General features: G+C 60.5%; 57 protein-coding genes, 1 tRNA gene and 1 riboswitch (2 of these 59 cut by a window edge). Of the genes, 27 read left to right on the top strand and 31 right to left on the bottom strand.

The features are described from left to right. The 11 genes from JTP94_RS33060 to JTP94_RS33010 all read left to right on the top strand — a co-directional run. A protein-coding gene (locus tag JTP94_RS33060) for a carbohydrate ABC transporter permease (RefSeq protein WP_204854573.1) crosses the window boundary here: on the top strand, positions 1-764 show its 3' portion. It extends 142 nt beyond the left edge of the window; 764 of the gene's 906 nt are visible here — the last part of the coding sequence; its start codon lies beyond the left edge, outside the window; its stop codon occupies positions 762-764. Position 765: 1 nt separating this feature from the next. Beyond that, positions 766-1,641: a carbohydrate ABC transporter permease gene (locus tag JTP94_RS33055; protein WP_204854572.1), complete on the top strand. Its 876-nt coding sequence runs from the start codon at positions 766-768 to the stop codon at positions 1,639-1,641. 100 nt (positions 1,642-1,741) lie between these two features. Continuing rightward, the gene (locus tag JTP94_RS33050) at positions 1,742-2,830 is read left to right on the top strand and encodes a sn-glycerol-3-phosphate ABC transporter ATP-binding protein UgpC (RefSeq protein ID WP_204854571.1); all 1,089 of its coding nucleotides are present in this window, start codon (positions 1,742-1,744) and stop codon (positions 2,828-2,830) included. Between the two features lie 94 nt (positions 2,831-2,924). Beyond that, the gene (locus JTP94_RS33045) at positions 2,925-3,488 is read left to right on the top strand and encodes a TetR/AcrR family transcriptional regulator (RefSeq protein ID WP_204854570.1); all 564 of its coding nucleotides are present in this window, start codon (positions 2,925-2,927) and stop codon (positions 3,486-3,488) included. A gap of 19 nt (positions 3,489-3,507) precedes the next feature. Continuing rightward, positions 3,508-3,849: a multidrug efflux SMR transporter gene (locus JTP94_RS33040; RefSeq protein ID WP_204854569.1), complete on the top strand. Its 342-nt coding sequence runs from the start codon at positions 3,508-3,510 to the stop codon at positions 3,847-3,849. 164 nt (positions 3,850-4,013) lie between these two features. Further along, complete coding sequence (locus JTP94_RS33035) at positions 4,014-4,799, top strand: ThuA domain-containing protein (RefSeq protein WP_204854568.1); 786 nt, start codon at positions 4,014-4,016, stop codon at positions 4,797-4,799. An 8-nt stretch (positions 4,800-4,807) separates the two neighbouring features. Next, positions 4,808-5,851 carry a Gfo/Idh/MocA family protein gene (locus JTP94_RS33030; RefSeq protein WP_204854567.1) on the top strand — a complete coding sequence of 348 codons (1,044 nt, stop codon included), beginning with the start codon at positions 4,808-4,810 and terminating at the stop codon, positions 5,849-5,851. A 41-nt stretch (positions 5,852-5,892) separates the two neighbouring features. Continuing rightward, positions 5,893-6,714 (top strand): cyclopropane-fatty-acyl-phospholipid synthase family protein, encoded by an 822-nt coding sequence (locus JTP94_RS33025; RefSeq protein ID WP_204854566.1) that lies wholly within the window; start codon positions 5,893-5,895, stop codon positions 6,712-6,714. A 59-nt stretch (positions 6,715-6,773) separates the two neighbouring features. Beyond that, positions 6,774-6,862, top strand: a riboswitch (Fluoride riboswitch). A 115-nt stretch (positions 6,863-6,977) separates the two neighbouring features. Continuing rightward, positions 6,978-8,381, top strand: coding sequence for a voltage-gated chloride channel family protein (locus JTP94_RS33020; RefSeq protein ID WP_204854565.1), 1,404 nt, complete (start codon positions 6,978-6,980; stop codon positions 8,379-8,381). Between the two features lie 50 nt (positions 8,382-8,431). Further along, on the top strand, positions 8,432-8,704 hold the full coding sequence (locus JTP94_RS33015) for a CrcB family protein (protein WP_204854564.1): 273 nt from the start codon (positions 8,432-8,434) through the stop codon (positions 8,702-8,704). A gap of 298 nt (positions 8,705-9,002) precedes the next feature. Continuing rightward, the gene (locus tag JTP94_RS33010) at positions 9,003-9,848 is read left to right on the top strand and encodes an aspartyl/asparaginyl beta-hydroxylase domain-containing protein (RefSeq protein ID WP_204854563.1); all 846 of its coding nucleotides are present in this window, start codon (positions 9,003-9,005) and stop codon (positions 9,846-9,848) included. 86 nt (positions 9,849-9,934) lie between these two features. Here JTP94_RS33010 and JTP94_RS33005 read toward each other — a convergent pair whose 3' ends face one another. The 6 genes from JTP94_RS33005 to JTP94_RS32980 all read right to left on the bottom strand — a co-directional run bounded on the left by JTP94_RS33005 (position 9,935) and on the right by JTP94_RS32980 (position 18,404). After that, on the bottom strand, positions 9,935-11,650 hold the full coding sequence (locus tag JTP94_RS33005) for a flotillin family protein (RefSeq protein WP_204854562.1): 1,716 nt from the start codon (positions 11,648-11,650) through the stop codon (positions 9,935-9,937). Next, positions 11,647-12,300: an OB-fold-containig protein gene (locus tag JTP94_RS33000; protein ID WP_204854561.1), complete on the bottom strand. Its 654-nt coding sequence runs from the start codon at positions 12,298-12,300 to the stop codon at positions 11,647-11,649. Before JTP94_RS33000 ends, JTP94_RS33005 begins: the two co-directional genes overlap by 4 nt. Positions 12,301-12,305: 5 nt before the next feature. Continuing rightward, complete coding sequence (locus tag JTP94_RS32995) at positions 12,306-13,451, bottom strand: PspA/IM30 family protein (protein ID WP_204854560.1); 1,146 nt, start codon at positions 13,449-13,451, stop codon at positions 12,306-12,308. Positions 13,452-13,712: 261 nt separating this feature from the next. Then, positions 13,713-17,036 carry a thiamine pyrophosphate-dependent enzyme gene (locus JTP94_RS32990; RefSeq protein ID WP_204854559.1) on the bottom strand — a complete coding sequence of 1,108 codons (3,324 nt, stop codon included), beginning with the start codon at positions 17,034-17,036 and terminating at the stop codon, positions 13,713-13,715. A gap of 226 nt (positions 17,037-17,262) precedes the next feature. Then, positions 17,263-18,258, bottom strand: coding sequence for a sterol desaturase family protein (locus JTP94_RS32985; protein ID WP_204854558.1), 996 nt, complete (start codon positions 18,256-18,258; stop codon positions 17,263-17,265). Further along, the gene (locus JTP94_RS32980) at positions 18,255-18,404 is read right to left on the bottom strand and encodes a hypothetical protein (RefSeq protein ID WP_204854557.1); all 150 of its coding nucleotides are present in this window, start codon (positions 18,402-18,404) and stop codon (positions 18,255-18,257) included. Before JTP94_RS32980 ends, JTP94_RS32985 begins: the two co-directional genes overlap by 4 nt. A gap of 87 nt (positions 18,405-18,491) precedes the next feature. Here JTP94_RS32980 and JTP94_RS32975 point away from each other — a divergent pair, with 87 nt between their 5' ends. Then, positions 18,492-18,977 (top strand): HIT family protein, encoded by a 486-nt coding sequence (locus JTP94_RS32975; RefSeq protein ID WP_204854556.1) that lies wholly within the window; start codon positions 18,492-18,494, stop codon positions 18,975-18,977. 75 nt (positions 18,978-19,052) lie between these two features. Here the strand turns inward: JTP94_RS32975 and JTP94_RS32970 are convergent, their stop codons facing one another. Continuing rightward, on the bottom strand, positions 19,053-19,715 hold the full coding sequence (locus JTP94_RS32970) for a GNAT family N-acetyltransferase (protein ID WP_204854555.1): 663 nt from the start codon (positions 19,713-19,715) through the stop codon (positions 19,053-19,055). A gap of 29 nt (positions 19,716-19,744) precedes the next feature. Beyond that, entirely contained in the window at positions 19,745-20,428 is a 684-nt protein-coding gene (locus tag JTP94_RS32965; protein ID WP_204854554.1) for a pyridoxamine 5'-phosphate oxidase family protein, read from the bottom strand. A gap of 94 nt (positions 20,429-20,522) precedes the next feature. Between JTP94_RS32965 and JTP94_RS32960 the strand changes: the two genes are divergently transcribed. After that, positions 20,523-21,950, top strand: coding sequence for a PLP-dependent aminotransferase family protein (locus JTP94_RS32960; protein ID WP_204854553.1), 1,428 nt, complete (start codon positions 20,523-20,525; stop codon positions 21,948-21,950). On the opposite strand, the gene JTP94_RS32955 is transcribed toward JTP94_RS32960, so the two are convergent. Further along, positions 21,940-22,803, bottom strand: a complete 864-nt coding sequence (locus tag JTP94_RS32955) for an AraC family transcriptional regulator (protein WP_204854552.1) — start codon at positions 22,801-22,803, stop codon at positions 21,940-21,942. The two genes, JTP94_RS32960 and JTP94_RS32955, sit on opposite strands and share 11 nt — an antisense overlap. 133 nt (positions 22,804-22,936) lie before the next feature. On the opposite strand from JTP94_RS32955, the gene JTP94_RS32950 reads away from it, so the two are divergent. After that, entirely contained in the window at positions 22,937-23,872 is a 936-nt protein-coding gene (locus JTP94_RS32950) for a phytanoyl-CoA dioxygenase family protein (RefSeq protein ID WP_204854551.1), read from the top strand. Between the two features lie 63 nt (positions 23,873-23,935). Here the strand turns inward: JTP94_RS32950 and JTP94_RS32945 are convergent, their stop codons facing one another. The 6 genes from JTP94_RS32945 to JTP94_RS35720 all read right to left on the bottom strand — a co-directional run bounded on the left by JTP94_RS32945 (position 23,936) and on the right by JTP94_RS35720 (position 28,212). Next, complete coding sequence (locus JTP94_RS32945) at positions 23,936-24,517, bottom strand: histidine phosphatase family protein (protein WP_204854550.1); 582 nt, start codon at positions 24,515-24,517, stop codon at positions 23,936-23,938. 175 nt (positions 24,518-24,692) lie between these two features. Beyond that, a complete protein-coding gene (locus JTP94_RS32940) occupies positions 24,693-24,899 on the bottom strand; it encodes a hypothetical protein (RefSeq protein WP_204854549.1) in 207 nt (68 codons plus the stop codon). Continuing rightward, on the bottom strand, positions 24,896-25,651 hold the full coding sequence (locus JTP94_RS32935) for a COG4280 domain-containing protein (protein ID WP_204854548.1): 756 nt from the start codon (positions 25,649-25,651) through the stop codon (positions 24,896-24,898). Before JTP94_RS32935 ends, JTP94_RS32940 begins: the two co-directional genes overlap by 4 nt. Before the next feature lie 136 nt (positions 25,652-25,787). Continuing rightward, positions 25,788-26,678, bottom strand: coding sequence for a MurR/RpiR family transcriptional regulator (locus JTP94_RS32930; protein WP_204854547.1), 891 nt, complete (start codon positions 26,676-26,678; stop codon positions 25,788-25,790). A gap of 156 nt (positions 26,679-26,834) precedes the next feature. Then, entirely contained in the window at positions 26,835-27,872 is a 1,038-nt protein-coding gene (locus JTP94_RS32925; RefSeq protein WP_204854546.1) for an LLM class flavin-dependent oxidoreductase, read from the bottom strand. Between the two features lie 64 nt (positions 27,873-27,936). Next, a complete protein-coding gene (locus JTP94_RS35720; protein WP_246755464.1) occupies positions 27,937-28,212 on the bottom strand; it encodes a hypothetical protein in 276 nt (91 codons plus the stop codon). On the opposite strand from JTP94_RS35720, the gene JTP94_RS32920 reads away from it, so the two are divergent. Then, a complete protein-coding gene (locus tag JTP94_RS32920) occupies positions 28,165-28,461 on the top strand; it encodes a cupin domain-containing protein (protein ID WP_271025594.1) in 297 nt (98 codons plus the stop codon). The genes JTP94_RS35720 and JTP94_RS32920 overlap by 48 nt on opposite strands. Before the next feature lie 61 nt (positions 28,462-28,522). Here JTP94_RS32920 and JTP94_RS32915 read toward each other — a convergent pair whose 3' ends face one another. After that, a complete protein-coding gene (locus tag JTP94_RS32915; RefSeq protein WP_204854545.1) occupies positions 28,523-30,202 on the bottom strand; it encodes a phosphoethanolamine transferase in 1,680 nt (559 codons plus the stop codon). Positions 30,203-30,431: 229 nt separating this feature from the next. On the opposite strand from JTP94_RS32915, the gene JTP94_RS32910 reads away from it, so the two are divergent. Next, positions 30,432-30,818 carry a response regulator transcription factor gene (locus JTP94_RS32910; RefSeq protein WP_204854544.1) on the top strand — a complete coding sequence of 129 codons (387 nt, stop codon included), beginning with the start codon at positions 30,432-30,434 and terminating at the stop codon, positions 30,816-30,818. 12 nt (positions 30,819-30,830) lie between these two features. On the opposite strand, the gene JTP94_RS32905 is transcribed toward JTP94_RS32910, so the two are convergent. Both JTP94_RS32905 and JTP94_RS32900 read right to left on the bottom strand, forming a co-directional pair. Next, positions 30,831-31,520, bottom strand: a complete 690-nt coding sequence (locus JTP94_RS32905) for a phosphatase PAP2 family protein (protein WP_271025221.1) — start codon at positions 31,518-31,520, stop codon at positions 30,831-30,833. A 295-nt stretch (positions 31,521-31,815) separates the two neighbouring features. Further along, the gene (locus tag JTP94_RS32900) at positions 31,816-32,193 is read right to left on the bottom strand and encodes a VOC family protein (RefSeq protein ID WP_204854542.1); all 378 of its coding nucleotides are present in this window, start codon (positions 32,191-32,193) and stop codon (positions 31,816-31,818) included. 374 nt (positions 32,194-32,567) lie between these two features. On the opposite strand from JTP94_RS32900, the gene JTP94_RS32895 reads away from it, so the two are divergent. Then, complete coding sequence (locus tag JTP94_RS32895; RefSeq protein ID WP_204854541.1) at positions 32,568-32,966, top strand: YciI family protein; 399 nt, start codon at positions 32,568-32,570, stop codon at positions 32,964-32,966. Continuing rightward, a complete protein-coding gene (locus tag JTP94_RS32890) occupies positions 32,947-34,254 on the top strand; it encodes an RNA polymerase sigma factor (protein WP_210384347.1) in 1,308 nt (435 codons plus the stop codon). The genes JTP94_RS32895 and JTP94_RS32890 overlap by 20 nt, the downstream gene beginning before the upstream one ends. A 45-nt stretch (positions 34,255-34,299) precedes the next feature. On the opposite strand, the gene JTP94_RS32885 is transcribed toward JTP94_RS32890, so the two are convergent. Beyond that, positions 34,300-35,700: an MFS transporter gene (locus JTP94_RS32885; protein ID WP_204854540.1), complete on the bottom strand. Its 1,401-nt coding sequence runs from the start codon at positions 35,698-35,700 to the stop codon at positions 34,300-34,302. A 120-nt stretch (positions 35,701-35,820) separates the two neighbouring features. On the opposite strand from JTP94_RS32885, the gene JTP94_RS32880 reads away from it, so the two are divergent. The 5 genes from JTP94_RS32880 (at position 35,821) to paoC (ending at position 41,369) form a co-directional block, all read left to right on the top strand. Beyond that, complete coding sequence (locus tag JTP94_RS32880; RefSeq protein WP_204854539.1) at positions 35,821-36,816, top strand: LysR family transcriptional regulator; 996 nt, start codon at positions 35,821-35,823, stop codon at positions 36,814-36,816. 16 nt (positions 36,817-36,832) lie between these two features. Beyond that, entirely contained in the window at positions 36,833-37,351 is a 519-nt protein-coding gene (locus tag JTP94_RS32875) for a GNAT family N-acetyltransferase (protein ID WP_204854538.1), read from the top strand. 230 nt (positions 37,352-37,581) lie between these two features. Beyond that, positions 37,582-38,220: an aldehyde dehydrogenase iron-sulfur subunit PaoA gene (gene paoA / locus JTP94_RS32870; RefSeq protein WP_204854537.1), complete on the top strand. Its 639-nt coding sequence runs from the start codon at positions 37,582-37,584 to the stop codon at positions 38,218-38,220. After that, positions 38,217-39,167, top strand: coding sequence for a xanthine dehydrogenase family protein subunit M (locus JTP94_RS32865; protein WP_204854536.1), 951 nt, complete (start codon positions 38,217-38,219; stop codon positions 39,165-39,167). Before paoA ends, JTP94_RS32865 begins: the two co-directional genes overlap by 4 nt. A 3-nt stretch (positions 39,168-39,170) precedes the next feature. Continuing rightward, complete coding sequence (paoC, locus tag JTP94_RS32860; protein ID WP_204854535.1) at positions 39,171-41,369, top strand: aldehyde oxidoreductase molybdenum-binding subunit PaoC; 2,199 nt, start codon at positions 39,171-39,173, stop codon at positions 41,367-41,369. 183 nt (positions 41,370-41,552) lie between these two features. On the opposite strand, the gene JTP94_RS32855 is transcribed toward paoC, so the two are convergent. The 6 genes from JTP94_RS32855 to xylF all read right to left on the bottom strand — a co-directional run bounded on the left by JTP94_RS32855 (position 41,553) and on the right by xylF (position 47,614). Continuing rightward, entirely contained in the window at positions 41,553-42,014 is a 462-nt protein-coding gene (locus JTP94_RS32855; RefSeq protein ID WP_204854534.1) for a cupin domain-containing protein, read from the bottom strand. A gap of 235 nt (positions 42,015-42,249) precedes the next feature. Further along, a complete protein-coding gene (locus tag JTP94_RS32850) occupies positions 42,250-43,431 on the bottom strand; it encodes a DUF5677 domain-containing protein (protein WP_204854533.1) in 1,182 nt (393 codons plus the stop codon). Between the two features lie 488 nt (positions 43,432-43,919). Then, a tRNA-Arg gene (locus JTP94_RS32845) sits at positions 43,920-43,996 on the bottom strand. 163 nt (positions 43,997-44,159) lie between these two features. Beyond that, positions 44,160-44,942, bottom strand: a complete 783-nt coding sequence (locus tag JTP94_RS32840) for an ATP-binding cassette domain-containing protein (protein WP_034503944.1) — start codon at positions 44,940-44,942, stop codon at positions 44,160-44,162. Positions 44,943-44,957: 15 nt separating this feature from the next. Continuing rightward, the gene (locus JTP94_RS32835) at positions 44,958-46,286 is read right to left on the bottom strand and encodes a sugar ABC transporter permease (RefSeq protein WP_204854532.1); all 1,329 of its coding nucleotides are present in this window, start codon (positions 46,284-46,286) and stop codon (positions 44,958-44,960) included. A gap of 287 nt (positions 46,287-46,573) precedes the next feature. Then, on the bottom strand, positions 46,574-47,614 hold the full coding sequence (xylF, locus tag JTP94_RS32830) for a D-xylose ABC transporter substrate-binding protein (RefSeq protein WP_204854531.1): 1,041 nt from the start codon (positions 47,612-47,614) through the stop codon (positions 46,574-46,576). A gap of 222 nt (positions 47,615-47,836) precedes the next feature. Between xylF and JTP94_RS32825 the strand changes: the two genes are divergently transcribed. Further along, positions 47,837-49,078 carry an ROK family transcriptional regulator gene (locus tag JTP94_RS32825; protein ID WP_204854530.1) on the top strand — a complete coding sequence of 414 codons (1,242 nt, stop codon included), beginning with the start codon at positions 47,837-47,839 and terminating at the stop codon, positions 49,076-49,078. Positions 49,079-49,136: 58 nt separating this feature from the next. Here JTP94_RS32825 and JTP94_RS32820 read toward each other — a convergent pair whose 3' ends face one another. From JTP94_RS32820 to iolG, 4 genes are all read right to left on the bottom strand, one after another. Further along, positions 49,137-49,760 (bottom strand): ATP-dependent Clp protease proteolytic subunit, encoded by a 624-nt coding sequence (locus JTP94_RS32820; RefSeq protein ID WP_204854529.1) that lies wholly within the window; start codon positions 49,758-49,760, stop codon positions 49,137-49,139. Between the two features lie 44 nt (positions 49,761-49,804). Then, positions 49,805-50,161, bottom strand: a complete 357-nt coding sequence (locus JTP94_RS32815; RefSeq protein ID WP_204854528.1) for an SRPBCC domain-containing protein — start codon at positions 50,159-50,161, stop codon at positions 49,805-49,807. Beyond that, a complete protein-coding gene (locus JTP94_RS32810; RefSeq protein WP_204854527.1) occupies positions 50,158-50,472 on the bottom strand; it encodes a helix-turn-helix transcriptional regulator in 315 nt (104 codons plus the stop codon). The genes JTP94_RS32815 and JTP94_RS32810 overlap by 4 nt, the downstream gene beginning before the upstream one ends. 145 nt (positions 50,473-50,617) lie before the next feature. Then, positions 50,618-51,610, bottom strand: coding sequence for an inositol 2-dehydrogenase (gene iolG, locus JTP94_RS32805; RefSeq protein WP_204854526.1), 993 nt, complete (start codon positions 51,608-51,610; stop codon positions 50,618-50,620). Between the two features lie 231 nt (positions 51,611-51,841). On the opposite strand from iolG, the gene JTP94_RS32800 reads away from it, so the two are divergent. Further along, positions 51,842-52,102: a hypothetical protein gene (locus JTP94_RS32800; protein WP_204854525.1), complete on the top strand. Its 261-nt coding sequence runs from the start codon at positions 51,842-51,844 to the stop codon at positions 52,100-52,102. On the opposite strand, the gene JTP94_RS32795 is transcribed toward JTP94_RS32800, so the two are convergent. Both JTP94_RS32795 and JTP94_RS32790 read right to left on the bottom strand, forming a co-directional pair. After that, positions 52,103-52,570: a hypothetical protein gene (locus JTP94_RS32795; protein ID WP_204854524.1), complete on the bottom strand. Its 468-nt coding sequence runs from the start codon at positions 52,568-52,570 to the stop codon at positions 52,103-52,105. It abuts the gene before it with no gap. A gap of 79 nt (positions 52,571-52,649) precedes the next feature. Beyond that, a complete protein-coding gene (locus tag JTP94_RS32790) occupies positions 52,650-53,657 on the bottom strand; it encodes a LysR family transcriptional regulator (RefSeq protein WP_204854523.1) in 1,008 nt (335 codons plus the stop codon). 274 nt (positions 53,658-53,931) lie between these two features. Between JTP94_RS32790 and chvE the strand changes: the two genes are divergently transcribed. Both chvE and mmsA read left to right on the top strand, forming a co-directional pair. Next, positions 53,932-54,996: a multiple monosaccharide ABC transporter substrate-binding protein gene (gene chvE / locus JTP94_RS32785; RefSeq protein WP_204854522.1), complete on the top strand. Its 1,065-nt coding sequence runs from the start codon at positions 53,932-53,934 to the stop codon at positions 54,994-54,996. Between the two features lie 105 nt (positions 54,997-55,101). Next, positions 55,102-55,484: the beginning of a multiple monosaccharide ABC transporter ATP-binding protein gene (gene mmsA / locus JTP94_RS32780; protein WP_204854521.1), read on the top strand. 1,156 nt of this gene lie beyond the right edge of the window; 383 of the gene's 1,539 nt are visible here — the first part of the coding sequence; it begins with the start codon at positions 55,102-55,104; the stop codon falls past the right edge of the window.

Raw genomic sequence — 55,484 nt, 5'->3', positions numbered from 1 at the left:
CGCCCCGTTATGTCGGTTTTGAAAACTATCAGAGGCTGCTTCAGGATGGCGCCTTCTGGGGCTCGATCCAGCATACGCTGCTGTTCATCATCTCGATGACGATCGTGCCCATTCTTCTGGGGCTGGTGCTTGCTGCAGTGCTGTTCGACTATATCAGCGCGCAGTTCAGCGAGACATGGTCGAGTTTCTTTCGCGCCGGCTTCTACCTGCCGCAGATTCTGCCGTTGACCGCGGCTGGTGTTCTCTGGGGATGGATCCTCAATCCTATCGGCATCATCAACGCGGTGCTGAAGGCGATCGGCCTCGATTTCATGGCGCAGAACTGGCTGGGGGATGCAAACTATGCGCTCTGGGCAGTTTCCGCCGTCATCGTCTGGGTTCAGGTCGGCTATTGCCTGGTCGTCTTCATGTCTGGATTGGCGCGCGTCGACCCTTCGCTTTACGAAGCCGCCGAGCTCGACAATGCGAGCTGGTTCGGTCGTTTCCGCTCCATCACCATTCCCATGCTCATGCCTGAGATCTTCGTGGTCGCGCTGACGACGCTGATCGCGGCCCTCAAGGTCTTCGCGCCGATCTACGTCCTGACGTCGGGCGGCCCCGACAATGCGACGACGGTGCCATCCTACCTGTCCTACTATCATTTCTTTACGACGAACCGCGTCGGCTATGCCGCATCGATCGCGACGCTGCAGACCGTGATGACCATCGTGCTCGGCATCGTGTTCCTGCGCATGCAATCGAAACAATCCGAGGGAGGACACTAACATGGCGGTCACGTCTGCGCTCTCTAACTCGGTTGCTTCGGTGCATCACCGCCAAGGAAAGGGGGTTGGCCGCTGGATCGTCCTGGCTATCCTGCTCGTCTTTCTTGCCGGAACGCTGTTTCCGTTCTTCCTGGCGGCTTTCAACGCCATCAAGACGCCTTCGGATTATGCCGCCAACGGCCCGCTCGCCTTCCCGCGGACTTTCGATCTGACGGCACTCAAGAACTTCTGGGATACGGTCAATTTCCCGCGCAAACTCTTCAACAGCATTTTGATCAGCGGATGCACGGCCATACTGGCTGTCGTCCTCAGCCTGCTCAACGCCTATGCCATCGGCATCGGCCGGGTGCGCGGCGGGCAGGCATTGCTGGTGGTCTTGCTGATCGCCATCATGGCGCCGCAGGAGGCGCTGGTCTATCCGCTCTACTATATGGCCAAGCAGGTGGGTCTGTTTGACTCGATGCTTTCGGTGATCCTGATCATCGGCGTGCTGCACACCGCTTTCGGCACCTACCTGCTCTCATCTGTCATGGCGACTTTTCCGCGCGAGATCATCGAAGCGGCACAGATAGACAATGCGAGCCGGTGGCAGATCCTTTGGATGGTGATCGTGCCGGTGATGCGGCCGACGCTTGCCGTGCTGGCAACCTTCTTCTTCATCTGGACCTGGAACGAGTTTCTGATTCCCCTGGTGTTCCTGGTCTCCAACAACAACCAGACGGTCTCGGTCGCCATGGGTGTGCTGTCGAGTGCCAATACGCAGGAGCCGACCGCGATTGCGGCGGCCTCATTGCTGGGCATCACGCCAACGGTGATCTTCTTCCTGATTTTCCAGCGTACGCTTACACGGGGCGTGGCCGTCGGTGCGGTCAAATAAACCAATGCGGAAAGTCCCAACCTTTCGGCGATAATCCGAAAGGACGGGATGCAATGAATGGCAAGTCTGACGAAGTTCGAGTTTTCCGCAGGAGGAGAAAGTGGCAGGAATCAACATCAAGTCCCTCACCAAGCATTTCGGTGCCGTGCAGGTTCTCAACGACATCGATCTGACGATCGAGCGCGGGGAGTTCGTCGTTTTCCTCGGCGGCTCCGGCTGCGGCAAATCCACTTTGCTGCGGATGATCGCGGGTCTGGAATCGATCACCAGCGGCGAAATCTGGATCGGCGGGCGACGGGTCGATCAGCTGCCGCCCGGTGAGCGCGGCGTATCGATGGTGTTCCAATCCTACGCGCTCTATCCGCATATGACCGTTCGCGACAACATGTCCTTCGGCCTGAGAAACATCAAAACGCCGAAGGCCGAGATCGAAAGACGCATCGCGGATGCGGCGAAGATCCTCGAAATGCCGCATCTCCTCGATCGCAAGCCTTCGGCACTATCGGGCGGCCAGCGCCAGCGTGTCGCGATCGGCCGCGCCATCGTGCGCGAGCCGGATGTCTTCCTTTTCGACGAGCCCCTGTCCAATCTCGACGCCGGCCTGCGCACCCGTACCCGTGTCGAGCTGGCGCAGCTGCACGAGCGACTGGGGGCGACCATGGTGTTCGTGACGCACGACCAGGTGGAGGCGATGACGCTTGCCGATCGTATCGTGTTGCTCAACAACAAGAAGATCGAACAGGTCGCCACACCGGTCGAGATTTATACGCGCCCGGCAACCCGCTATGTCGCTCAGTTCGTCGGCTCTCCCGGAATGAACTTCATCACCATGGCCAGCGTCGGCGAGACGGGCGGCCTTGCGACGGCGACCTTGCCGGATGGCGCGGTCATCAAGACGGCAGTACCGCTTAACGGTATCTCGAACTCGAAACTGACGCTCGGTATCCGCCCGGAGCATCTGGTGGTCGCGGCGGTAGAAAAGGGCGATATTGCCGGGCATGTCGAGACCGTGGAGCGCCTGGGCGACCGCTCGCTCGTCCATGTCAGGCTGAAAGACGGTTCGAAGATCATCGGCACGGATCCGGGTATGACCACCATCGCGGCTGGCTCGCCGATCGCTTTCGCCGTCGATGCGGCAAAGGTGTCGATCTTCGATGAAAATGATGTCGCGCATCATTGCGTAAATTGAGAGGAGAATGGCTCGGATGAGGTCTGGAATTCGTGAATTTAGGGTCGCCGAATAGTTCATTGACGAAACCGTCCAATTGGTATGTTATGCCGCCATGTCCACTGCGCACCATAGGAAAAAGCAGCCTCTGTTCGTCCGCCAGCAATTGCTGGAGGTGGCGGCGCGGCTGGCTTCGGAGAAGGGGATGACGGCGGTGACGCTGGATGCCGTTTCCGGCGCCTCCGGTATTAGCAAGGGCGGATTGCTGCATCATTTTCCCAGCAAGAACATGCTGCTTGAAGCGCTGTTCGACAGCCTGATCGAGCGGCTGGACGCGGCGATAGAGGAGGCGATGCGCGCCGACCCGTTGCCGCATGGACGCTTTACCCGCGGCTATCTCCATGCCTGCCTTGCGCTGCGGGATCAGCCGCAGGGAACCAAGGACTGGGCACAGGTGACGATGGTCCTGCTCAGCGAGCCGCAGTTGCGCCAGCGCTGGCGCGACTGGGTGCGTGAACGCAGCGAGGAATATGTCGGTACGGATTCCTCTGCGGATGCGGCGATCGTCAGGTTGGCGACCGACGGGATCTGGCTCGCGGACCTGCTCGGCAGCCACGACATGGACGAGAGCGCCCGCCACAGGCTGGTCGAGCGGCTGATCGAGCTCACGCAGCTTTAGGAACATCGGAGAAGACGGAATGGCGAACGCATCGGTCTATGCAATGCTGTTGATTGCGATCGTGCTGGAAGTGATCGGCACGACGGCATTGCAGATGTCGCAGCAATTCACCCGCTTCGGCCCGACGGTTGTGCTGGTGGTCTGCTATACCGCCGCCTTCTATTGTCTTTCGGTAACGTTGCGGGTCATTCCTGTGGGCATTGCCTACGCCATCTGGAGTGGGCTCGGCATCGTGCTGATTTCGGCTGTTGGGTTGGTGTTTTTCCGCCAGAAACTCGATCTTGCCGCCATCATCGGCCTGGCGCTGATCATCGCCGGCGTCCTTGTCGTCAATCTCTTTTCAAAATCCGTGTCGCACTGAAAAAACAGGTGTTATCCATGGCCGTTTTTGCCTTTGTCAAATCATTGGGGACGCACTATGTCTTGCGCAAGATAGGCTGATGGAGGCTTGAAATACGGCGCTTTTCCAAAGCGTTTTGGTTCGCATAAACTATTCAATTTCAATGGTATAAGAGGAGTGCCGTAATGACTATTCGTGCCGTCGTTTGGGGCGAGAACATTCATGAACAAACAAACAACGTCGTGGCCGAGATCTATCCGGAAGGCATGCACACGACGATCGCCAAGGCGCTGAATGCCGACGCCGGTATTGAGGCAACGACTGCAACGTTGCAGGAGCCGGAGCATGGCCTCAGCGAGGCCCGGCTAAAGGATACCGATGTGCTGCTTTGGTGGGGTCACAAGGACCACGGCGCCGTCAAGGACGAGATCGTCGAGCGCGTGGCCAAGCGCGTATGGGAAGGCATGGGCCTCATCGTCCTGCATTCCGGCCATTTCTCGAAGGTGTTCAAGCGGCTGATGGGCACGCCCTGCGCGCTGAAGTGGCGCGAAGCCGGCGAGCGCGAGCGCCTCTGGGTTATCAATCCGCGTCACCCGATCGCAGCCGGCCTCGGCGAGCATTTCGAGCTCGAGAACGAGGAAATGTATGGCGAACAGTTTTCCGTTCCGGAGCCGCTGGAAACCGTGTTCATCTCCTGGTTCCAGGGCGGCGAAGTCTTCCGTTCCGGCATGACCTGGCGCCGTGGCGCGGGCAATATCTTCTATTTCCGCCCCGGCCACGAGACTTACCCGACCTATCACAATGACACGGTCCAGAAGGTGCTGATCAACTCGGTGAAGTGGGCTCACAACCCGCTCGGCACGCAGGCGAGCATCCATGATGCGCCGAATGTGCCCGTTGAAAAGGCGCTGGAGCCGATCGTCGAGCGTGGCCCAAGACTGCACCAAGCCGGCGAAGCCGGTTATCGCTGAGGTACGATATGCGTCTCATAGTAGTTGGCACGGGTGGCATGGCGAAGAACCATGTGGAGCATTTCGCCCGTATTCCCGGCGTCGAGATCGTCGGCGCCGTTGATACGGATGCGACGAGGCTGACGGCCTTTTGCGATACGTTCGACATCAAGAACCGCTTCTCGTCGTTGGACGAGGCGCTCGCCTGGAATAACTTCGATGCGGTGACCAACGTCACGCCCGACAAGGCCCACCATCCGACCACCCTGCCGCTGCTTGCCGCTGGCAAGCACGTTCTTTGCGAGAAGCCGCTCGCGGAGAACTATGAAAAGGCACTTGAGATGACGGAGGCTGCCGAAAGGGCAGGCGTCGTCAACATGGTCAACCTGACCTATCGCAACGTCGCGCAGCTGCAGAAGGCGCGCGAAATGGTGATATCGGGCGAGATCGGCACAGTGAAGCATGTGGAGGCATCCTACCTGCAGAGCTGGCTTGTCTCCAGGGCATGGGGTGATTGGCGCAGCGAATCCAAGTGGCTCTGGAGGCTGTCCACCGGCCATGGTTCCAACGGCGTGCTCGGCGATATCGGCATTCATATCCTCGACTTCGCCGCCTATGGCGCCGCGACGGATATCGACCATGTCTTTGCCCGGCTGAAAACCTTCAACAAGGCGCCCGACGAACGTATCGGCGAATATACGCTGGATGCGAACGACAGTTTCTCGATGTCGGTCGATTTCGCAAACGGCGCGCTTGGTGTGGTGCATGCCAGCCGCTGGGCGACGGGACACCTGAACGAGCTGAAGCTGCGCATCTATGGCGAGCGCGGCGGCCTTGAAGTGTCTCATAGCCCGAATGGTTCCGAACTGCGCGGCTGCCTTGGCGATGACACCGAAACGGCGACGTGGAGGGTCATCGAGGTACCGCCGGTGCTGACCAACTATCAGCGCTTCGCCGAGGCTGTCATGACCGGCAGCAGCCAGGACCCGAGCTTCCGCCACGCTGCCAACTTGCAGCGCGTGCTGGATCTCGCCATGGTGACGGAGACGGAGCGGCGCGAACTGAAGGTTTAAATTCATAGCAGACCTTCAGGCAACGCCTTGGGAGAACATGCATGTCCACCGAGGAAAAAGTTGCCAGCCACTACACGCACGGATCGCTGGAAACGGCGATCCTGCAGACGCTTGCTGAAAACGGCAAGGATATCGAGAATCTGCGCACCAGCGATCTTGCCGGCGTCGACGAGTTCCATTTGGGGCGGCATGCGGCCACGGTGGAATTCGCCCGCGACCTCCATCTTGCCGCCGGCGTGCGGCTTGCCGACATCGGATCGGGCCTCGGCGGTCCCGCCCGCCATTTCGCCAGTGCCTATGGATGCACTGTCACGGGCATCGATCTCACCGAGGAGTTCGTTCAGGTCGCCAATTCGCTGACGGCCCGCTGCGGTCTGACTGAACTGGTGTCCTTCAGGCAGGGGAGTGCGCTGTCGCTGCCCTTCGAGAGCGGCGGCTTCGACCGTGCAACCCTCATCCATGTCGGAATGAATATCGAAGACAAGGCGATGCTGTTCGCCGAAATCAGGCGCATCCTGAAGCCTGGTGGCCGTTTTGGTCTCTATGAGATCATGCAGATGCGTGAAGGCGCGCTGCCCTATCCCATGCCTTGGGCAATGACGCCGGAGACGAGTTTTGTCTGCGGCCAGGAGAGCTACCGACATCTGCTTGAGGAGGCCGGTTTTGTGGTGGAGCTCGAGCAGGATCGCAGCGCTCTGGCGATCCGGCTGATGCACGAGATGCGGGCCAAGGCCGCTGCGGGCGAGGGAAAGGGTTTCGGGACATTGATGGGACCGAGGGCGTCGGAGCGGGGCGCCAATGTCAACATGTCGGTCGAAAGCGGCCTGATCGCGCCAATCGAGATAATCGCCAGAGCCGTTTGACGGAATCGAGAGCTTGCGGTTCCAGCGCATTGACAGTGGTGCGCCTGTTTCTGTATTGAAAATCCAACGGTAATGGATTTCTGCCGGGCCATGGTGGCCGAACCGCTGCTCTGAATTTCCCAGGGAAGCTGATGACTCCTACTCGAAACGCCTGAAAGGCGAAGGAGTAGAGTCGTGCCTGTTTTCCTGCCGTTATCTCTTTTAACTTTCCCATCCATTGTCTCCGTCAGACACGTCCGCGGTCTTGCGGGAAGGGCGAACTGATGTCCGTATCTGCATTCCTTCATCATCGTCTTCAGCAGTTTCGCAGTCTGTTCAAATGGATCGCGCTTGTCGTGCCCATGGCGGTAGCCGTCGGTTCGCTCTGCGCCCTTTTTCTTTGGAGCCTGGATAGGGCAACGGCGGCGCGTTTCGAGCATCCCTGGCTGATCTTCCTGATGCCTGTTGCCGGTTTCCTGATGGTGTTGGTCTATCAGCGCTTCGGCCGTGGCGCCGAGGGCGGCAACAACCTGATCGTCGATCAGATCCATGAGCCCGGCGGCGGTGTGCCGTTGCGCATGGCGCCCTTCATTCTCGTATCGACGGTCCTGACGCATCTGGTCGGCGGCTCTGCCGGGCGCGAGGGAACGGCGGTGCAGCTCGGCGGCAGCATTGCGAGCGCCTTCGCGAGGATTTTCCGCCTCAGCCATGCCGAGATCCGTATACTCCTCATGGCGGGCATAGCAGCCGGCTTCGGCGCTGTCTTCGGCACGCCGATCGCGGGCGCGGTCTTTGCTCTCGAGGTGTTGACGATCGGGCGCATGCAGTATGAAGCGCTGATCCCGAGCCTTGCGGCGGCGATAACAGCCGATTGGACCTGCCATGCCTGGGGCATCGAGCATACCCAGTACCATATCGGCTATCTCTCAGGCACGCCGGCGAGCACGTTCCACCTCGATGCTTTGCTGCTCGTCAAGGTCGGCGTTGCCGGTGTGCTCTTCGGCCTGATGGCGCGCTCTTTCAGCGAGATCTCGCATAGGGCGTCTGCGGCCTTCAAGAGGCTCTGCGCTTACGCGCCGCTGCAGCCTGTCATCGCGAGCGCGGTGCTGATCGGTCTCGTCTATCTGCTCGGCACCCGGGAATATCTCGGGCTTGGCGTCTGGTCGCCCAATCCCGGCGATGCGACGATCCTCGGCTTCTTCGATCCGGCTGGTGTCGATTATTGGAGCTGGTTCTGGAAGGCGGTTTTCACGATCGTGACCCTCAGCGCCGGCTTCAAGGGCGGGGAGGTGACGCCGCTGTTCTTTATCGGTGCCGCACTCGGCAATGCGCTTGCGGCCATCCTCGGCGCGCCGGCCGATCTCTTTGCGGGGCTGGGTTTTGTCGCCGTCTTTGCCGGCGCCACCAATACGCCGCTCGCCTGCATGATCATGGGCATAGAGCTCTTCGGCGCGACGCATACGGTCTACCTCGCCGTCGCCTGCTTCCTTGCATACATCTGCAGCGGCCATACCAGCATCTATTTGTCGCAGCGTCTCGGTATCGCAAAGAGCGCGGCCTCAGGCGACATTCCCTCCGGTATCGCTCTTCGCCATATTCGCGATCTCGCCATGAAAGGGCGCAGTGATGATGATCGCAAAATCGATCAAGCCCCGCCGCCGCTACAGCAGGAGCGGGACATTCAATAGGGTCGCTTTGCGATTGCTTCGAGCATGGCGGAGCTGATGATCAAGATGTTTTGATCGGCAATGTCGTCGGCGCGTTCATCATGGGGGTGCTGACGGAATACTTTGCTTTCCGCGGCGGAGTGTCGCAGGAGCTTCGGTTTTTTCTGACGACCGGCATTCTGGGCGGGTTTTCGACGTTTGCGCTGGAGAGTGTCGTGCTCTGGCAGCGAAGCCAATGGATGTCATCCATGGCCTATGTCGGCTTGTCCGTTTTCCTGTCGATAGGGGCCCTAATTGCCGGATTTGCCGTTGTCCGGCTAATAATTTACGCCCAAACCATCTAGGCGGACGGCTCAGGCCTATCTTGCCGTATTTTTGCCAATTCTGAGGTGAAGTTCTTCAAGAAATCGCAGGAGATTCATTCGCCGACAAGTCACCGCTCGTTGCGAACGGGCTCTCTTGCGAAATTCGACTAACCAACTCATATAATTGCCTATCATGATCATCGCATAACACAGGAGTCGGGCGTCGATCAGGAACGGGCAGGCGGGCATCGAAAGTGTCGAGCCTGTTGCCACCCTGGAATTTCCATGCGGATTCCCCTGAGGCAGCCTTCCTCTCGGACAGCCCTAGAAGACAGACATGACGGAGAGCCCCTTGAGCGCACCTGCTCCCACTTCCACCGAACATCATGCTCCGGAACAAACCTTTGGCACAAACGGCATCGCGCCGATGGACCGCCCGAGCGCCATGACGCGCTTTTTCATGGGCATCGTTGCCTGGGCCGAAAGCCTCAATCTGAAATATGCCAAGCTCGGCAATCCGCCGGTTTACAACAGCGCGACCTTCCCCTGGGCGGCCGAGATCGAGAAGGATTATCCGGCGATCCGCGCGGAGCTCGAAAAGGTGCTGCTGCGCCAGAGCGAGCTGCCGACATTCCAGGACATCTCCACCGATGTGAAGACCATTTCGACCGATACCCGCTGGAAGACCTTCTTCCTTCTCGGCTTCGGCGTGAAGTCCGAGCAAAACATCAAGGCATGCCCGAACACCTGGGCGGCGGTACAGAAAATCCCAGGGCTGACGACCGCCATGTTCTCCATCTTCGAGCCCGGCAAACACCTTCCCGCGCATCGCGGCCCCTATAACGGCGTGTTGCGCCTGCATCTCGGCCTCATCGTGCCCGAACCGCAGGACCAGCTCGCCATTCGCGTCGATAAGCAGATTTGCCACTGGCAGGAAGGCAAGGCGCTGATCTTTGACGACGCCTATGAGCATGAAGCCTGGAACCACACCGACAAGACCCGCGTCGTGCTCTTCGTTGATTTCGTCAAGCCGATGAAATTCCCGGCCCGCTTTGTCAACTGGGCCTTGATGAACCTGGCGATCTTCACGCCGTTCATCAAAGAGGGCCTCGACAATCACAAGGAATGGGAAAAGAAGTTCTACGCCGAGGCAGAGGCGCTGAGAAATCGCCCAAGGGCATAATCCACGCTGACTTGTGTACTCTACGAAAAACCCCGGAATCCACTAGGGATTCCGGGGTTTTATTTTTGGTCGGTCAGGCGCAACCGTTAAGCTGGCTTATCCGCCTCTTCGGTGTCTTCGTCATAATCATCGCTTGACTGCGTGGTAGCGGTTTTGCCGTCCAGATTGCCAAGCAGCGCCGAGATGGCATTGTCGCCATCGAAACCGGCTTCCTTGAGCAGGCGGTCGAGGATCGGCTTGTTGGCCTGATAGGAGAGCAGCTGACCAGCAAGACCTTCGCCGAGGCCGACGCCGCTGCCGCCGTTGGTTCCGTTGCCGTTGCGGCCGAGCATGCCACCGGTGTCGAAGATCCGGATATCGGAAATCTTCTCGATCGGCTTGACCGCTTCGGCAAGTGCGGCGGGCACGATGCGGATACGCTCGCGGGTGATCTCGAATTCGATGATGGCGGGGCTGAGCTTGTTGCGTGCTTCGTTGAGCAGCGCCTCGCTCTCGGCCGTGGCCTTACCGGTCTCCAGAATGCCCTTGGCCTTGATGATGGCGGCCTCGGCCTCTGCGGTCGCCAGCGTCTTGATCGCGTCCGCCTGATCGGTTGCCGCCTGCTTTTCGGCCTCGGCGGCGATGGTGACGGCCGTCGCCTGGGTTTGGGCGCGTTTCTGCGCGTCGATCACAGCGATCTGCTTTTCACGCTCGGCGATCTCTACGGCCTTGGCGGTGCCGACTTTTTCTTCCGCGGCGATGGCGAGCGCGCGTGCGGCTTCGGCTTTCGCCTTGGCTTCCGACTCCTCGCGGCTCTTGTTGGCGACCGCAATCGCGCTTTCCTGCGCAACGATCTGGTTGTCGCGGCGAGCCTCCGTCTCACGCTGCTGGACAGCACGGGTCGAGTCGATGTTGGCGGACTCGCGCACCTGCTTGGCCATGGCTTCGCGTTCAGCGATTGCCTGTTCGGCGGCGATGCGGGCTTCCTCTTCCGAGCGCTTGGCCGCCTGTTCCTGCTGTGCGGTCTCGGCGCGGGTTGCGGCCGATTTGTTGGCGATGTCGCGCTGCTGGTTCAGTTCGGCCTCTCGTTTCGTCCGCTCGATCGTCAGCGATTGCTGTCGGGCCTCCAGGTCCTTCTGGGCGATCGCGACTTCGGTATCGCGAACGATTTCGTTGCGCTCCTTCTTACGGCCTTCGGTGACGCGGGTGAGCGCCGCCAGACCATGGGCATCGAAGAAGTTGTTGGCGTTGAAATGCCTGATATCGGTCTGGTCGAGACGGGTCAGCGACACCGACTCAAGTTCAAGACCGTTGGATTGCAGGTCGGAGCCGACGGCTTCCTGCACCGCCTTGACGAAATCCATGCGTTGCTCCTGCAGCGCATCGAGGTTCATCGTGGCGGCGACAGAGCGCAGGCTGTCGACGAATTTCGCCTCGATCAGTTGGCGCAGCTGCTCGGTGTCGTTGGTGCGGCTGCCGAGCGTCTGCGCGGCAAGGGCGATCGAGGAGGTGTCCGGCTTGACGCGGACATAGAACTCGGCACCGATATCGACGCGCATGCGGTCCTTGGTGATCAAGGCATCATTTTCGCCGCGCTGGACCTCAAGGCGCAAGGTCTTGAGATTGACGCGGGCGATCGAGTGGAAGATCGGCAGGACGACGGAGCCGCCGTCGAGCACGACTTTCTGACCGCCGAGGCCGGTGCGAACGTAAGCCTCGTCGCGGCTCGAGCGGACGTAAAGCGAGGCGAGGACAAAGCCGATCCCGAAAATGAGGACGAGACCGACGCCCGCGGGAAGAATAAGGTCGTAAAGGCCGTTCATGAACGTTGCTCCGTAGAGGATTTATCATCGGCACCGACGAGGTCCGATGGGGCGGGAACTGCGATGAAGATATCGGCCTTGCGGTCGACAAGAAGGACCTCGGCGCCGAGGCCAAGCGGACCTTCGCCTTTGGCGGCGCTGGCGCGCAGCTGATGCCAGTTGCCGTACACGTCCTTGACCGAGACGCGGCCGGGCAAGCCCTGGTCCAGCGGCCCGATGGTGACTTTAGCGGTACGGCCGATGAAATCGCCGGCATCGACGGCATAGGTCTCATCGCGCGGAATAAGCCGCGCGATGGTACGGGTCGAGCCTCTCACCAGCGGGATGGTGAGAAAGGCGGCGGGAAGCACGGCCACGATTGCCGGCAGCGGCGTCCAGACAATGTCGGCGACCGTTTGTATGGCAAAGCCTGACATGGCGAAGATGCCGAGCAGCAGCATGATCAGGATCAACAGCGGCACGCCGCCGAGATTGATCCAGGAGAGCAGGCCGGCGACAAAGCCGTCGTGACCATCGAAATGCGGCTTGCCGATCATCTCGCTCAAGGAAAAGCCGAGCAGCATCGAGAGGATCTCGATGGCAGTCAGGCCGACCAGGATCATCGCCGCGATGGCAAACGGCGCGCATTCGGGTGCGAGAAAGAGGTGCATGGTCGTTACTGATCGTTTGCCTTGAAGCGGGCAAGGCGTGTTTCAATGGCCTGCTCCCGGTGCAGGCGGTCGAGCTCATCGAGCTCGGCGCTGGTGGCGGGCTCGCCAGCCGGCACGCCGGTGAGGCGGGAGACGGCTGCAGCCGCGCGAGCGGCTCCGGCGGTCGCGGTCGCACGCGGCACGCCGCCTGTTGCTTCCTCCGGCGTGTGGCGGGCAACGCTGCGCTTGAAATCGGCCAGCCGGGCCTCCGCCTCGCGGCGGGTGGCCAGGACAGCCTGCAGCGCCTTCTGGCCTTCATCGATCTGCTCACTTGCATCCGCCAGCGCCTTGTCGAGCGCGGCGATCTGGGCTTCGAGATCAATCTGGCGTGAGACGCCGGCCTTGGCGAGGTCTTCGCGGTCAGTGGAGATCGCAAGCCGGATCTTTGCGTCGAGGGCGGTGAGATCGTCGACGATTTCGGTGCGGCGGCTCGCGATGCGATATTCCTCGGCGCGGGCCTTGCCGAGATCGGTGCGTGCCTCGTCGGCCGCGGCGTCGATTTCGTGCAGCGCCTGTTCGATGACTGCGATCTTGTTGGCGCCTTCCACCTTGTCGACTGCCGCATTGGCGAGGCCGGCGATCAGTCGTCCCATACGGGAAAGAATGCCTTCGTTCATCGTCATATTTTCCTCCGTTCGGGGGGAGTTTGGTGTGACCCCGATGTGAATCGCGTAGTGGCCGCCATCGGCGATCAGGTAGGCGGGAAGATTGGTGTCCCACCCCTTGAAGTAGCCGGCCACGTCAAAGGACACGGCGACACGGCCGCGCACCGTCGAGATTGTCAGGTCAGACGGACCCTTGATGGCAAAGAGCTTTTCGTCGAGCGGCAGGCGGTTGGCGCCTACCGGCTCGCCTCGACTGGCCGCAAAATCACGCAGGCCGAGCGTTACGAGGCGCGCGGGCAAAGCTGTGCGTTCGCGGATAGTTTCATAGGCAAGCTCATGAAGCGTGACGAGGTTCGCGCCGGCTCTGTCCGGCACGATCTCCGTCAGCAGCTTCATCATCTGCCCGTATGCGGCGAGGGTCTCGTCCATTGCCTGTCGCGCGGCTGCATCGGGAGCGAGTTCATATCGCAGATGCGTTGCGTGCGATGGAGAGGGTGCCTTAGCCATGCACTTCAAGTAAAGTACCGCTCAGGTGCTTTTCAAGGGATGGCACGGGTAAAGATGGATGAATTGTAATGAAAGATGGACCGCATAGGTTGCAAAAACTTGATGCTTCGTGCTTCTACTGCGGGATAGCCCGGGAGGATATCTTCGCGCATATGTAGCAGCTGGTGCCAATCAGAGCTCTGTCAGACGAACGCCTCGCACCTGATCGAACAAGGGCGAGGCGTTGCTGTCGGACTGAAGCGGCTGCAATGGCAGCAGTCGCTATTTTATCGTGCGAACGATGGCCGCGCCCGATGTCATGCCGCCGCCGAAAGCGACGAGGCCGAGATTGAGCGGCTCGGGTCGTTCGTTGGCGACATGAAGCATGGCGAGCGGGATGCTCGAAGAGCTGGTATTGCCGTAATTCTCGATGACGCTCAACGCCGGGCGGCCGCTGCGCTTGGCGATGGTGTCGATGATGCGCTGGTTGGCCTGATGCGGCACCAGCAGATCGAGATTGGCGAGTTCAATGCCGGCGTCGACACAGGCGTCCTCGATCGAGCGGGACATGGAGTGCACCGCTTCGGTGAAGACCGCGCGGCCGTTCATGGCGATGACGCCTTCATCCGGCAGAGGGACGAAGAGAAGATCGCCCGGTTCCGGGCGGCCGCTGATGGTCGGGCGGCTCGCCGCGAATAGCGGGCTGCGCGCCATGTCGCGGGTGGTCACGAGGCTGGCGGTGGCGGCGTCGCCGAACAGGATGGCGGTGGAGAAATCCTTCATGTCGAGCAGTGGAGACAGCACTTCCGAGGTGACGATCAGCACCTTCGCGTCATTCTGCTGCGCGATGAAATCGTAGGCCTGCTGCAGCGCGTAGAGATAGCCGGAACAGGCGGCGCCCATATCGTAGGCGGCAAGGGACGGCCGCACGCCGTCTTCGGCGACTGCAACGGCGACGCGGCTTGCGAGCGACGGCGTGGCGATATCGGGCGTGCCCGTTGCGGCGATGACCAGATCGATGTCGTGAATCGACATCTGGGTCTGGCGCAGCAGATCGCGAACGGCCGCTGTCGCAAGGCTCAACGTGCCTTCCCCCGGACCGACCCAGAAGCGGCTCTTGATGCCGGTCAGCGCAAAGATTTCGTCGGCGCGCCGGTTCGGCCAATGATGGATGATGTCCTCATTGGCGACCCGGCGGGCGCCGGTCGCAAAGCCGATGCCGCTGACGGCTATCTCCGAGAAACTGCCGGAATGGCGGCGCAGCGCCGGAATGGAGTGCGATTTCAGGCGGCGCAGCACGAATTTGTTCTGTGTCTCCGAGGCGAGAGCGAAGTTCTGTTCGCTCGTATCCCGGTTGGCATCAACGGTCAGAAGCGTGCTGTCGGTGGCGATCTGGTCGCCGATCCTGGCGAAGACCTCCAGCACGACCCCGCCGATATTGGCGCAGATTTCCACCGAAGCCTTCGTCGCCTCGACGACCGCCACGAGCTGGCCGACCTCGATCGTGTCGCCCGGCTTGACCAGGAGATCGGTGATCAACACGTTTTCGTCGGCAGGACCAGAGCCGATTGCCTTGATGGCGGCAGTCGGGCCGCTATCATCCTCTTCGTGCCAAGTGACCTCGCATTCGAGAACCTCGGCCATCAGGTCGACGAGCTTGCTGTAGGACGGCAGCATTTCGAGCTGGTTGCGGAAATTGAAGGGAACATGCGCGTCCGCGCGGGCAAGCCTGCGGACGACGACGGGAACGTCGGCCTTTTCGGTGACGGTGGCGACGATCTCGGCGCCCATGCCGACAGTGCGGTTGTCTTCGTGCACGACGATCAACCGTCTCGTGCGCTTGGCGCTTGCCAGCACTTCCCTTTCATCCCACGGCGAGATGGAACGGAGGTCGATCACCTCGACGGAAAAGCCCTGCGCTTCGAAGGCCCTGGCGGCCTTGGCGCAGAGAGACACCGTGTTGCCGTAGCTGACCAGCGTCAGGTCGCGGCCGCGGGCAACGTAGCGCGACAGGCCCGGACGGACGAAATGCTTGTCGAGATCGGTCGAGGTGCGGCCGTCGGAATTGTTGAGCACCGCTTTCGGATAAAGGAAAACGGTGGGGCGCTTCGATTCGAAGGCGGCATTCAGCAGGCCGGCGGCATCGCCGGCACTGGAAGGCATGACGACATCGATGCCGGGCGTATGGGCCAGCATGCTTTCGAAGCTCTGCGCGTGGAATGGACCGAGGCCGGGCTTGTAGCCGCCGCAGCTCACCATCAGGATCACGGGAGATTCCCAGGCGCCCTTGGTGCGCCAGTACATGCTGCCCATTTCCGAGACGATCTGGTTATAGGCGAGCGGCAGGAAATCGGCGAATTGCAGGAAGGCGACCGGCCGTTGCCCGGCGAGCGCTCTGCCGACGGCGGTGCCGACGATGGTGGATTCGGTGAGTGCGGCGTTGCGAACGCGCTCGGGATATTTGGTGCTGAGGCCACGGGTGACGCCGAAGACATCGCCCTTGGGATCTTCGATATCCTGGCCGAACAGCACGACTTCGGGATTGGCGGCCAATTGCCTGTCGAGCACGCCGTTCAGCGCCTCGCGCATGGTCAGCGTTGCATCGCGCTCGATGCCGCGATACTCCGCCGTTTCGGCGAAGGAGGCGGGGTATGGGGCCTTTGCATCCAGCTCGACTTCGGGTGCATCTTCCTTGCGGGCAAGGGCGGCTTCCGCCTGCACTTCGGCCGTCAGTTCCTGTTCGATCTTCTCGAGCGCATCAGCGCTGACGCCCGCTTTCTGAAGCATCGCCCGCAAGTTCGGAAGCGGATCGCGGGAAGAGCCCGATTCGATCTCCAAGAGGGTGCGATAGGTCTTCTGGTCATCGGCATTCGTATGGTCGGACAGGCGCTCGAGATTGAGAAGCACGATGCTCGGCGTGCGGTTGTTGCGGCTGTGGCGAACGGCCTTGCGGAAGGCCTCGCGTGACGCAGGCAGATCGTCGCCGTCGATACGGATAATGTCGATGCCGTAGAAGGAGGATGCGGGGCCATCAGGCAGATCGAAGAAGGTCTGCTTGCTGGTCCGTGTCGAGATGGAGAAACTGTTGTCCTCGACGATGAAGACAATCGGATACTGGCTACGAACCGCTTCTGCCACGGCCTCGAGGAACTCGCCCTGCTGGGTCGTTCCGTCGCCGACGCAGCAGATGGCGATCGGCATGCTGGGCTTGTATTTCAGCGATGCGGCGACACCGACCGCATGCAGCGCGTTGTTGCCGACCGGGCCGACGATAGAGGTGATGTTGAGAGCGCGTGAGGATAGATGCGCGCTCATCTGTCGGCCGGCGGAATGGGAATTGGCTGTGGCGAGCAGGCTCGAGAAGAACTCACGAATGGGCATGCCGCGCGCCAGCATCAAGGCCTTGTCGCGATAGTGCAGATGCAGCCAGTCGTCGTCATGGAGGAATTCGTTGAGCAGCGCCGTCGACTCGTGCCCGGCGCCGGAGACATGAAAATGTGCTATGCCTTGCTTAATGAATTCTCGCTCAAGTCTGTCTACTTCTCTAGAAATAAAAAATATTCTATGGAGTTGCTTGAGGTATTCTGTGGTAAACCTCCCTTCCATCTTAATGATTTTCCTAATCTTTCATCATGAATAATTTGTGTGGACCTAGGTAACCCCCCGGGGTGCCTTTTTCAATACACGTTAAATGACAATATCTTCTCGAATTGAAATGGATTTACGTGCATTGGCCCGGCCGGGATTCGTCGGAGCCGGTGCCTTTTGCCGAGCGAGTTCGATATTTTGCCCGCCCGGAAATTCGGATGGGTGCAACGATCGGGAGGGGTTGCTAGCTGGATTTGCGGATCGGTTCGTTGGCCTGTTCGCGGGCGGCAGCCGCCTTTGCAGCCAGCTCTTCCTTATCCCGCAATTCCTTCGGCTTCTTGCCGATGATCTGCTTGGCGCCCTTCTTGGAGAAGGGTTGCGCGAGCTGGGCGAGGAAACTGTCGGCGACCTTACCGGTGATGCCGATGTCGGTGGAGGAGGGGCGGGGCGGATTATAATAGGTACCGAGGATCTGGTCCCAGATGACAAGGTTCTCGCCATAATTGGTGTTGCCTTCGGCAAGCAGCTTGGAGTGATGCCAACGGTGCAGGCGCGGAGTCGACAGGATCCAGTCGAGCGGGCCGGTGCACACATCGATGTTGCAATGGGTCAGAAGGCCGATAAAGGCCGTGACGGCGCCGATCCACAGGAAGACCGGCAGCGGCGCGCCGAGCAGATAGAGCGGGATCTGGCTGAGCGCGATCTTGAACAGGCTGTCGATGATATGAAAGCGCCCGGTATTAATGACCCACAGGCGCTCGACGCTGTGATGCAAGGCATGGAAACGCCAGAGCGACAGGTGCTCGTGGGCCAGGCGATGGGCGAGATAGAGGCCGAATTCGGCGATGATGAGTCCCAGCACGACCTGGAAGGCCATCGGCAATTGCTCCGGCCAGATATCTGCTTTGTGGCTCAGGAAAGGCTGCGCAACGATTGCCACCGCCATCGGAAATGACGTGCCGATGGCCGCGGCGATCTGCACGGCACCCTTGCTCAAGAGCGTATGCGCGAGGTTGTTGAACGTCTCGCCATCGCCATCGAGCCAAGTCTCCTCATAGGGCATGAGCCGCTCGAAGAGCGCGATTGTCGCAACGACCGAGAGGTAGACGACATTGAACCACAGCAGATGCATCTGCGAATGGAACGCGAAATACGAGCCCGTCAGTCCGGCGCAAAAGATGGCCGGCCACAACAGGGATGAAACAGCAGCGTAGAGACGCGAACTGCTCTGAAATGTCATGCCACTATCCTCGGATCGTCATCAGGTGGGTTGGCGCGAATATAGGCGATATGTACCGTGATGATTGCGGCCACGGAAGCGAAATCTTGAGTGGAACGGAAGCGTTTTTGTTTCACTGTGTTGCTGACACCGATCGAGTTCGGCATCTTCGGTATGCTCCACGTCGGAGTCCGGCTCTTTCCTACGACTGTTCTAGGGAAGGCCGCCCTGACGGCAATGAAAAGGTGTCGGAGTTGGATATTCCTTCCAAGTTCAGAATTCACGAGACCGAACATTGGCTCGTGAACCATCGCATCGACACGGTCCTGCCGGGCTATCTGATGGTCGGCTCCAAGGCTAGAACGAATGCATTATACGATCTGCCGACCGAAGCGCTCACATCGCTTGGGCCTCTTCTTGCCAGGGCGCAGCGGGAGGTCGAAACACGGCTTGGCCCCAAGCGCGTCTACATCGGCCGTTACGGGCATTCGCCGGGACATCCGATCCATTTCCACATCATCCCGGTCTATGATTGGCTTGAGACCTTGTTTTGGCAGGATGAGCGCTATCGAGTGCTCGCCTCCTTCGGCAGGCCTGCTGCCGAGCCGGAGACGGATGGGGCCGAGCTGACATTTTATATCTGGCGGGAGCTTTGCGAAGCACCAAATCCACCGCAGGTGACAGGGCCGATGGTTTCGGATGTTGTCGAGCTGATGCGAAGCGTGTTCTTGGTTGCGTAGAGGAAACCGAACGCGTCGTGCGCTGCCGAAAATCCCTTTAGCATCGAAGCATCACGCCAGAGGGGCTCTGGCTGACTAGCCGAACGTCAGCTTGCTCTTCTGCTGCCCGGCTTCGTCGAAATTCTCAGGGCTGAGCCAGCGCTCATATCCGGCCTTCAGTCTCGGCCAGTCGGCATCGATCATCGCGAACCAGGCGGTGTCACGGTTCCGACCCTTCGCGACCATGTGCTGGCGGAAAATGCCCTCGAAGGTGAAGCCGAAGCGTTCGGCGGCACGTTTCGACGGTTCATTGAGATTGTTGCACTTCCATTCGAAACGGCGGTAGCCGAGCGTGTCGAAGACGTAGGATGCAAAGAGATAGAGTGTTTCGGTGGTCGCGCGGCTGCGGGCGATCGCCGGCCCCCAGAGGATGCTGCCGATCTCGATGACGCCGTGCGTGCTATCGATGCGCATCAGGGCCTGGCGACCTTCGGCACGGCCTGTCCGCTTGTCGATCACCGCAAAGAAGAGGGGATCGGCGCTGGAGGCCGCTTTTTCGAGCCAGGGAGAAAAGGCGGCGTAATCGGCAGGCGCATCCTCGAACAGATAGCGGAAGCGATCCTCGGCGCCGGGAGCCTGAGCCGAAGCGAACAGCTCAGCGCCATGGCGCGTGGGATCGAGCGGTTCGATCCTCGCATAGCGACCTTCGAGGGTGGTTCTTTCGGGGCGAGGCACGCCGCTCCAGTTGGCGAGATCCATGTCAAAGTCCTTTGGTCATCAAATGCGGCTCAGCGAATCCGGCCCGATCCTATCAGGTCCGAGAGCGATTGCGGTAGCTCCATCCCGTCGGGCATGCCGGGCGCGGCTTGCGCCGGGGCTAGCTGGCTTCTTATGGGCAGGACGCCGGCCCAGACCGGGTAGTCCGCTTCGTCAATGTCGCCCGGCGGGCCGTTGCGAATCTTGGCGGTCGCTTCGTCGATTTTCATCCGCAGGACCGATGTCGCCTTCGCCTCTTGTCCGGTCATCGGCCTCAGGCTGTCCCAGCGGCCGGGAAACAGGTCTTCGATGAGGCGGCGCAAGGCATCTGCCTTCTCCTCGACGTCATCTACCAGGCGAGCCGTGCCGAAGACCATGGCGGAGCGATAATTGACCGAGTGGTTGAAGGCGGAGCGGGCGAGCACATAGCCGTCCATGATGCTGCAGGTCAGACAGACCGACACATCTTCCGCCGCGCGCAGAAAGCGGCTGGCGGCCGAGCCGTGCCAATAGACATATTCGCCCTCGCGCCAGTGCAAGGTCGGCGTCACATAGGGCGCACCGTCGATGACATAGCCGACGTGACAAAGAGGAGAGGCATCCAGAATGGCATGGACCTCGGCGCGGGCGTGGCTGCCGCGGCGAGGGCTGCGCCGAACGCGGCTGCGCTCGGTGGTCGGGTAGTCCTCTGTGGCGGGCGGATAGTGATCGGCCATGTCTTCCTCATCGATTGATCGTTGATCTCTGCCAGCAAAGAGGTAGGCTATAAACTGCCAGTTTCTTGATTTTGAACAGACCAGTTGAGGCTTCATGATATCTACCGCACAATGGCCGGCGCTCGACCGGACTTCGGGCGATCTCGAAGGGCAGGTCTACCGTGTGATGCGCGACCGTATCCTTCATGGGCAGATGCCGGCGGGGCAACGCGTGCCCTCGACGCGGGCGTTGGCCATCTCGCTTGGTGTCGCGCGCTCAACCGTTGTCAACGCCTATGATCGCCTGAAGGCGGAGGGCTATCTGCAATCGACGACAGGTGCGGCAACCCGCGTTGCGGCTTTCTCGACGCCACCCCTGCAGGGGCAGGTTGCAGCGCCACCGCTGAGCTCGCCCCAGGCCACAGAGTTCGCCACGGGTGGGTTGTTCGAGCCCGGTATACCGGATGTCTCCGCTTTCCCCCATGCCGCTTGGGCGCGATGTCTCGGCGCCCGCGGCCGGTCGCTTCGGGTGCACGATCTGGGATATGGTGCCCATGGCGGCCTTCCCGAATTGCGCGGTGCGATCCTCGACCATATTTCGGCGACGCGCGGCGTGATCGCCCGCCCCGAACAGGTGCTGATCGTGCCTTCGACCGGCGCGGCGATCAGCCTGCTCGCGAGCGTTCTGCTCCGGGCAGATCATCCGAACGGTGGCCTCGCATGGATCGAGGATCCCGGCTACGCCACTGCGCACGCATTGCTCCGGATGGCGGGCGCCACTCTGGTGCCTGTGCCTTGCGATGAGGAAGGCATCGATATTGCCCGCGCGGCCGGACCGCCGCCGCGGCTGATCTACGTCACGCCCTCGCATCAATATCCGACCGGCGTGACCATGAGCCTGTCACGTCGCCTGGCGCTGCTCGAATTTGCCCGCGCCACGGGTGCGATCGTGCTGGAAGACGATTACGACAGTGAATTTCAGTATGCCTCCCGCCCGATCGCCGCGTTGCAGGGCATCGATCGTGGCGAAGTGGTTGCCTATCTCGGCACGTTTTCGAAAACGCTCGCGCCCGGTCTGCGCGTCGCCTATGCAGTGGTGCCCTCCAGGCTCGTGGCGACCGTCGAGACGGCGCAACGGCTGAGAGGAGCGGTCGTGCCTGTTCATATCCAGGCGGCCCTTGCCGACTTTATCAACGAAGGCCGGTTTCGCGCGCATCTCAGGCATATGAACGCCGTCTACGCGGAACGCATGGCGGCTGTTGTCTCCGCCCTCAATCGTCATTGCGGCGCGTGGCTTGATGTCGGCGAAGGTAATGGCGGCCAGCAGCTGGCCAGCTGGTTCCAGGATATCGCCGCCGATGACATCGCTGCCATGCGCTCGATCAATTCTCACGGCTTCGCATTGCGGGCCATGTCGTCGCTGCATCTCGGGCCATCGCGGCCGGGACTGTTGTTCGGCATCGCCCGCATGGAGGTCGCTGCGGCGGATGCGGCGGCGGCAAAGATCGCAAAACTGCTTGCGGCCGCCCCGATCAACGGCTGACGAACATTGTCCTGTATTCGCGCGGCGTCATGCCTTTCAATGCTTTGAACTGCCTGTTGAAGTTGGCGAGCGAGTTGTAGCCGACGGCGTCGCTGATGTGGTGCACGGCCTGATCGGTGGAGGAGAGGCGGGCGCATGCGTCGCCGATGCGCATGCGCATGATATAGTCGGATATAGCCACGCCCGTATGGCGGCGAAACATGCGGTGCAGGCCCGAGACGCTAAGTGCGGCGATATCGGCCAGTTCGTCGAGGCTGATCGTGCGGGCATAATGGAGATGCATGTGCGTCAGGACACGGTCTATGCGCTCGCGGCTTTCCTTGACATCAGGCGCCTGAGCGGGTGCGCTTGCAAGCGGCGTCGCCTGCCGGTCTTCCGCTGCTCTGACAAGGATAGCCAATAGCGCCAGCAGGCGCTCAACCGGAGGCTTGTCGAAAATCGTTTCGAAAGCAGGCCGCACGGCTGCAGCCGCATCATCCGAAAATCGCAAGCCGTTGTCTGCGCGGCGCAGCATCGTTTCGATCGGCCGGAATTCGATGGCCCCGCCTGTCATCTGCAGCAGCCATTCGCGGTGGAACCAGAGCACCAGCGCGATGTGCGGCTTATGCTCCTCGATCTTGGCGCGCGAGGCCCAGCTATGCGGCAGATTGGGGCCGACCAGCACGAGATCGCCATCGCCATATTCGCCGCTGTGATCGCCGATGAAGCGCTGCCCGATCGAGTTCAGCGTCAGCGTGAGCTCGTATTCCGGATGATGGTGCCATTGGAAAGGGATGCAGTCGTCCAGCCTGCGATTGAGCATGCTCCATGATGCCTCAGGCGAGCGCGGCAGTACTTCGAGATAAGGCTTCATAGGGCGTCCGTGAAACAATAGAGGCCATAATAGTATCAGGAATGGCCAAAGCCGAGCAACATGACACGGGAGCCCGCGGCTATAACTTTTCCGTCACCCGAAATGACAGGGGCCAGCCAGATGGAGGAAATCGATGCAGCCTGCCTTGAAACGAGACGCTCACCCGACCGCATCCGCGATCGCGACGCAACTGAAGGATATCCAGAAGACATTGCCGCTCAGGGTGCTGTCGAAGGACGACTGGCAGCATTGGATCACCAGAGGCTATGTGATTGTGCGCCAGGCCGTGCCGGCGGCGAATGTCGAGCGCCTTGTCGACGTTTTATGGCGCTTTGACGAGAAGGATCCAACCGATTCCTCCACCTGGTATGCGCCGCAACGGCGCGAGCACAAGATGAAGGAGCTCAACAACACAGGCATGCTGGAGATCTACAATCACCAGTACCTCTGGGATAACCGCATGGAAAGGCGGATCTACGACGTCTTCGTCGACATATGGGATCGCGACGACCTATGGGTCACCATCGATCGGGCCAATCTCAATCCACCGAAGAAGGTGAAGGGAAATCCGAACGGCTTCATTCATTGGGATGTCGACACTTCGATCCGTCCCTTGCCCATCGGCGTGCAGGGCGTGCTGAGCCTGAAAAAGCAGGATGGCGACGTCGGTGGATTTCAGTGCGTGCCGGAGCTTTTCGAGCATTTCAACGAGTGGGAAAAGACGCAGCCGGCGGATCGCGATCCGATGCATCCCGATATGACTGGTCTGCCAGTTGTCAACATCGACATGGAGCCCGGCGATCTGATGATCTTCAATTCGCTGCTGGCGCACGGCGTGCGTCCAAATCATTCGGATAACCGCGTTCGCATGGCGCAGTATATCTCCATGCATCCGGCTGAATTCGGCAATGTTGCCGAGCGCGAGGAGCGAATTCGTCTGTGGCGGGAGCTCGATCATCCGAAGCGCGATGCCTTTCCCGGTGATCCCCGCGAATGGGAAAAGCACAATGCATCGACGGCAGTCTTGACGCCCTTGGGCGAGAAGCTGTTGGGGCTTAAGGCCTGGTAAGCGCCATGCGTTGCTTTCCACGGCGATATCGAGCGACCAGCCGTCGCTCGATATCGTTGCAGATCAGTTCTGATTCCAGCGGTGGATGACCGGTTCGGTCATGTCGTGTTCGTAACCGAGCACGCTGATGCTTGTCGTGTCGAGCACCAGGCGTGCGCCGTCTTGCGGCGGCAGGCCGGCCCAACGGGCGGCGAAGACTCGCAGAAAATGGGCGCTGGAGAAGATCAGGACGGAACCGTCGATAGCGCGAAGTTCGCCGATGATCCGATCGGCCCGTGCTCCGACATCGGCGGCCGACTCGCCATTCGGGCAGCCGTCGCGAAACACCTGCCAGCCCGGGCGCTCGGCGAGAATTGCCTTGGTTGTGATGCCTTCATAGGCGCCGTAGTCCCATTCCGCCAGATCGTCCTTGACGACGCGCCGACCGCCGAAGCCGGCCAGCGCGCAAGTATTCTGGGCGCGCTGCGACGGGCTTGACCAGACGGCGGCGAAATCGATGGCGGGCAGGCGCCCGGCGACCTTGCGGGCGGCTTCCTCGCCGGCGGCCGTCAAGGGAATGTCGGTTCGGCCCGTGTGCCTGCCGGAAAGGCTCCACTCCGTCTGCCCGTGTCGCACCAGATAGACTTCGGGATGGGCGCTGCTCATGTGACCGTTTCTCCAAATTGGCTGATGATGCCGAATTCTTCGCATCCGCGAAGGGTCCTGTCGAGAGGCGACATCCGGCCACATATGCGCGACAGTGGTGGGCTTGGCGGAATTCGCGATTGATGAGGTCATCTTCCCCCGCAGGCCCGAAGAGGCTCGCAGGGGAGTATGAATATTACCGCTTTACCGCACGACGGACGCTGTAGAGCAGAATGGCGAGGCAGCCGAGCAGCAAAAGAACTGCCCCCACGAGCGGCGGCATGGCGAGAAATTCGACCGCGCCCGCAATTGCGAGGATGAGGATCAGGCAGAGGGTCGCGAGGCTGCCGTCGTCGATGAACATGCCGATGAGCTCGGACAAGGCGATACGGAGGACGGTCATTGGGCTGCCTTTGCTGTGGGGTTGCCGCTGGAGCCGCGCAGGCCGCGAAGAATGGCGAAGGAGGCCAGCGAAACGATTGCGAAGATGGCAATCAGAGCGAGATCCGCGCCCGGCCAGTGAGCGCCGATGCCTTCACCGGTCCAGAAAATGCCGAAGCTGGTGAGCATGAGACCAACGACAAATTTGAGGGTGTTTTCCGGCACGGTTGCCAGCGGGCGATGCACCAGCAGGCCGATCAACATCACCAGAATGAAGGCGGCAAGCGCGCCGAGGCCGGCATAGAGCGTCAGCCCATGCGCGCCGCCGACGGCGATGACGATGAAGACCACCTCGACGCCCTCCAGCAGTACCGCCTTGAAGGCGGCGAGGCCGGCGAGATAATCGGCGCGGCGATCGGAGGATTGCGCCTGGAGGTTTGCCGTTTCCTTCGAGAAGGCGGCTTCCTCGTCATGCAGGGCGATGACACCCAGCGAGCGAAGAATGGCCTTGCGCAGCCAGCGCATGCCGAACAGGATCAGGAGAACGCCGACGACGAATTGCAGCGTTTCGATCGGCACGAGCGCCAGCAACGGCCCGAAGATGAGGACGAGGGCTGCCAGCACGGCGAGCGCGAGCGCCGCACCCGTCAGCGCCGGTCGCCAGCTGCGCGTGACCCCGACGGCAAGGACGATGGTGAAGGCTTCCACGACCTCTACGAAAGAGCCGAGAAAGGATGCCATCACGGTGGAGAGAATGGGTGTGAGGCTGCTCATGAGATGATTCCCGAATGACGATGAGGGCTTTGATTTCGCATGGTCTTTCTCCGTAGATTTTCTTCATGCTCTGGGTGAACTTGCGCCAGAGGCCGAATGGCCGCCGCACGATGCGAGCCTTGGCTCGCACCGGCGTTCACTTCCGTTTCCTTGTGCCGCGTTTGCTCCAGGCCTTGTCGATGGAGCCGCGCAGCATGCTCAGCTGATCCAGGCTGTCGAGGGCTGCTTCCTTGTTCCTCGCTGCCAGTGCAACGATCATCGCTTCGATCAGAACCATCGTGCCGCCATGCATGGCGAGATGATCGGCATTGCCGCGCGGTAGGGGAAGGATCTCCGCCACCTTGCCGGCAACCAGCGGGCCAAGGTCGTCGCTGATCAAAATGACCGGCACGTCATGCCGGGCGGCCTGATCGAGGAGGACCTCGACTTCGCGGTAGAGCGGCGCATAGGCCATGACAAGCACCGCATCGCCTTTGCCGATCCACAGGAGGCGATCGGCCAAGGCGATGCCCGAGGCAGAAAGCGCATTCGTCGGCAGGCCGATGCGGTTGAATTGCAGGCTGGCGTAATCCGCCATGGCACCCGAGGGACCGATGCCGAAGACATGGCGCCGGGCCGCACCTGCCAGAATATCGATGCAACGCTCGAAGCTTACGGCGAACTTCTCATGTCGCAGAGCCTCCAATGCCTTTTCGTGGATGCCCATGACGTGGCGAAGCGCATCGCCACCCGTCTCGGCCAGCGTCCGCTCCATCCGGTCGCCGGGTGAGGGCATGCCTGTCAATTCGGAGAGTAAGGCGGCACGCAGCGCAGACAGGCTTTCGAAGCCAAGCGCACGTGCGGTGCGCACGACCGTGGCGTCGCTGGCGCCGGCAAGCTGCGCAATCTGGGCGGCGGAATTCAAGAGGACCGTTTGCTTCTGGTCGATGAAGAAACGGGCAATGCGCTGTTCTGCCGGGGCGAGCGCATCGAGCACTGCGATAACCCGGCTTTCGAAGGTCTGCCACTCCTGCGTTTTCGCTGTCATTCGCGCGCTTCCGCTTCGTAGTAAATGCTACTCATATTAACTTAAGTAGCATTTACTACGTAGTGATGACAACAGGATTCAGCGCATGCCCCCGCGGCGCGGCGACGCATGCGCTGTTCCAGTCGATCACGGAAGGCGGCTAGGTCCGATCTCGAACTATGCCGCCAATGCCGCGCGCACCGCAGGAATGACCTTCTGGCCGTATAGTTCGATGCAGCGCATCAACTTGTCGTGGCCGAGCGCACCGGTGCTGTACTTCAATTGAAAGCGGTTGATGCCGAGCGTCTTGACGACCGGGGCGAGCTTGGCGGCGACCGTTTCCGGCGAGCCGACATAGAGCGAACCCTTTTCGATCTCGTTTTCGAACTCGTTTCGGGTCATGGGCGGCCAGCCGCGCTCGCGGCCGATCCGGTCGCGCATGGCCTTGTAGCAGGGCCACAATTCCTCTCGAGCCTGATCGTCGGTGTCAGCGATATAGCCCGGCGAATGGATGCCGATCGGCCTGACAGGCTTGCCCAATTGCGCGAAGGCCCGCTGATAGAGATCGACATAGGGCTGGAAGCGATAGGGGCTGCCGCCGATGATCGCCAGCATGAGCGGCAGATCATATTGGGCGGCGCGGACAACCGATTCCGGGCTGCCACCGACGCCGATCCATGTCTTCAGATGGCCGCTCTCGATGGTCGGGAAAACCCTCTGGTTTTGCAACGGCTTCCGGATGCTGCCCTGCCAGGTCACCGGTTCGTTGGAGAGCAGCGCCGCGAACAGGTCCAGCTTTTCTTCGAACAATTTTTCGTATTGCGACAGTTCGAAGCCGAACAGGGGGAAGGATTCCGTGAACGAGCCGCGGCCGAGGATCACCTCGGCGCGGCCGTTCGAGATGGCGTTGAGGCTGGAGAAGCGTTGGAAGACGCGGATCGGATCATCCGAGCTCAGCACCGTCACGGCCGATCCCAGATGAATGTGCGACGTGCGGCTGGCGATCGCGGCCAGTATCGTCTCAGGGGAGGAGACGGCGAAATCCTCGCGGTGATGCTCGCCGATGCCGAAGAAATCGATGCCGAGCTGATCGGCAAGGACACCTTCCTCGACGACGTTGCGGATGACCTGCGCATGCGGCAACGGCGTGCCGTTGTCGTCAAAGGTCACGTCGCCGAACGTATCCAGTCCGAATTCGACATTGTGTGTCGTCATGATTTTTCCTGTCATGTGTCGAAATGATGTTGAAGCAGCATGTAGTGTCGTCGCGGCTCATCAACTACCCGGAAAGTTTCGGCTGAAACCTTCGAAGAATTCGATATGGCAATGGCAATCGACCGCATTCGCTAGCGTCGGCGTTGCCTTCGGCGATGCTGCCTCCAATATTAGCTTCGACATCAAGCCGCTTGGGCGAGAAGGAGGAACCCATGGTCACGCTGAAAAAGGTCAATCTTACCAAAGCTTTTGCAGCCTTCGAGAGGCTTGGAGCCCGCGCGTCGGCGGCGACATCAATGATTTTCAGGTCAAGCTCGTCAAGCTGGATGGCGCTTTCCATTGGCACCATCATGAGGAGGAGGACGAGCTGTTCCTGGTCGTCAGGGGCACTCTGCGCATGAGGCTGCGGGAGGAGAACGGCGGCGATATCGTCCTTGGTCCGGGCGAATATATCATCGTGCCGCATGGTGTGGAACATTGCCCGGTCGCCGAGCCGACATGCGAAGTCGTGCTGTTCGAGCCGAATACCACGCTCAACACCGGCAATGTGGAAAACGAGCGGACGATCCGCCAGCCTAAGCGACTTTGAGCAATCCAGATTGCTTGGCAGCCCCACCGAAACGGGGCTGCTGGTTGCTGCGTGCCGCGTATCAGTTCTGCGCCAGCTTGTTCAACGGCGTGCGGCAGGCGGCAAATACGTCCAGGCTCGGATCGTAGACTTTCGTCGATATGTCCATCATCCCAAGAACACTATGGAAGATGTTGTCGTGCGAGTGCGTGCCCTCGGGCGCGCGTTTCGACAGGCAGGCCATGTCGTAGCCGCCTACCTTCGCCAGATCGTCGGCCATCCACACCAGCATCGGTACCTGCGTCTGCTGTGCAGGCGCGATGATATAGGGCGCGCCATGCAGATAGATGCCGTTCTCGCCGAGCGACTCGCCGTGATCCGAGAAATAGAGGACGGCGCCGGACACCGAGTTCGAGCGCTGCTTCAGCTTGTCGATGATCATCGAGACGATATGATCGGTGTAGAGGATCGTATTGTCGTAGGCGTTGGTGATTTCCTCTTGCGAGCAGGAGCCGAAATCGTTGGCGCGGCAATCCGGACGGAAGCGGCGGAACTCCTCGGGATAGCGTTGATAGTAGGCCGGGCCATGGCTGCCAAGCTGGTGCAGCACGAGGACGCTATCGCCCTTCACCTTGTCCAGCCAGCCATCGACCTTGTCGACGAGGATTTCATCCTTGCATTCCCCGTCCTTGCAGAAGCGGGGATCGTTCGAGGGCGGCAGATAGGTGTAGGAGACGCGATCGGTCACGTTGTAGCTGCCGGTGTCATTGTCCAGCCAAGTCACGCCGACCTTGGCATGGGTCAGCACATCGAGCAGATTTTCCGTCTCCAGCCCCTTGCGATGGCTGTATTGCGCCCGTGTATAGACGGAGAACAGGCAAGGTATGGAGGTTGCCGTCGCCGTGCCGCAGCTGCTGGTATTGGGGAAGTAGACGACATTGCGCTTCGCCAGCTCCGGATTGGTCATCTTGGCATAGCCGCCGAGCGAAAAGTTCTGCGCGCGCGCGGTTTCGCCGGCCACGATGATCGTGACACGCGGCTTGCCGTTATCAACGACGCCGACCCTACGGGCGTCAGTCCCCAATGGGCCTGCGACGACATTTGCATCCCTTTGCGAGTCGATGGCATAGCGCACCACGCTGGTGATCGGCATGATCGGATTAAGGGTATCCATCAGGTCGCGATGGGCGCGGCCGACACCGGCATAGGTCTTGTAGAAACTGGTGCCGGCGGCGACGAAGACGGCGGTGCAGGCAAGGATGACGGCGGTGTTGTAAGCGAGCTTCTTGAAAATGGGGCGATGGACGATCCGCACCCAAATGATCACCAGCGAGGGCAGAATGCCCGTCAACAGCACATGCATCGCAAAGCGGGTCGTGATCAGGTGTCCGGCTTCAGCGCCCGTCGACACGGCGGCGTTGCGGATCATCTCCTTGTCGATGATCACGCCGAACTGGTCGTTGAACCAGGAGGATACCGACGCCACCAGCACGAAGAAGATCAGGACGGGTTTCGTGACATATTTCGCGGAGAACAGCGTGAAGAATGCCAAAATGCCTGCAGAGATACCGGCCACGAAGGCAATGAAGGCAGCGGGTTCGGCCGTGAAATAGTTGTAGGACTTGGTCCAGAACATCTGGTTTGTCACAAGGAGCACATAAAGCGTGGCTATAAGACAAAGTGTGACGCTGCCGATGGCTGGCCTGACGAAATGTCGGCCAGACGAGACGTTTTTGTCATTCAATGGTTTTCTCCGAGACATGTGCTGTCGGTTGGGCCGGAAAACCCCTACCGCAGGGCGCAGCTTTGATCGTTAAAGCCGTCAACCTTGGCGACCATTCCTGACAATTACCTGAACGACGGACGCTTGAACACAGCTGTTTTTCTGTCGATCTGTACGATCTTGGCTTTTTTGTTACGCCTACGGCTGAATTTCAGGTCGCCGTCAGCAATCCTCATCATAGCTCCGTGGTTGCAGCGAGGGAGCAATCGTGCGGGTTCTATTGGTCGAGGATAACCCTATTATCGGCAACGCGGTGCAGGATCACCTGCGCGCGGAAGGCTGGTCGGTCGACTGGTCGATTACGCTGGAATCCGCAACGGTCGCAGTCGCGGCTCGAGCTTACGACGTTATTCTTCTTGATCTGCGATTGCCCGATGGAAGTGGCCTCGCATTGCTGGGGCATATGGAAGCACGGGCGGATTCGACGCCGGTGATCGTCATGTCCGCCTATGATCAGCTGTCGGATCAGATGACGGCAATGGGCATCGGGGCTGTTGATTATCTCGTGAAGCCTTTCGGGCTTGCCGAGATGACAGCCCGCATCCGCAAGGCAGCTAGGCTCCGTCGCCTGATCCGTCTGCGCAATGCCGGATGAACGCCGCTGCTCTCAAGATTGCGTGGATGGTCCCGAGCGCGTGAAATCTATGACAGCCATCGCAGCTGCAAAGACCACCAACGACAGAAGCCAGCCGAGGACAGCGTCCGACAGGTAATGGGCGCCCATGAGCACGCGTATTACAGGCATGACTACGGAGACGATGGCGAGCGGAATGCCGATCGGGAGGCGCCAGCGCTGCGGCAGCAGCAGCGCCAGACAAAGGAGCCAACCGCCTGACGAAGCTTCTCCAGAAACGAAGGAGCAATTTCCCAGGCACCGGCCAGCGAACGAACCTGCCTGGACGAAATCCAGCCCGCCGCCAAAGAGATCCGTGCTGCGCGGCCTCGGTCTGCCGGCATATCCTTTCAGGAACGTGTTGACGATCAGGCCGCAACCGATGCCCAATGACAGCAGAGCGGCGATGTATTGATCCGTTTTCGGCGTTCGCCAACGGGCGCCGTGTTTCCGCCGGGACATGACGAGGATAGCCAGCAAGCCAACGACGGCGATATAGGGAAGGGCCAACGTCACATCACGCAGCGCTTCGATAAGGGGATTCCTCGCAAGGGCAAAGGCGCCGCAGATTTTGCCGGCGGCACTCGATGGTGCGCAGGGCGCGGCCGTGAAAACGCTTTGAGCTGTCCAGAGGTCAATCCAGGGGAACCGGTTGAAGACAAACAGCAGCAGCCACCAAAGCACGAATAGCGCCAAAAATGCCGCGAGGGGTGTGCCTACCGACGTCGTGCGTTTTGTGTATGCAAGGGAATTGTCGTACATCGGGAAACGTCGGCCGCTGTCATGAACCAATCTAACGCGCGTGCCCGCCAGCGTTTTTGCAAAAAACGCCGCCACGGCCGCCATCAGGCGTCCGTACGACAGAAGCCTGACAGTAACCTGAAAGATCAAATGCCTGAGAAAATCCATTGGTTGGTTAAGCGAAGCCGGGTCTGGCCCAACGGATTGGTTGCATTTCGCCGCTATTGTGGGTTGCGGTTTATTCGCCGACCTTGAAATAGGCTTCCAGCCGATAACCGTCAGGATCGATGACGAAAGCCGCATAGTAAAACTGGCTGTAGTCCGGCCTGATGCCCGGCTTGCCATTGTCTTCGCCGCCATTGGCCATGCCGGCGGCATAGAAGGCATCGACGGCTTCCCGGCTTGGAGCGACGAAGCAGAAATGCAGGCCGGAACCGCGATCGGCGGGCACCGGTCGCTCCACTTCGTTGACCCAAAACTGGGGCCGTTCCGAGCCATAGCCGATCGTGCCGTCGAAATTGCTCAGGCGTTCATAGCCGAGCGGCAAAAGTGCTGCGTCGTAAAACTGCTGCGCCCGCACCAGGTCTTTGACGCCGATCGAGATATGGTCGAACATAGAAACGAGCTCCCGCCATGTTGTCTGCGGAGCGATATGGAAGGCCGTGCTCTTGGGGGAAGTGCCGGATATTCCAAAGTCCGCAGGTCCAATTAGGTCCCACCATCTTGCAACGATTGTGGGAAGTCAACAAAGGCAATGCGGTGGATCAAGAGGTTATCCGGTCTAGCCTCTGCGCTTCCGCGCAAGTTGCTTCCGTGCTGTCGATATTGGTAAATTGCGTGGGTTGGAGGTGCGGTTTGCCGCCGGTCGGAAGCAACCGCAAGATTTTTTCAAAGCGCCTGTCGATTTTCCGAGGGCAACTTCGTCGTCAATATGAGCGGGTTCATTTGAGCGGCAATGGTGCCGGCGGCTCGTTTCTGGAGGAATGTCCCATGCGTTTCATGTCTATCGTCACTTCCACCGATTTCATGCAGCCGACACCGGAGCTCATGGAAGCCATGAGCAAGCTTGCCGATCGGGAGATCAAAGCCGGTCGCATGATCGACACGGCGGGCTTGATGCCGCTTGCGACCGGCGCTCGGGTTACAATCCGGAATCGCGAATTGAGCGTCGTCGATGGTCCTTTCGTCGAGGCCAAGGAAGTCGTCGGCGGCTACGCGATCTTCGAGCTGCAGAGCAAGGAAGAGGCCGTGGCGCTGGCGGTCGAGTTCATGCAGCTGCACAAGGATTTCATGCCCGGATGGGAGGGAACATGCGAAGTGCGCGCCTACTTCGAGCCGCATACGGAGGGTGTATGCGATCCGATTCCTCATGCAGCCGTCGCGCACTGATGATCGGCAATCGGGACAGGCGGCCGTGACGGCCGCCGGCACCCACCGGACGATCCTGGCGGTGTGGCGGATCGAGCAGCCCAGGCTGATCACCAGCCTGGCACGGATGTTGCGCGATGTGCCGCTCGCCGAGGATCTGACGCAGGAGGCTCTGGTCGCCGCCCTGGAGCGATGGCCGGAGGCGGGGATCCCGGAGCGGCCCGGCGCCTGGCTCATGGCGACGGCGAAACGCCGGGCGCTCGACCATTTGCGCCGTCGTCAGATGCTCGACCGCAAGCACGATATGATCGTTCGGGAGATGGAAGAGGATCAGCAGGTCATGCCGGATCTCGATGCCGCTCTGGATGATGATATCGGCGACGAAATGCTGCGGCTGGTTTTCACCGCATGCCATCCGCTGATATCGCGCGAGGCGCGCGTGGCGCTGGCCTTGCGGATGGTCTGCGGACTGACGACGGACGAGATCGCCAGGGCGTTTCTCCTGTCGGAAGCGACGATCGCCCAGCGCATCGTCCGCGCCAAGCGGACGCTGTCGGAATCGGGACTGGCTTATGAAACGCCGCATGGCGAGGAGCTATCGCAGCGGTTGGCCACGGTGCTGGAGGTCGTCTATCTCATCTTCAACGAAGGTTACACGGCGGCACGGGGCGAAAACTGGCTGCGGCTGCAGCTCTGTAACGAGGCGCTGCGATTAGGCCGGGTGCTGACATCGGTGGCGCCGCAGGAGCCGGAAGCGCATGCGCTGCTTGCCCTGATGGAATTGAATGCTTCCCGCGCGGCGGCGCGGACGGACGCCGCCGGTGATCCGGTCCTGCTGCTCGATCAGAACCGCGCGCTTTGGGATCAGTTGCAGATCCATCGCGGTTTACAGGCGCTGATGAAGGTGCGGGAGCTAGGCGGCGCCAGTGGCGTCTATGCCCTACAAGCAGCGATCGTCGCCTGCCATGCGAGAGCGCCGACGGCCGGGGAAACCGACTGGAGACGCATCGCCGAGCTCTATGCGGAGCTTGCCGCGATCCTGCCTTCACCCATCGTCGAGCTCAATCGTGCCGTTGCCATCGGCATGGTCGATGGCCCGGAGGCGGCGCTGGAGATCGTTGAGCAACTCGCGCACGAACCCGCGTTGAAAGAATATCATCTCCTGCCCAGCGTTCGCGGCGATCTTCTTTATAAGCTTGGCCGGTATGACGAGGCGCGCTGCGCCTTCGAGGCGGCCGCGGCGCTTGCCGGAAATCAGAGAGAGCGGGATTTGCTGATGCGCCGCGCGGCCGAAGCCGCCTGCGCCTGAGAAGAATGGACCCGCTCCTTGAAGAGCGGGTCGTGGTGTTTTGGCTTATTCGGCGGCCTGATAGTTTGCGGCTCTTGCCGCAGATGTCCGCGGGCCGACGGCGGCGAGCAGCGTGATCGCGACAGCCAGGATCGTTACGAAGCCGATACCGGCAATGTAGGGGTTCCAGCCGAAGCTTGGTGCCGCGCCGAAGACCGCCGACGTGGCCGCCAGGACGATGCCGCCGCCGATCTGGAACGAGGCGAAGAGCATGCCTGAAGCCAGGCCGGACTTATCCTCTTCGATATCAGACAATGCTGCGACCTGAATGGACGGATAGGTCATGGCATAGCCGACGCCGAGCAGCAGCTGGGAGATGGCGACCAGCACGATCGTGTCGATCTGGCCGACCGAGAGCACCCAGAAAATGTAACTGATGGCCTGCAGCCCGACGCCGAACGTCATCAGCAAAGTCGTTCCGCGATTCTGCCCGATCGTGGCGAAGCGCGGCGCCAGGAACATCACGCAGATCCCACCAACGGCGAAGGCGAAGCCGGTGGCGAAGGCCGACCAGCCGACCACATTCTGGTAGTAAAGCGTCGCGATGAACTGGAAGCCGACATAGGCACCCTGGAACAGCGCGGCGACGGCATTGGCGTGGCTGAGCTTGGCGCGCCGGAACATGGCAAGCGGCACCATCGGATCGCTATGCCGAGCCTCGACGAGCAGAAAGAGCAGAATCAGGACCAGAGCCGCCACCAGCGATCCCCACGTGGCAAATGCCTGCCAGCCCTCAGCCGCGGCGTTAGTGACGCCGAAGACGAAGAGCAGCAGTCCGGGGGTGATGGTGATTGCGCCTGCCCAGTCGAAGCGGGCGCGTGGGCCGGTTCGCTTGTGATCGGCGGGCAGGACGAAGGGGGCGACGATCAGCGCGAGGATGGCGACAGGCGCACCCATGACCAGGGTTGCCCGCCAGCTGATGATGGTCGCAGCACCACCCAGCACCATGCCGAGCACGAAGCCGGCGGCGCCTGTCGAGGAGAATACGCCGAGCGCCTTGGCGCGGGCGTTGCCTTCTCCGAAGACGGAGAGCAGCAGTGCGAGGGCCGCCGGCGCGGTGAAGGCGGCGGCGATACCCTTGATCAGGCGCGCGGCGATCAGGGTCGGCGCGCTATCGACGAAGCCGCCGGCAATGCTCGCGGCAGCAAAGACGCCGAGCGACCAGAGAAACACGCGGCGATGGCCGAAGAGATCGGCAACGCGGCCGCCGAGCAGCAGGAAGCCGCCATAGCCGAGCACATAGGCGCTGACGGCCCATTGCAGCGATGTCGCCTGTATGCCGAGCTCTTTCTGGATTGCGGGCAGGGCCACCCCAATGGTGGAGACGTCCATGGCGTCCAGGAAGTTGGCGGCGCAAAGCAGCAGCAACGCCAATCCAGCCCCGCTTCGGGTTTGGGAAGAAGTCATCGGGATCGTTCCTTTCTGTGCTGCCGCCTCTTGGGAGGTTGCAAACGGCAGGGAACGAGAAAATGTACACGTTCAAACCCTATTGCAAATTGATAGTAACCATGTCAGGTATTACTGGCGATGATGAATGATGCAACGCTTCGAAAAATCGATCTCAATCTGCTGCTCGCCTTTTCCGTGCTGATGCAGGAGCGGAATGTGAGCCGTGCGGCCGAGCGCCTGTTGCTGGGTCAGCCGGGTCTTTCCGCAGCACTTCGCCGGCTGCGCGAGACGCTGGATGACGAATTGTTCGTGCGCGTCGGGCGCGGTTTGCAACCGACGCCGCGAGCGCTTTCCATTGCGCCGGCGATCGAGGATGCTCTGTCCGGCATCGAGCGCGCCATTCGCCCGCCGGCGGCTTTCGATCCGGCGGACTGGCAGGGCGAGTTCCGTGTCGGCATGTGCGACAATCTCGAATCGTCCTTCTTCGGGCCGCTGGTGGCGCGGCTGCGTCAGCTGGCGCCGAATGCCCGGCTGGTCAGCGTGGCGTTCGATAAGCGCGACGCTGCGCGCCTGCTGGACGAGGGCGCCTATGACTTCAGCATCTCCGTGCATGACGAGCCCGCCTCCTGGCATATTCGCGCGCCGTTGTTCGAGCAGGCATCGCTCTGCATCTACGATCCCCGCCATCTCAAATGCCCCGCACCGCTTACACTGAAGCATTTTGCCACTGCGCCGCATGTGACCGTGTCCATTGAAGGCACCATATCCACAAACGTGGATGCCGCTCTGGCGCGCCTCGGTTATCGTCGCCAGGTCGTGGCGACCGCGCCGCGCTTTTCCGCTCTGCCGATGACATTGCAGGCCATTCCGGCCATTGCGACCATCCCGGAATCTATCGCCCGCTGCATGGCGCAGCTGCACGATCTGACGATTTCGGTGCCGCCATTCGAATTGCCGGCCGACCCGGTGACGATGCTCTATCGGCGCATCGACCAGGCCGACAGCCGGGCAGTGTGGCTGCGCCGCCTGTTCGTCGAGGTGGTGGCGGATGCGCTGGAGGCGAGCGGCTGCAGCATGGGCGTTTCCAAGGCCGCTTGCTGCTATGACCCGCCGGCCCTGGCCGAGGCGGTGTAACCCGAAAGCGGTCTTCATGGTGCGGCACACTCAACGCCTGTCCTTGCGTATGCCGGAAGACCGGGATCTCGCCTTTATTACAGCTCTTTTTGCCCGCCCCGAGCTTGTTGCCCATCGGCCGGATCCGACGCCGGATTCACCGGAGGAGAGTGCCCGGCGCCTTTCGCGCGACCGGGCGCACTGGCGCGTGCATGGATTTGGACGCTGGACGGTCGAGGCCGAGGGACGGCCGATCGGGTTCGGCGGCGTGACCGTCTCGAAGGAGTTCGAGGGGCTCAATCTTTCCTATCACCTGCATCCCGATTGCTGGGGACGCGGCTATGCCACGGAACTGGTGAAGGAGGCTCTGGCCTTTTCGCGCGACGACTTGCATGCCAAGCGAGTGATCGGCCTCGTTCGTCCCGTCAATATGGCTTCCCGGCGCGTGCTCGAAAGATGCGGTTTCGACTTCGAGCGGGACGTGATGCTGCATGGCGCGCCGACACATTTGTTTTCATGCGAACTGGAGCCGTCGAGCGGCGGTACGATCGAGTAGAGCCAGCTCACGGTACCTTCACGATTTCTTTATCCCGATAGACCCGATGTCGCATTGCCGTTCGGCCCGCTCGGATTAATTTGCTTGAGAGATCGATCCTAGAAACGCAACGCCACCAATCAGCCGTTGCAGCGCACCCGATGTTGTCGGGGTCGGTGTCCGCCTAGCGCTGACGGGAACCTTCCCCGCGCAAAAAGGCGCACGAATATTTCGAACATCTGGAGCTGGATATGCAACATCCCGGCGAACTTGAGATTTCCCGACGCGATCTGCTTGTCGCATCCGCGGCAACCGCCCTCGTGACGGGTGCGACATCCCAGGCCCTGGCACAGGAGGCCGGACCGACCGCTTCCCCCACCACCATGACAGTATCCTTCCGAGTGAACGGCGAGCGCCGCGAACTCGATCTGGACACGCGCACCTCGCTTCTCGACGCCTTGCGAGAACATCTGCATCTGACGGGCACGAAGAAGGGCTGCGATCACGGCCAGTGCGGCGCCTGCACGGTCATGGTCGATGGGCGGCGCATCAATTCCTGTCTCACTCTTGCCGTGATGCATGAAGGCAATAGCATCACGACGATCGAAGGCCTCGGAGAGCCGGGTCACCTGCATCCTATGCAGGCGGCCTTCGTGAAGCATGACGGTTTTCAATGCGGATACTGTACGCCGGGCCAGATCTGTTCCGCCGTCGCCGTGCTGGAGGAGATCAAGGCCAACATACCCAGCCAAGTATCCGGCGATCTGACGACTGCCACCGAAATAAGCGATGCGGAAATACGGGAACGGATGAGCGGCAATATCTGTCGCTGCGGCGCCTACTCCAACATCGTCGATGCCATCAACGAAGTTGCGGGGAGGAAGGCATGAAACCCTTTTCCTATGAGCGCGCCACCTCGGCCGAGCAGGCCGCAAACGCTGCGGCGGCAAATGACGGTGCGAAGTTCATCGCCGGCGGCACCAATCTGCTTGACCTGATGAAGCTGCAGATCGAAACACCAACGCATCTGATCGACGTCAACGGCCTTGGCTTCGACAGGATCGAGGCGACACCGGAGGGCGGGCTGCGCATCGGCGCACTGGTGCGCAACACCGATCTGGCGGCGGACGAGAGGATCCGCCGCGATTATGGGCTGCTGTCGCGCGCGCTGCTTGCCGGCGCTTCGGGGCAGCTCAGAAACAAGGCGACTACGGCGGGCAATCTGCTGCAGCGGACGCGCTGTCCCTATTTCTATGACACCAATCAGCCTTGCAACAAGCGCCAGCCGGGCAGCGGCTGTTCGGCCATTGGCGGCTTCAGCCGGCAGCACGCTGTCGTCGGTGTCAGCGATGCTTGCATCGCCACTCATCCGAGCGATATGGCGATTGCCATGCGGGCCCTCGATGCTGTCGTCGAAACTGTCCGGCCAGACGGCACCAAGCGCAGCGTCCCGATCGCCGATTTTCATCGTCTTCCGGCCGACACGCCGAACATCGAGAATATCCTTGAACATGGCGAGCTGATCGTGGCGGTCGTCCTGCCCAAACCCGTTGGCGGCAAGCATATTTACCGCAAGGTTCGTGACCGCGCCTCCTATGCCTTCGCGCTCGTATCGGTCGGAGCCGTCATCCACGAGGATGGAACCGGGCGTGTCGCCGTTGGTGGCGTTGCCCACAAGCCGTGGCGCGTGGAGGCGGCCGAAGCCGAGCTTCCGAACGGGGCAAGAGCGGTGACGCAAAAGCTCCTGGCCGGCGCCCATCCGACAGAGCAGAACGCATTCAAGGTGACGCTGGTCGAGCGAACGCTCGGGGCTGTTATCGCGCAGGCGAGGGGGTGAGAGATGAGGTTCGACACACCAGCAACGATAAATCCCATCGACCAGCTCAAGGTGGTCGGCAAGCCCATCGAGCGCATTGACGGCCAGCTGAAGACCACTGGCCGGGCGCACTATGCCTATGAGTGGCATGATCCCAACGTCGCCTATGCCTACGGCTATGTGATCGGATCGGCGATCGCCAAGGGCAGGATCGCATCCATGGATATCACCGAGGCCAAGCGTGCGCCCGGTGTGTTCACCATCCTGACTGCCGATAGCATGGAGCCCGTGAAGAAAGGCTCGGCCAACACGGCGAGTCTTTTCGGCGGCAAGGAGATCCAGCACTATCATCAGGCGATCGGGCTCGTCGTCGCCGAGACTTTCGAGCAGGCACGGGCGGCTTCCTATCTCGTCAAGGTGCAATATGAGGCCGAGAAGGGGGCATTCGATCTGGCGGCCGCGATGCAGGACGCCGTCAAGCCGGGGAGAGGCGCGCCGGACTCCGCCGCAGGCGATTTCGACCATGCCTTCGCTATCGCCGCAATCACGCTGGACGAGACTTACACCACGCCTGACCAGTCGCATTCCATGATGGAGCCGCACGCATCCATTGCCGCCTGGAACGGCGATGAGGTCACCGTCTGGACATCCAGCCAGATGATCAACCCGTGGCGGAGGGACCTCGCCATCGCATTGGGTGTGGACAAGGAAAAGGTCCATCTGATGAGCCCGTTCATTGGCGGCGGCTTCGGATCGAAGCTGTTTCTCAGGGCGGATGCCGTGCTTGCCGCCCTTGGAGCGAAGGCTGCGGGACGCCCCGTGAAGGTCGCGCTGACGCGGCCCTTCCTGATGAACAACACCACCCATCGTCCGGCAACCATCCAGCGTATCCGCATCGGCGCCGACCGGGATGGCAAGATCACGGCCATCGGTCACGAAAGCTGGTCGGGCAATCTTAAGGGCGGCGGTCCTGAAAATGCCGTGCAACAGACGCGGCTGCTCTATGCCGGCGCGGGCCGGATGACGAGGACCAGGCTTGCGGCGCTGGATCTTCCCGAGGGCAACGCCATGCGCGCTCCCGGAGAGGCGCCCGGGCTCATGGCGCTCGAGATCGCCATGGATGAAATGGCCGACCGGCTCGGGCTCGACCCGGTCGAATTCCGCATCATCAACGATACGCAAGTGGATCCGGAAAATCCCGACCGGCCATTCTCCCATCGCAATCTCGTCGGCTGCCTGCGGACGGGCGCCGAGCATTTCGGCTGGGAGACGAGAAACAGCCGGCCGGGCAGCCATCGTGACGGGCAATGGCTTGTCGGCATGGGCGTCGCCTCGGCGTTCCGCAACAATATGGTGGTGGCCTCGGGCGCACGCGTCATGCTCGATCGTGACGGCGTGATCACGGTGGAAACCGATATGACGGATATCGGTACCGGCAGCTACACCATCATCGCGCAGACCGCGGCCGAGATGCTTGGCGTGCCGATGGACAAAGTGGCCGTGCAGCTCGGCGATTCGCGCTTCCCCGTTTCTGCCGGGTCCGGCGGGCAACGGGGTGCCAACAGCTCCACCGCTGGCGTCTATGCCGCATGCGCCAAGCTGCGCGAGGCGATCGCGCAGAAGCTCGGCTTCAATTCTGCCGATGTCACCTTCGCCGATGGCGAGGTCCGGTCCGGCAACCGGCGTATGCCGCTCTCGCAGGCAGCCGGACAGGACGGGATCATTGCCGAGGATACGATCGAATATGGCGACTTCCAGAATACGCACCAGCAATCCACCTTCGGCGCCCATTTTGTCGAGGTGGGCGTCGACGTCGCGACCGGCGAGACCCGGATCCGGCGGATGCTGGCCGTCTGCGCCGCCGGCCGCATCCTCAATCCGCTGACTGCACGCAGCCAGGTGATCGGCGCGATGACCATGGGCGTGGGCGGCGCGCTTTCCGAGGAGCTTGCGGTGGACAGGACGCGCGGCTTCTTTGCCAATCACGACCTTGCGGGATACGAAGTGGCCGTGCACGCCGATATTCCGCATCAGGAGGTGATTTTCCTTGATGAGGCCGATCCGATGTCCTCGCCGATGAAGGCCAAGGGCGTCGGCGAGCTCGGCCTCTGCGGCGTTGCCGCCGCCATCGCCAACGCTGTCCACAATGCGACGGGGGTGCGCGTGCGGAACTATCCTCTCACGCTGGACAAGCTGATCCACCAGCTTCCCGAGCTTAGCTGACAAGGGAGGGCGCGCGCCGCTGACCGGGCGGCAGCATTGAAGTCCGCGCCCACTTTCCCCTCAACCAGGTTGCATGGCGACCTGGAGCGGTTACGCGTTTCACGGAATCGCCTCACCGCTCTATGCTATTGTTTTTGCGCAATTCCGGACGGAAAACCGCTACACACTTTTCCTGGAATTGCGCTAGCCGTCCGGATAAGGCATGCCATCCTTGTGCACGAACCGGCCGTCCGTGCTGGAGCTCATCATGTCGATATCGGAGCAGGTGATGAGGTCGGTCGGCGAACGCGTGCCGGCTTCGAGATAAACAGCCGTCGTGTCCGACTTGTTGATCATGTGATGGCCGTTTCCGGAGCCCTTCGGGAAGGCAGCGCAATCCCCGGCGCGCAGCACCGTCTCGCCCTCATCCTCGATCAACGTCAGCTCGCCCTCCAGCACATAGACGAACTCGTCCTCCTCAGAATGCCAATGCCGCTGGCTCGACCAATTGCCCGGCGGCAGCCGCATGAGATTGACCCCGAAATCCGTGAGACCGCCGGTATCCCCCAGCCGTTGCCGAATGCGCTCAGCACAGGGATCGTTGAATGGGGCGGGGTAGCGGGTGCCTTTGATCTTCGGTACGGCTGCAATGTCGATCTTCGGCATGATGGGTCCTGCCTGTGATTTTCTACGCATGTGGTGTGCGACGATTTAGTGGGGGTTGCTGCGCGTGGTCTAGGGATATGTCGTGGACAACTTACTGCTTTTAGGCCGTAGGATAGTAGTGATGCTATCCCGCAAAGGTCACTTTGTGGGCATGTCCGACGCCTCACGAGTTCATGTGAGGCTACGAACTTGGGAATTTCATGGCCGATCGGTACCGGGGCGGTTGCTAAGCGCATCATTCGTCGGTTTTGAAAGTCAGTTTTCTTTCGACGTGATCGACCTTAAACAGATGGCGCGACGCGATTGCGGTTTCCAAGGCTTTTTCGGTTGCCGCTGTACCATTTACCGAGATGGTCCAGAAAAAAGGATCAAAGGACTTCAATTCCCCGCCTTCGTCCTCCGTGCTCGTTCGCTCCAAAACGATTTGGCCGTCTGCGCGGCAAATATAGGCGAGATCAACGGTATTTTCGGTGGTTCTGGTGATTAGAATTGTGATCTGGTCTGTTACTTCCATTGATACCGTTTCGCCCACTGCGACGGCGTCTTTAACTTCTTCAACCGCGTGCTCAGTCATTGGCGGTTCAGTGGCTGGCTTTTCAACGTCAGCGAACAATTCATGTACTTCATCGCGTGTCGCAACTAGCATATTTGCTGCCAGCGATAAGAAGAGCGAAGAATATCTCTCCTCGACAGGGCTGGGCAGTCCTCGCCCCCGCTCGCTATTGCCGTTGCCCATTCGATAGAACGACATGGGAAGTCCATGAACATGGCTCGAAAGCAATATGTAAAGCCATCGGAACATTTTGACTTCCAATCCGGCTTTCTCGGCGATCTCCTCTAAGGGAAACAGATATGCTGTTTGGCCATGGAGTAATTTCTTATGCTTTTTAGGGTCCAAAGAATTGAAGTGCGCGTTGTTTTTAAGCCGGTCACGCAACTCGTCGGCTTGCTTTTCAAATGCAACAGTTTGTTCTTCATCCTCCAATGCCTCGAACATGCGGCGTCGGCTAACGCAGTCATGTAGGTTGAAAAGGTTCCAACGGCATTGCCATTCGTCATCACTGCATGGTTCGACACAAAGGTAGAAGAATGCGACTCTTAGCTCAATCATCGTCCTCGCGAGGCCAGCGAGGGACGCGTAATCCCAATGCTCAATTATCTTTTTCGCCCATGGCGTGTGGGGCGCAAGATTTAGAAGGCTGACTCCTCGCGTGATCATTGCAGTGAACAGAACTGATGCGTAGAAATGTTTTCCCGCCGGGGAGGGAATACCCGCATAGTTTTTAGAGGCGTACATGCATTCTCGCACGACATTATCCAACATATTCAATGCACTAAGGTAATCCTCTGAGACCTCTGGCCCTACATTTGCATCCTCTAAGACCGCTTCGAGATCGTATTCCGTGTCTTCAGACAATTTTTGCTCCCGAGTGTACAGCAATCAGCGATTCAACCACTCTGATTTTATCACCTTAGGTGCACCCTTCGGCAAGCTGCTACTTGCCAGTTCTGTCCCACGGCGATCGATATGTGCTGATACTAGGTTCCGCACGGCAACGGCGTAAACGACGCAGTCACACGGTGCGCCTCGTCTAGGTCACGGCGCTTGGCTAGCTTTTGGTTATTGTGCGCAGAGAGACGGAAAGGTACTGCTTGAAATTCCCCGTGCAGGGGTTGATCAACTCGGAAAGCTGACCTTTGACGTGCTCTGGGGCTGGCTTGCTGGCAAGCGCCTGTGGGGGGCGCCTGCGAAACTCGTAAATGTCGGATGGTCTGCGCTGCATGAAACTCAGTCCTGCCATCTAATGTATCCAACCCTTGTGCTCTAGCCATGTGAAGTAGCGGGCTATTGCTAAGGTCGTGGAAGCTCAGATGTTTTGAGCTTTCAATGCATTAGGAAAACGGTGGCGCACCCGACAGGATTCGAACCTGTGACCTTTGGAATCGGAATCCAACACTCTATCCAGCTGAGCTACGGGTGCATGCCTGAGGCGGGTTGAATCGCCTGTCCGATGGCTGGTTCTTAGCCTAGGAAGCGTTTGGCTTCAATGCGGAAAATTCAGGAAAGCGCAGATCGGTGGTTTTGAATGAACAAGGCCGCGGGCTTTTGGCGCGCGGCCTTGTGTCGTGGGTGGCCGTTTCGGCCTATTCGCGCATCGCGCCGGGGCCGGGGATGGCTTTGGGCGGCACCTTGCCGAGGATGATCATGCCGAGCACTTCGTCCTTGGTGACGTCTTCGGTGCGGGCGTGGCCGACGACCTGGCCGTTCTTCATGACAGAGACGCGGTCGGCGAGGTCGAAGACGTCGTGGATGTCGTGGCTGATGAGGAAGATGCCGATGCCTTCCTTCTTCAGCTGCTTGATCAGCTCGCCGACCTGCGCCGTCTCCTGCGGGCCGAGCGCCGCAGTCGGCTCGTCCATGATCAGGATGCGGGCGTCGAAAAGAATGGCGCGGGCGATCGCCACCGACTGGCGCTGGCCGCCCGAAAGCGCCTTCACCGGCTCCTTGAAGCGCTTGAAGTTGGGGTTGAGGCGCCCCATCACTTCGCGGGCCTTGGCTTCCATGGCGACGTCGTCGAGCGTGCCCCAGCGGGTCTGCAGCTCGCGGCCGAGATATAGGTTGGCGGCGGCGTCGACGTTGTCGGCGACGGCGAGCGTCTGGTAGATCGTCTCGATACCGTATTTCTTGGCGTCGCGCGGGGTGCGGATATCGACGGGTTCGCCGTTGATCAGGATATCGCCGCTGTCGCGCTTGTAGGCGCCGGAGAGGATCTTGATCAGCGTCGACTTGCCGGCGCCGTTGTGACCGAGGAGTGCTACGACTTCGCCGGGGTAGAGGTCCACCGAGGCATTGTCGACCGCGTGAATGCCGCCGAAGGAGATGGAAATGTTCTTCATTTCCACAAGCGGAGTGGTTTGATCCGTCATGGTTCAGAATTCCTTTTACTTGGCGCGCGAGCGGTAGACGATATCGAGCCAGACGGCGACCACCAGGACGATGCCGACGACGACGTTCTGAATTGGCGTATCGACATTGGCGAGGCCCATGCCCGATTGCAGCGATTGCATGACCAGCGCGCCGAGCATGGCGCCGGCGACCGTGCCGCTACCGCCGGCAAGCGACGTGCCGCCGATGACGGCGGCGGCGATGGTGAAGAGTTCGTAGGTGGTGCCCTGCGAGTTGACAGCCGAATTCAGGCGGGCTGTCGAGATCGCGGCGGCGACGGCGGCGAGGAAGCCCATCAGCGCGAAGATCTTGACGATGACCCAGCGGGTCTTGATGCCGGCAAGCTCGGCGGCCTCAGGATTGCCGCCGATCGCGAAGACATAGCGGCCGAAGCGCAGGCGCGTGGCGATGAAGGTCATCACGATGCCGATGAGGACGGCGATGAGAACCGGAACGGCAATGCCGTAGGGAATATCCAATCCCGCTTCCGGCCAGGTAATATTGTGTTCCGTGGCGTAGCGCTTGGCGATGCCGACGGGCCAGTTATAGCTGTTGAAGAGATAGATGGTGCCGAGCACCACGACCGAACCGAGGCAGCCCAGGAAATATTCCGCCCAGAGCGGGCGGCGCGGAAAACCGAAGCGCTTTCTCTGGCGGCGCGAGCCGACGATGCTGGCGACGATCATCACGCAGGCAAGCACGCCGACGACCCAGCTCCAGGTGGACCCGATCGAACCGGTGGCACCGCTGCCGCCCATGATGACGAAGGTGGAGTCCATCGGTGCTACGGTCTGGCCGCTGGTGACGTACCAGGCAAGGCCTCGCCAGACGAGAAGGCCGCCGAGCGTGACGATGAAGGAAGGGACATTCATGAAGGCGGTAATCGCGCCCTGGAAGGCGCCGATCGCCGTGCCGATCACCAGACCGCAGATGAGCGTGATGACCCAGGTCCATGAACTGTCGAAGCCGAGATATTGCGGCAGCCACTTGGCCTGGATGACGCCCATGATCATGGCGACGAAACCGAGCAGCGAGCCGACCGACAGGTCGATGTTGCGCGTGACGATGACCAGCACCATGCCGGTGGCGAGGACTGCGATTTCGCAGGTCTGCACCGAGAGGTTCCAAAGGTTTCTGGCGGTCAGGAATTCGCGGCCGTCGAATATCCGCAGATAAAGATCGAAGCCGATCCAGATGATCAGCAGCGCTCCGATCATGCCGAGCAGGCGGGTATCGATTTCGGTGGCACGCAGGAAGCGGGTGATCGCGCCGGCTTCTGCATTGCGGGGACCGCTCGATGTGGTGGACTGTGTCATGTCGGCCATCGCTTTGCCGTTCTCCCTCTATCGGGCGCGGCCTGCGATGCATGCTGGGCTATCGCTGGCAACCGCGCCAATCTCAAAAAATGCATCATCGCCTGTCCAGCCGATCTTCGTCCGGTCCCGATGACCGCCATCCGGCAGGCCAAGAGGTATGCGATGGCACAGCACGCTGCGGGAAGCTCCGTCTCCAACTGCAAGGGGGAGTTGTCGGCTTCCAATCCGCATTCGACGCCGCAACGGGATGCCGCTGCGGCGTCGGTATTTCGATTGGTCAGTCGTTCAAGGACGGCTTACTTGCAAGCTGCGACGGCGCCGGTCTTAACGCCCTGGCAAGCTTCAGCCTTGGAGATCCATTTGGCGTCGATGACGACGTTCAGGTTGTCCTTGGTGATAGCGATCGGGGTCAGGAACACCGACTTCATCGGTACGTGCTTCGGGCCACCGTTGAAGGTCTGGACGCCGTCGATCTGGTCCATCGTCTTGCCGCCGGCAAGAGAGAGGGCGATTTCAGCGGCGCGCTTGCCGAGTTCACGCGAGTCCTTCCAGATGGAAACGGTCTGCGTGCCGAGCGCGATGCGGTTCAGGGCTGCCTTGTCGGCGTCCTGGCCGGAAACCGGGACGGAACCGGCGAGACCCTGGGCGTCGAGAGCGGCAACAGCGCCGCCGGCGGTGCCGTCGTTGGAGGCGACGACCGCGTCAACCTTGTTGTTGTTGGCGGTCAGGAACTGTTCCATGTTGCGCTGCGCGTTCTGCGGCAGCCAGCCGTCCGTATAGGCTTCGCCGACGTTCTTGATCTTGCCGGCGTCGATAGCGGGCTTCAGCACTTCTATCTGGCCGGAGAAGAGGAAGTCGGCGTTCGGGTCGGACGACGAGCCCTTGATGAACACGTAGTTGCCTTCCGGCTTGGCCTTCAGCACTTCGCGAGCCTGCATGCGGCCCACTTCCTTGTTGTCGAAGGTGATGTAGAACGCTGCCGGGTTTTCGATCAGGCGGTCGTAACCGACGACCGGAATGCCTTCGTCGGCGGCCTTCTCGACGGCCGGGCCGATGGCGTCGGAGTCCTGAGCGAGGATGATGAGAGCGTTGGCGCCCTGGGAAATCAGGGATTCAACGTCGGTCAGCTGCTTGGAAGCGGAAGACTGGGCGTCAGCGGAAATATACTTGGCGCCGGCTGCTGCGAGTGCCTTCTTGATGGCGGCTTCGTCGGTCTTCCAACGCTCTTCCTGGAAGTTGGACCAGGAAACGCCAACGACGAGATCCTTGGCGAAGGCAGCCGTCTGCATGGTCAAAACGATGGCCGCGCCCGCAGCCAGCTTGATAAAAGCTTTCATATTATCCTCCCGAGTGAGTGCGACCGCACGTGTCCTGAACTCCCGTTGGCCGCCGCGATATCGCTGACGAGAAAAGGTTTGGATTTTTTTCTCGACAGTCGAGAAATTTAGTGTCAGAGATTTTTTCAACTGTCAACACCCGCACTGCCAGCTTTCATCGGCCATCCGGAAGAGCCATCAGGAGATGCGGAGGGGAGGGTGGAATGAGCGGGAGGCTTGACGATGCTGGCCAAATCGAGCACCGAATTGGTCCGTCAGAGGAACAGCGCCTTGGTGCTGTCGGCGCTGCGCCGGCACGGCCCTCTCGCCCATACCGAACTTTCTGATTTCACGAAGCTTTCGTCTGCGACCGTATCGGTCATAACAGCGGATCTGGAGCGGGCGCAGATCATCGAGAAGGCCGAGCAGCAGGCGGCCAGCGGCCGCGGGCGGCCGCGCGTGCTATTCTCGCAGCGGCGCGATTGCGGCTATCTCATCGTCGTCGTCATCTCCTCGGATGCCGTGCAATATTCGCTCGTCGACTATGCCGGACGGCTTATCGACCGTTTCACCGAGGACCGGCCGCAGGAGGTTTCCGGCGTCGGCTCGTTCGTGGCCAGCCTGCGCGACGCATTGAGCCGAATCGTGGCGCGCTCGCAGCTGTCTCGCGACAAGGTCTTGATGATTTCGATCAGCAGCAAGGGGCTTGTCGATGCCTCCGAGCCGGTGCTGCGCTGGTCGCCGATCTTCGGGCGTGACGAGATCGATTTTGCAGCCGTGCTTCGCGACGAGTGGCCGGCGAAGATCATCCTCGGCAACGAGACCCTGCTTGTCGCCTCGGCGCTCGGACGGCAGGAGGAAAACCGGAAGGGTTTCGATTTCCGGGCATTGGCGGCATTGTCGCTGGGCCACAGCATCGGTCTCGGCATCGTGCGTCGCGATGACGAGGGCGGCCATCATATATCGGCACCGAACTTCGGGCACATGATGCACGTGCCTGGCGGCGGCCTCTGCCGCTGTGGTGCGCGCGGCTGCATCGAGGCCTATGCGGGTTTTTATGCCATGTTGCGCACGGCCTTCGACGTGCCGCTCGATACCATCCCGGCGAAGTTCGTTCCCATTGCAGAGCTGGACAAGATCGCGGCCAGCGCGCGGCATGGCGGACGCCGCAACCAACTGGCCTTTCGCCAAGCGGGGCTGGCACTCGGCAATGGCCTTTCGCGGGTGCTAAGCCTGCATGAGCGCATGCCGATCGTCATCACTGGCCCGGGCGTGCGCTATTACGATCTGCTGATCGAGGGTATACAGGAGGGTTTGGCGGAGTCACATGTCGTGCGCATGGAGGGCATGCCGGAGCTGCGCGTCATCGTAGACGAGCAGACGCTCGTCTTCGAAGGGCACTTGAACCGAGCCCTTTCGATCATCGACAATGATGTCGTGAGGAGGGGGGCTTCGGTCGTGGAACTGCGCGACCAGGCCGTTTGAGCAAGGAATAAAGCAGCCCCGAACAGAATGGGTATCCGGTAGGGCTGAGGCCTTCAGATCAATCCGGTGCGCCAAGGTCTCGATCTTCCTCGCGAATATCCAGAATTCGATCTATCAACCCCCATTCGAGTGCTTGCTCCGTGGTCATGAAGTTATCGCGGTCCATGGCGCGCTCGAATTCTTCGTAAGAGCGTCCGCAATGCTCGGCATAGAGCCGGGTCATGCGATGCTTGGTGCGCCTGATTTCCTCGGCGTGAATCAGCATATCCGAAGCCTGCCCCTGGAAGCCGCCTAACGGCTGGTGGATGTGGATGCTGGCATTGGGTAAGGCGGCCCGCTGGCCAGGCTCGCCAGCCATCAGCAGGAACGAACCCATCGAGCGTGCGGTCCCCATGCAGAGCGTATGCACCGGCGCGCGGATATAGCGCATGGTGTCATACATTGCGAGGCCGCTGGTTATGACGCCGCCCGGCGAATTGATGTAGAGACTGATCGGCTTCTTCGGGCTTTCGGCCTCGAGAAACAGCAATTGCGCGCAGACCAGAGCGGAAACGGTGTCGTTCACCTCGCCATTGAGAAAGATAATTCTTTCACGCAGCAGGCGGGAATAGATGTCGAAAGATCGCTCTCCTCTGCTTGACTGTTCAACGACCATAGGGACGAGTTGCATCGCTTCGCGCATCGGCGAGCTCCAATCTTCCAGGATTTAACGATAGGTTCGCCGCGTCAGGCGGCGAGCGCGAGGGGGCCGTTATTGTTTGCTGCGGCACTCGTCATCCGGTCGAACCTTGCGTCGGTCAGTTCGTGGATGATCCGTAAGCTGGTTCCACCAGTCGCGTTCGGGGCGATCCTGAACGTTACGGTGCTTTCAAGGAATGGCGGGGTGTTGTCCCGCAGCCTGTAGCGGACTTCCTGACCGGGCGTGATGGATGTTGCTTCGGGATCGGCCAACGCGTTGCTCGGCAACCAGTTTTCCCGAAGCTCCGGAATGCTGATCGCGCGCCAAACCTTCTGCGGCGGCTCGTTGAGGTCGTATTCGAGCTCGATGCCGTCCTTGCGCTCTTCGGTCTTCACGTCGTTCATTGATCCATATCCTTCAGCAAGACCTTGAGAGCTTCGATGCGCGCCGGCCAGTAGGCGCGATACTTCGCCAGCCACTGTGCGATAAGAGCCAGCCCTTCCGGATCGACCTCATAATTCACGAAACGCCCTTGTCGTTCCTCCCTCACGAGCCCGGCACTCCGCAGAACCGAGAGGTGCTGAGACATCGCCGGCTGGCTGATCTCCATACCCTCGCGCAAGGCGCTGGCGTTCATGCCGCCTGCCGCCAGCTTCTCGAAGATCATGCGGCGGGTCGGGTCGGCCAAAGCTCGGAATATCTCATTTTCGATCATGCCGACAGATAAGCATACACTTATCTGATTCGCAAGAACTATTCGCTCGGGTCCTGCAGGCGGGTTCATTGCAAAAGCCCGCCGCAAACGATTTGCGACGGGCTTTTGCAATGTATTCATATTTTGATCGAGGCCGAGCCGTCGCTCAGCCGATCTTCACCAGCCGGCCTTCTTTAACGGATTGCAGCGCGGCGTCGGCGAGCTTCAGGGCTGCGAGGCCGTCGGCGCCCGAGGGCGTGATCGCGCCGCCCTTTTCGACAGCGGCGATGAAGCTGGCGATCTCGTTGGCATAGGCTTCGGTGTAGCGGGTCATGAAGAAGTCGTGCAGCGGCGGGCGGGTGTAGCCGTCGCCGTTGGCGACTTCGATGGAGAAGGGACGCTGATTTTCGGCTGATACCATTCCCTTCGAGCCGTGGATTTCGATGCGCTGATCGTAGCCGTAGGTGGCGCGGCGCGAGTTGGAGATGACGGCCTGCTTGCCCGATGCCGTCTGCAGGATGACGGAAACGCTGTCGTAGTCGCCGGCTTCGCCGATCGCCTTGTCGACCAGCACGGCGGCGGTTGCGGTAACGGCGACCGGCTCCTCGCCGAGCAGGAAGCGGGCCATGTCGAAGTCATGGATGGTCATGTCGCGGAAAATGCCGCCGGAGCGCTTGATATAGTCGACGGGCGGGGCGCCCGGATCGCGCGAGGTGATCGTCACCATCTCGACTGTGCCGATGCGGCCGTCGTCGATCGCCTTCTTCACTGCCATGAAATGCGGGTCGAAGCGGCGGTTGAAGCCGACCATCAGCTTGCCCTTGACCTCGTCGACGACCTTGATGCAGGCCTTGACGCGGGCAACGTCGAGATCGATCGGCTTTTCGCAGAAGACCGCCTTGCCGGCGCGGGAAAAGCGTTCGATGAGATCGGCATGGGTATCGGTCGGCGTGCAGATCACGACAGCATCGATATCCCTAGCGGCTTCGATCGCCTCGATGGTGCGCACTTCGCAGCCATAGGCCGCGGAGATCGCTTCCGCGGCGGCCGGAAACGCATCCGCGACAGCCACGAGCTTGGCATTGGCGTCAGCGCTCACGGCTTTCGCATGTACCTTACCGATACGTCCTGCGCCGAGCAGGCCAAATCTGACAGTCATTCCTACCTCCCTGGATTCGGAACAAATGAACCGAATAACGATCTATATGGAATTTTCATTCCATTTTCTGGAGGCGGCGTCAAGCCGCCTGTCCTTCACAATTTCGAAAATCATCATGCCATGTCGGCTTGTCCGGAATTTGCCGATACCAGCTTATTTTATTCAAACCGCTTCACAGTTTTCCCGATGATGCGCTAAAGACAAGTCTCCTTGAACAGGCGAGCGAGACCCATGCAACTGATCGACCCCAGCCACCCCATCTACAAGCCGCTTTGGGTGCGGATCCTGATCGTTGCCGTCTGTTTTGGCTGGGCAATTGTCGAGACCCTTGGTACGCAGCCTTTCTGGGCCGTGCTTTCGGGTGCACTTGGCGCCTATGCGGCCTGGATGCTGCTCTTGAATTTCAAGCCGCAGCCGCCCGCTGCAAATGTCGAAGCACCGCTGCAGGACGATGCGGGCGAAGACGACACGTCGGCGGACGACAAGAAGTGATCATCGCGTGAGGCGGCGTATGGCTTCATCGATCAGCTGATTGGCGAGCGTCATGCGGGCCGTTGCCTGCTCGCGGAAGGGGGCGGCCACACTGTCGGGGTGGTTGGCCTTGGCGAAGCCACGGCGTTTTTCATGCAGGGACTGGAGGGTGCTGTCGGAAGTGATTGCCAGTTCCGCCGCCACTTCTTCCCGCGAGGTCCGCGCCAGATGTTCCGGCATAACAGGCGGCTCCGGCTCTTTCGGCGTGGGTGCCGGCTCCGGCTCGGGCGGGATGATCGGCTCGCCAAGATTGTCGCGATAGGCTTCGTCGAGATGGGATGCCTCAGGCGTTTCGCCGCCGGGAACAGTTGCGGCAAAGCTCACATTAAGGCCGCGGATGCGATGCGCGGCCTCTTCATTCTCGGAAAGGTCCTCTTCTGAATCGAGGCGATCGAGAACGGATTGAAACAATGATTGCTTGAACAGCATGCGGGCCTCCACGCCAACGTCCATAACGCTGGAAGTTGGCGTGGAGCTTATGAGGTAGCGGTCGCATTCCAGGCGCGCTTTATATCAGTGCGAGGTTCCGGCTCTCTTCCAGGATCATATCGTGCAGCAGCCTGGCGCTCGGCGGCATGGCGCGCTCGCGGGCGGTGATGAGGCTATAAGGCTTCACATCGATATCGAAATCGATCGGCAGGATGCAGGATTCGCCAGCCTGCGATGACTGTCCACAGATGAATTGCGCCATATCGAGCGCTATGGGGGTGATAGCCTCCGTCTTGCAGACCACGGCAAGGGTCAGCAGCAGCGAGGATGTGTTGATGATGTTTTCGGGCAGGGGCACGCCGGCGGCAAGGAAGATGTCCTCTACCTTGCGGCGGAGCAATGTGCCCGGCGGCTGGAACACCCAGTCATAAGCCGCAAGGTCCTCCAGGCTGGCGACGCCCTTTGCAAGCAGCGGATGCCCGTTGCGGACCACGAGACAGGCCTTTTCGATGCCGATCTCATGGGCCGTGAACAGGCGCGGATTGAGATCGTCAGGAATGCGACTGATGATGAAGTCGTGGCGGGCGGCCAGCAGCTCGCGAGCGAGCACGTTGCTGTTGTCCACCTCGATATTGATCTCGATACCGGGATAGGTGCGCGTGACGCGTTGGATCGCTGGCACAACGAGGCTGATCGCCGGGGCCGTGACGGCGCCGAGGAAAACGGAGCCGCCCTTGCCAGTGCGCAATGCGCCGATCTCCCGGCCCGCCTCGCGCAGCTCGAGCAGGATCTTGCGTGCCCGCTTTGCCAGCGCAAGGCCAAAGGAGGTGAGCACGACGCCGCGGGCGACGCGCTCATAGAGAGGGCTTTTGACAATCGACTCCATTTCAGAGAGCATGCGCGAAGCCGCAGGTTGTGACATGTTCATGGACTCAGCGGCGGCGGAAATCTGCCCATGGTCCTCGATCGTGACGATCATGCGCAGGTGATTGAGCTTCAGACCGGCTTTCAGCAGCGTATCGTCGCGAAAATTGTCGGAATGAATCTCAATGCCATCGCTCAAATAGTCGTTATATATTTTCTCCATGGCGGCCAAATTTCCCATTCGTCGGCAAAAAAGTACTATTTTTTAACATTATACCAAACTTGATATGTGTTTTGCCAGTTATTCTATTTGACAGTTATACGAAATCGTACGAGTTTGCCGATCGTGCGCTGGTTGCAACTCATAACAGGTGAGAGCGTGGAGGAGACCTACTTCGTTTCTCACAATTAGAAGTAAACCATTCCTTCTACGGAACCTGCCGCAGTTTCGGGCGGGCGTTTTTTCGTCCGCCACACTATTAACAAGGGAGAGAGTAATGAAATCCATTATCTCATTGATGACCGGCGTTGCGCTCGGCGTCGCTACGCTGGTGGCACCTGCCTTCGCGGCAGACAAGGGCACCGTTGGTATCGCAATGCCGACCAAGGCTTCGGCTCGCTGGATCGATGACGGCAACAACATCGTCAAGCAGCTTCAGGCTGCCGGCTACGGCACCGACCTGCAGTATGGCGACGACGACATTCCGAACCAGCTCTCGCAGATCGAAAACATGGTCACGAAGGGCGACAAGGTCCTCGTCGTTGCCTCGATCGACGGCACCACGCTGTCCGACGTTCTGCAGAAGGCTCATGATGCCGGCATCAAGGTCATTGCCTATGACCGTCTGATCCGCAACAGCGGCAATGTCGACTATTACGCTACGTTCGACAACTTCAAGGTCGGCGTCCTGCAGGCTGGCTCGATCGTCGACGCCCTCGGCCTCAAGGATGGCAAGGGCCCGTTCAACATCGAGCTCTTCGGCGGTTCGCCTGACGACAACAACGCCTTCTTCTTCTATGACGGCGCAATGTCGGTTCTGAAGCCCTACATCGACAGCGGTAAGCTCGTCGTCAAGTCCGGCCAGATGGGCATGGACAAGGTCGGCACGCTGCGTTGGGATCCGGCAACGGCCCAGGCTCGTATGGATAACCTGCTGTCGGCTTACTACACCGATTCGCATGTAGACGCTGTTCTGTCTCCTTATGACGGTCTTTCCATCGGCATCCTGTCTTCGCTCAAGGGCGTTGGCTACGGCACCGGCGGCGTGAAGCTGCCAGTCGTCACCGGCCAGGACTCCGAAGTTCCGTCGGTTAAGTCCATCATCGCCGGCGAGCAGCACTCCACGATCTTCAAGGACACCCGTGACCTCGCAAAGGTCACCGTCGACATGGTCAACGCTCTGATGGAAGGCAAGACGCCTGAAGTCAACGACACGAAGACCTACGACAACGGCGTCAAGGTTGTTCCGTCCTACCTGCTGACCCCGGTCGCAGTCGACAAGAGCAACTACGAGAAGATTCTCGTCGAGGGCGGTTACTACAAGGCTGATCAGCTGAAGTAATTTTCCGATATACCGGTCAGGGCTCGCAGAAATGCGAGCCCTGACTCTAATATTTAAGACGGCCGCCCGGTCTGCTATGGTCGGTCGCGGCGTTGGATACGGACAATGGACAATACCATCCTCGAAATGCGGACCATCACCAAGTCGTTCCCTGGTGTGAACGCTTTGGAAAATGTCAATCTGAAGGTCCGTCAGGGCGAAATTCACGCTTTGGTCGGCGAAAATGGGGCAGGCAAGTCCACCCTCATGAAGGTGCTTTCGGGCGTCTACCCGGCTGGCAGCTATGACGGCGACATCTACTATGACGGCGCGGTTCGGCAGTTCAAGACCATCAAGGACTCCGAAGAGATCGGCATCATCATCATCCATCAGGAGCTGGCGCTCGTGCCGCTGCTGTCGATTGCCGAAAATATCTTCCTGGGCAATGAGGTCGTCGCCAATGGCATGATCAATTGGCAGGAAACCTTCACCCGCACCAAAAAGCTCCT

Source organism: Martinezella lusitana, assembly GCF_016901135.1.
In the GTDB taxonomy this organism is placed as follows: domain Bacteria; phylum Pseudomonadota; class Alphaproteobacteria; order Rhizobiales; family Rhizobiaceae; genus Rhizobium; species Rhizobium lusitanum_D.
The sequence above is the reverse complement of the archived record's forward strand: the minus strand, read 5'-3'. Positions and strand labels throughout refer to the sequence as shown.

What these genes read in the sequence shown, in the direction of transcription:
- JTP94_RS33045 (WP_204854570.1), top strand. Translation starts at nt 2,925, where the DNA reads ATGTCCACTGCGCACCATAGGAAAAAGCAGCCTCTGTTCGTCCGCCAG.
- xylF (WP_204854531.1), bottom strand. Translation starts at nt 47,614, where the DNA reads ATGAAAGCTTTTATCAAGCTGGCTGCGGGCGCGGCCATCGTTTTGACC.
- chvE (WP_204854522.1), top strand. Translation starts at nt 53,932, where the DNA reads ATGAAATCCATTATCTCATTGATGACCGGCGTTGCGCTCGGCGTCGCT.
- JTP94_RS32820 (WP_204854529.1), bottom strand. Translation starts at nt 49,760, where the DNA reads ATGCGCGAAGCGATGCAACTCGTCCCTATGGTCGTTGAACAGTCAAGC.
- JTP94_RS33020 (WP_204854565.1), top strand. Translation starts at nt 6,978, where the DNA reads ATGTCCGTATCTGCATTCCTTCATCATCGTCTTCAGCAGTTTCGCAGT.
- JTP94_RS32995 (WP_204854560.1), bottom strand. Translation starts at nt 13,451, where the DNA reads ATGGCTAAGGCACCCTCTCCATCGCACGCAACGCATCTGCGATATGAA.
- JTP94_RS32990 (WP_204854559.1), bottom strand. Translation starts at nt 17,036, where the DNA reads ATGGAAGGGAGGTTTACCACAGAATACCTCAAGCAACTCCATAGAATA.
- JTP94_RS32955 (WP_204854552.1), bottom strand. Translation starts at nt 22,803, where the DNA reads ATGAAGCCTTATCTCGAAGTACTGCCGCGCTCGCCTGAGGCATCATGG.
- JTP94_RS32795 (WP_204854524.1), bottom strand. Translation starts at nt 52,570, where the DNA reads ATGCTGTTCAAGCAATCATTGTTTCAATCCGTTCTCGATCGCCTCGAT.
- JTP94_RS32835 (WP_204854532.1), bottom strand. Translation starts at nt 46,286, where the DNA reads ATGGCCGACATGACACAGTCCACCACATCGAGCGGTCCCCGCAATGCA.
- JTP94_RS33010 (WP_204854563.1), top strand. Translation starts at nt 9,003, where the DNA reads ATGACGGAGAGCCCCTTGAGCGCACCTGCTCCCACTTCCACCGAACAT.
- JTP94_RS32865 (WP_204854536.1), top strand. Translation starts at nt 38,217, where the DNA reads ATGAAACCCTTTTCCTATGAGCGCGCCACCTCGGCCGAGCAGGCCGCA.
- JTP94_RS32800 (WP_204854525.1), top strand. Translation starts at nt 51,842, where the DNA reads ATGCAACTGATCGACCCCAGCCACCCCATCTACAAGCCGCTTTGGGTG.
- JTP94_RS32855 (WP_204854534.1), bottom strand. Translation starts at nt 42,014, where the DNA reads ATGCCGAAGATCGACATTGCAGCCGTACCGAAGATCAAAGGCACCCGC.
- JTP94_RS33025 (WP_204854566.1), top strand. Translation starts at nt 5,893, where the DNA reads ATGTCCACCGAGGAAAAAGTTGCCAGCCACTACACGCACGGATCGCTG.
- JTP94_RS32945 (WP_204854550.1), bottom strand. Translation starts at nt 24,517, where the DNA reads ATGAGCAGCGCCCATCCCGAAGTCTATCTGGTGCGACACGGGCAGACG.
- JTP94_RS32965 (WP_204854554.1), bottom strand. Translation starts at nt 20,428, where the DNA reads ATGGCCGATCACTATCCGCCCGCCACAGAGGACTACCCGACCACCGAG.
- JTP94_RS32985 (WP_204854558.1), bottom strand. Translation starts at nt 18,258, where the DNA reads ATGACATTTCAGAGCAGTTCGCGTCTCTACGCTGCTGTTTCATCCCTG.
- JTP94_RS33035 (WP_204854568.1), top strand. Translation starts at nt 4,014, where the DNA reads ATGACTATTCGTGCCGTCGTTTGGGGCGAGAACATTCATGAACAAACA.
- JTP94_RS32825 (WP_204854530.1), top strand. Translation starts at nt 47,837, where the DNA reads ATGCTGGCCAAATCGAGCACCGAATTGGTCCGTCAGAGGAACAGCGCC.
- JTP94_RS32890 (WP_210384347.1), top strand. Translation starts at nt 32,947, where the DNA reads ATGCAGCCGTCGCGCACTGATGATCGGCAATCGGGACAGGCGGCCGTG.
- JTP94_RS35720 (WP_246755464.1), bottom strand. Translation starts at nt 28,212, where the DNA reads ATGGAAAGCGCCATCCAGCTTGACGAGCTTGACCTGAAAATCATTGAT.
- JTP94_RS32970 (WP_204854555.1), bottom strand. Translation starts at nt 19,715, where the DNA reads ATGGATCTCGCCAACTGGAGCGGCGTGCCTCGCCCCGAAAGAACCACC.
- JTP94_RS32875 (WP_204854538.1), top strand. Translation starts at nt 36,833, where the DNA reads ATGGTGCGGCACACTCAACGCCTGTCCTTGCGTATGCCGGAAGACCGG.
- JTP94_RS32930 (WP_204854547.1), bottom strand. Translation starts at nt 26,678, where the DNA reads ATGACAGCGAAAACGCAGGAGTGGCAGACCTTCGAAAGCCGGGTTATC.
- JTP94_RS32935 (WP_204854548.1), bottom strand. Translation starts at nt 25,651, where the DNA reads ATGAGCAGCCTCACACCCATTCTCTCCACCGTGATGGCATCCTTTCTC.
- JTP94_RS32925 (WP_204854546.1), bottom strand. Translation starts at nt 27,872, where the DNA reads ATGACGACACACAATGTCGAATTCGGACTGGATACGTTCGGCGACGTG.
- JTP94_RS33005 (WP_204854562.1), bottom strand. Translation starts at nt 11,650, where the DNA reads ATGAACGGCCTTTACGACCTTATTCTTCCCGCGGGCGTCGGTCTCGTC.
- paoA (WP_204854537.1), top strand. Translation starts at nt 37,582, where the DNA reads ATGCAACATCCCGGCGAACTTGAGATTTCCCGACGCGATCTGCTTGTC.
- JTP94_RS32885 (WP_204854540.1), bottom strand. Translation starts at nt 35,700, where the DNA reads ATGACTTCTTCCCAAACCCGAAGCGGGGCTGGATTGGCGTTGCTGCTG.
- JTP94_RS32840 (WP_034503944.1), bottom strand. Translation starts at nt 44,942, where the DNA reads ATGACGGATCAAACCACTCCGCTTGTGGAAATGAAGAACATTTCCATC.
- JTP94_RS33055 (WP_204854572.1), top strand. Translation starts at nt 766, where the DNA reads ATGGCGGTCACGTCTGCGCTCTCTAACTCGGTTGCTTCGGTGCATCAC.
- JTP94_RS32790 (WP_204854523.1), bottom strand. Translation starts at nt 53,657, where the DNA reads ATGGAGAAAATATATAACGACTATTTGAGCGATGGCATTGAGATTCAT.
- paoC (WP_204854535.1), top strand. Translation starts at nt 39,171, where the DNA reads ATGAGGTTCGACACACCAGCAACGATAAATCCCATCGACCAGCTCAAG.
- JTP94_RS32900 (WP_204854542.1), bottom strand. Translation starts at nt 32,193, where the DNA reads ATGTTCGACCATATCTCGATCGGCGTCAAAGACCTGGTGCGGGCGCAG.
- JTP94_RS33000 (WP_204854561.1), bottom strand. Translation starts at nt 12,300, where the DNA reads ATGCACCTCTTTCTCGCACCCGAATGCGCGCCGTTTGCCATCGCGGCG.
- JTP94_RS32895 (WP_204854541.1), top strand. Translation starts at nt 32,568, where the DNA reads ATGCGTTTCATGTCTATCGTCACTTCCACCGATTTCATGCAGCCGACA.
- JTP94_RS32810 (WP_204854527.1), bottom strand. Translation starts at nt 50,472, where the DNA reads ATGATCGAAAATGAGATATTCCGAGCTTTGGCCGACCCGACCCGCCGC.
- JTP94_RS32815 (WP_204854528.1), bottom strand. Translation starts at nt 50,161, where the DNA reads ATGAACGACGTGAAGACCGAAGAGCGCAAGGACGGCATCGAGCTCGAA.
- JTP94_RS32915 (WP_204854545.1), bottom strand. Translation starts at nt 30,202, where the DNA reads ATGTCTCGGAGAAAACCATTGAATGACAAAAACGTCTCGTCTGGCCGA.
- JTP94_RS32880 (WP_204854539.1), top strand. Translation starts at nt 35,821, where the DNA reads ATGATGAATGATGCAACGCTTCGAAAAATCGATCTCAATCTGCTGCTC.
- JTP94_RS33030 (WP_204854567.1), top strand. Translation starts at nt 4,808, where the DNA reads ATGCGTCTCATAGTAGTTGGCACGGGTGGCATGGCGAAGAACCATGTG.
- JTP94_RS32940 (WP_204854549.1), bottom strand. Translation starts at nt 24,899, where the DNA reads ATGACCGTCCTCCGTATCGCCTTGTCCGAGCTCATCGGCATGTTCATC.
- JTP94_RS32980 (WP_204854557.1), bottom strand. Translation starts at nt 18,404, where the DNA reads ATGCCGAACTCGATCGGTGTCAGCAACACAGTGAAACAAAAACGCTTC.
- JTP94_RS33040 (WP_204854569.1), top strand. Translation starts at nt 3,508, where the DNA reads ATGGCGAACGCATCGGTCTATGCAATGCTGTTGATTGCGATCGTGCTG.
- JTP94_RS32950 (WP_204854551.1), top strand. Translation starts at nt 22,937, where the DNA reads ATGCAGCCTGCCTTGAAACGAGACGCTCACCCGACCGCATCCGCGATC.
- iolG (WP_204854526.1), bottom strand. Translation starts at nt 51,610, where the DNA reads ATGACTGTCAGATTTGGCCTGCTCGGCGCAGGACGTATCGGTAAGGTA.
- JTP94_RS32960 (WP_204854553.1), top strand. Translation starts at nt 20,523, where the DNA reads ATGATATCTACCGCACAATGGCCGGCGCTCGACCGGACTTCGGGCGAT.